A 56340-nucleotide genomic window follows, 5' to 3' on the forward strand; every position below is an offset into this window, starting at 1 on the left:
GTCCCCCGCAAACCAATCTCCACCAAGCAACAGTCCCCCAGGCACCAGCCAGCGGGCCGTTCGCATTCGGGGGACTGCCGAAGCTTCTCGGAATACGCCGGATGGTCCGAAGGCTGCCGTAAGCCGACGCAGCAGCAGACTTCTTGGCTAAGCGACATGGAGAGCGTCACGCCGCGCCCGGAATAGATGCTATCAAAGACAAGATCGTGGCTTCACGCGATAAAGACGCGGCCGGCGGGAGGGCACCACGCGAGCTCCTGGGTGCCGATACTCTAACCACACTCTCCGCGGTTCGCGGCCAAAGGCCGGAAAGGCCCTGCCTAGCCCGTACGGCACCTTGGCGGCCCGCGACCAGCTTCGTCGATCGGAGCGTATAGGTCCCCGAAGGAGGTCGTGAAATATATTTCAATATGTGAATTATATTGACAACATGCGCCGAGGCTGTAATGTCCCGATCGTCGGCTTTCGGAGGAAGGTCGGCATCATCAAATCCATACGGCAGCGCTCGCCGAGTGCCTGCGACGGTCATTGAGGATGGCTTCGGCCAAGGGAGGAAACTTGCGCAAATTTCTGAGCACGCTCGCAATCGCGGCGGCTGCATCGACCTGCTTTGGGTCGATGCAGGTACGCGCCGAAACCCCCCCGTTCAAATGCGAGCCGGGTGAAAAATACGTCATGAACGTCATGGTCTCGGGCGTCGAATACTGGTTCCCGGTCTATGAAATGTTCAAGCAGGCCGGCCAGCAGTTCGGCTGCGAGACCGCCTATACGGGTACGCCGGAATACGACGTCAACAAGCAGATCGCGACCTTCGACCAGGCGCTGGCGCAGAAGCCTGCCGGCATACTGGTACACCCGATGAATTCCGATCCGTTCATCGAGCCGATCAACCGCGCCATCGAACAGGGCACCGCAGTGGTGACCTTCGCCGCCGACTCGCCGAATTCCAAGCGCGTCTCCTACATCACCTCCGACAACAATGCCGAAGGCACCTATGCCGCCGACGCCGTTGCCAAGGCGATGGACGGCAAGGGCGAATATGCGGTGCTGGAGAATCCCGGTCAGGACAACCACGACAAGCGCGTCAACGCGTTCGTTGCCCGCATGGAAGCCAAATGGCCTGACATGAAGCTCGTCGGCCGCGCCGCTTCGAACCAGGATCCGACCAAGGCCTATCAGGCGGTTCTGAGCCTGGCGCAGGCGCATCCTGATCTTGGCGCCGTGTTCATGCCGGAGGCCAACTCGGCCATCGGCGCTGCCCAGGCCGCCAAGGAAGGCGGTGGCAAGATCCGCGTCATGCTCGCCGACGTTAATGCCAAGATCCTCGACATGATCAAGGCCGGCGAGATTTTCGGCTCGGTCAATCCAAACCAGGGTATGCAGGGCTATATGGGCTTCATGCTGTTGTGGATGGCCAAGCATCCCGGCCTGATCGACCCGATGAACGACGCCAAGCGTTCGGGTTTCAACCCGATGAGCGTGCCCTTCGTCGACAATGGCTTCTCCATCGTCTCCAAGGACAATGCGGACGACTTCTACTGGGACAAGTACCTCAAGCGTCGCGGCACCAAGGGCATCGAGGAATAGTCTCGATCCCGCTGCCCGGCCTCGGCATGGCCGGATTAACCGGGAAGGAGGCTTCGGCCTCCTTCCTCCCCCGCAGGTTCATCGCAGGAGCACGGCGTGACCCAGGCGCCCATTCTTGAAATCCGTCGCCTGTCCAAGGCGTTCGGCCCGGTCAAGGCGCTGAGCGACGTACGGTTCGAGCTGCGGCGCGGCGAAATCCATGCACTGTGCGGAGAGAACGGCGCCGGCAAGTCGACGCTGATGAACATGATCGCCGGTGTATTGCAGCCCGACGAGGGCGACATCCTGATCGATGGTGAGCGTGTTTCGATCCACTCGCCCGCGGCCGCCCAACGTCTTGGCATTGCGCTTGTCCACCAGGAGATCGCGCTCTGTCAGGACGCGACGGTTGCCGAAAACATCTACATGGCCGCGATCAACAGCCGGCGCGCGCCGCTGATGAATTTCCAAAAACTCTACGCCGACGCCCAGAAGGTCATGGACCTGCTCGCGCCCATTCCGGTGCGCACCAGGGTTGCCGATCTCTCCATTTCCAACCAGCAGCTTGTCGAGATCGCCAAGGCGCTGACGCTCGACTGCAAGGTGCTGATGCTCGACGAGCCGACTGCGGCGCTGACCGAAAGCGAAGCGCAGCGCCTGTTCTCGATCGTGCGCGGGCTCAAGGAGCGTGGCATTTCGGTGGTCTATATCAGCCACCGCATGGCCGAGATCTTCTCGCTGTGCGACCGAGTCACCGTCTTCCGCGACGGCCGCTACGTGGCGACCGATCAGGTCGCCGCCGTCTCACCGGACGATGTCGTGCGCAAGATGGTGGGCCGCGAAATCACCCAGCTCTATCCCGACAAGCTGGCGCCGCAGGCGCCTGGGCGCCTGCTCCTCTCGGTCGAGGGGCTTTCCGATGGGCGCCGCTTCGCCGACGTCGATCTGCAGCTTCGCGCCGGCGAGATCCTGGGCATAGGCGGCCTGATCGGCGCCGGTCGCAGCGAGATCGCACAGACGGTCTGCGGCCTCAGGCCAATGACCTCTGGAACCGTCGCGCTCGACGGAAAGCAGCTCCGGCTGCGCGGCTATGGCGATGCGGTCAAGGCGGGGCTGGTCTATCTCTCTGAGGATCGCAAAGGCTCCGGCGTATTCCTTGACCTGCCGATCGCGGCGAACATCTCCGCGCTCGACCTCGGCAGGCTGACCGGGCCACTTGGCCTGCTCGACCGCAAGGCCGAGGATCGTCAGGCGCGGGAACTGACCGGCAGGCTCGGCGTGCGCATGGCCGGCATCGAGGCCACCGTCTCGACGCTGAGCGGTGGCAACCAGCAGAAGGTTGCCATCGCCAGGCAGCTGTCCGTCAGTCCCAAGGTCATCATCATGGACGAGCCGACGCGCGGGATCGATGTCGGCGCCAAGGTCGAGATCCACCGGCTGCTGCGCCAGCTTGCCGGCAGCGGTGTCGGCGTCATCGTTATCTCGTCGGAACTGCCGGAGCTGATTGGCTTGTGCGACCGCGTCCTGGTGGTTCGCGAAGGCAGGATCGCCGGCGAACTCACCGCCGGCGAGCTCGGCGAGGAAGCCATCATCATGCTCGCCTCGGGCGTTCAGGATAGTTCAAATCAAAGGCAGGCCCAGAATGTCGCCTAGGGAATCAGGAGAAGCGCTCGTGCACGCCGAGATCAAGGCCGCCGGGCGGCGCGTCAATTTCGCTCAGCTCGCCTCGATGCGCGAGGCCGGACTGATCGTCATCATCCTGGCGCTGTGTATCGCCATGAGCTTCGCCTCGCCGCACTTCCTGACATGGGGCAATTTCCGCGCCATGCTGATGAGCTTTTCCATCGAAGGCATCGTCGTCGTCGGCATGACTATCCTGCTCATCGTCGGCGGCATCGACCTTTCCGTCGGCTCGGTCGTGTGTTTCTCGATGGTGGTCTCGGGTGCGCTGTTCCTCGCCGGCCTCGATCCCTGGACGGCAAGCCTGATCGGCATCGGCGTCAGCGCGCTGATCGGCGCGGCGATGGGCTTCTTCGTGACCGTGATAGGCCTCAATCATTTCATCACGTCGCTGGCGGCCATGGTCATCGTGCGGGGCATGTGCCTGGTGGTCACCAAGGGCACGCCGCTGTCGCTGTTCACACTGCCGCCGGCCTTCAAGGCCATCGGCCAGGGCAGCTTCAACAACATCCCCTATGTCATCCTGATCTTCATCGTCGTGGTGGCGATCTTCGACTTCCTGCTGCGCCGCGCCACGGCCTTCCGCAAGGTTTTCTACACCGGCTCCAACGAGAAGGCCGCGCAGTTCTCCGGCATCAGGACGAATCAGGTGAAGTTCTGGGTCACGGTGCTGTGCTCGACCCTCGCCGGCCTGGCCGGCGTCATCTACATGGCGCGCTTTGGCGCGGCGACGCCGACCTTCGGCGCCGGCATGGAGCTCAACATCATCGCCGCGGCCGTCATCGGCGGCGCCTCGCTGAATGGCGGCTCGGGCACCATCTTCGGAGCGATCCTCGGCATGGCGTTGCTGTCGGTGGTGACGAGCTCGCTTATCCTGCTCGATGTCTCGGTCTATTGGCAGGACATGATCAAGGGATGCATCCTGCTGGCGGCGGTGTCGATCGATCACTTCCTGCACCGCAAGAAGTCCTGAACCTCAAAGGCGGCGAAGCAAGACCATGGCCCCTCCCAACACCCGAGACGACATCGCCGCTGTTCGTCAGATGCACCAGGCGCTTGTCCTGCATTATATCGAAGGCAAGACCCAGGCCGAGATCGCCGGGGAACTCGGCCTCTCGCACGCCACGGTCAACCGGCTGATCAAGCGCGGCCACCAGCTCGGCCTCGTCGAGATCAAGATCAAGTCGCCGATCGACCATCTGGTCGACCTGGAAGCGCGGCTGGTTGCGCTGGGCGGCATCGAGCGGGCGATGGTGGTGCCGTCGGTTTCCGAAAATCCGCACACGGCCCTGCAGCGGGTCGGCGAGGCGGCGGCTGGGCTGCTGCTCGACACCATCAAGGACGGCGACACGATCTCGATCACCGGCGGCAAGGGCGTCAGCGCGCTGGTCGCCGGTCTCAAGCCGGGGCGCCGATACGACGTCGAGATCATTCCCGCAACCGGCCTGGTGCAGGGCAAGCACTATACCGACGTCAACCACGTCGCCTCGCTGATGGCCGACAAGCTCGGCGGCCGCGCTTACCAGATCCATGCGCCGCTGTTTGCCGACACCGCGCAGCAGCGCGAAATGCTGATGGGCATCAGCTCCGTCGCCGACGTGTTTCGCAAGGCGCGCGAGGCGGATGTCGCGGTGGTGGGTGTCGGCTCCATCCTGACCGACGATTCCAGCTACTACGACCTGCATCCGTCCTCGAATGCCGATCGCCAGGCGATCGAGAAGTCCGGGGCGACAGGCGAGCTGCTCGCTCATCTCATCGACCGCCAGGGCAAGCTTTGCAACTACTCGCTCAACCGTTCGCTGGTCTCGTTGACGCTTGACGAGTTCGCGACCATCCCGCGCTCGATCGGCATTGCAAGCGGCCCCAGCAAGGTCGCGCCGATCCTCGCCGCCCTGCGCGGCAACCATCTCGACACCATCGTCACGGACGAGGCCACGGGGCTCCAGATCCTCGAGCTGGCCGAACAGGAGGTAGCATGAATTCTCGACAGATCCAGCGGCAGATCGGCAAGTCCGGCATATCGGCGTCGGCTGTAGGCCTGGGCACCTGGGCGATTGGCGGGTGGATGTGGGGCGGCACCGACGAGAAGGAGTCGGTCAAGGCGATCGAAGCCTCGATCGATGCCGGCCTCAGCCTGATCGACACAGCGCCGGCCTACGGTCTTGGCCGCAGCGAGGCGATCGTCGGCACCGCCATCAAGGGCAAGCGCGACAAAGTGGTGATCGCGACCAAATGCGGGTTGAACTGGCATTCGGGCAAGGGCGGCCATTTCTTCGATCAGGACGACAAGCCTGTGCATCGCTATCTCGGCGCCGATGGCATCGCCTATGAGGTCGAGCAGAGCCTGCGGCGTCTGGGCACCGACTACATCGACCTCTACATCACCCATTGGCAGGATCCGACGACCCCGATCGCCGAGACGATGGCGGCGCTGGAAAAGCTCAAGGCGGCCGGCAAGATCCGCGCCATTGGCGCCAGCAACATCAGCGCCGAGGATCTTGGCCAGTATATCGATGCCGGCCAGCTCGATGCGATCCAGGAGCGCTATTCGATGATCGACCGCGACATCGAGAGCAGCCTGCTGCCGATCACCCGCCGCCATGACATTGCCACCCTCAGCTACTCGTCGCTGGGGTTGGGGCTACTTACCGGCACGGTCGACCCTGAGCGCACATTCGGCGGCGACGACCAACGCAAGGACAACCCACGCTTCTCCACGGCCAACCGGCAGAAGGTCGCAAAGCTGAAAGAGGCAATCGCCCCGATCGCGGAAAGCCACCAGGCGTCGATGGCGCAGATCGTCATCGCCTGGACGCTCGCCCAGCCGGGCATCACCTTCGCCCTGTGCGGCGCACGCAATCCTGAGCAGGCGCTCGACAATGCACGGGCCGGGGAGATCACGCTTGCCGCAAGCGAGCTTGCGGCAATCGACGCCGCGGCAGCCGCACATCTCACCGCGATGGATGCCTGAGAAAAAGGCAACAGCCCCGATGAAGCGTAGTCATACAATCGCCGGTCTGCGCGACCGGCCGGACATTACCGTGCTCGTCATTGGTGGCGGCATCAACGGCATCAGCGTCTTTCGCGAACTGGCCTTGCAAGGGGTCGATGTCGTGCTGGCGGAAAAGGGCGACTATTGCAGTGGTGCCAGTGCCGCCCTGTCGCGCATGGTGCATGGCGGCCTGCGCTACCTCGAAAACGGCGAATTCAAACTGGTGCGCGAATCGCTGCTCGAACGCGACCGGCTGCTGAGGAATGCGCCGCACTATGTGGCTCCGCTGCCGACGACGGTGCCGGTCTTCGACATTTTCTCCGGTCTCGCCAACGGTGCGGTGCGTTTCCTGGGGCTGACGCGGCGGCCCAGCCGGCGCGGGGCGCTGGTCATCAAAGCCGGGCTTGCCATGTATGACCTTTTCACCGCTGCACGGCGTTTGATGCCGACGCACCGGTTCAGGGGCCGCGCCGAAACCCTGAAGACATGGCCGGCGATCAACCCGGCGATCCGCAATTCGGCGACCTATTACGACGCCTGGGTGAGCCGGCCCGAGCGCCTCGGCCTGGAGATGCTGCTGGACGCCACGACGAGCGGGGCGAACGCGCGCGCCCTGAACTACGCTCAGGCGTCGTCGACCGGCGACGGCCTTGCCATTACCGACACGTTGACCGGCGAGAAGTTGCCGGTGCGGGCGCAACTGGTCATCAACGCCACCGGTGGCTGGATCGACCTGACCAACAAGGCCATCGGGGCGACGGCGCAGACGATGATGGGCGGTACCAAGGGCTCGCATCTGATCGTCGACAACAGCGAACTGTTCGACGCGCTCGGCGGCCACATGGTCTATTACGAAAACGAGGACGGTCGCATCTGCATCCTGTTTCCCTATCTGGGCAAGGTGCTGATTGGCTCGACCGACATCCGGGTCGATGATCCAGACCTAGTCCGTTGCGAGGAGGACGAGCAGCGCTACATCCTGCAGTCGCTCGCTTTCGTCTTTCCCTCGATCAAGGTTACCGAAAACCAGATCGTGTTCCGCTTCGCCGGCGTGCGCCCTTTGCCGGCCAGCGAGGACAGTTTTACGAGCCGCATACCGCGCGATCATTTTTGCGAGTTCGTGGAAGCGAGCGGGCATCTGCCGGCGACGTTGTGCATGATCGGCGGCAAGTGGACCACCTTCCGTTCGTTTGGAGCGCTGGCCGCCGACATGGCGCTGAAGCGGCTCGGCCTCGCGCGCAGCCAGGGAACGCAGGACATGGCCATCGGTGGCGGCCGCGATTTTCCCACCGATCCGGACGCCTGGTGCGCATCATTCGCTGCCGAGCATGGCCTGCCGGTCGAGCGCGCGCACACACTTCTGCAACGCTATGGCACGTCGGCCAGGGATTTCGTTTCGCACCCGGCGGGCGAACAGATGCTGCCGCGGTCGGACTATTCGGCAAGCGAGATAGGGCGCATCATCGAGCGCGAGCAGGTCGAGTGCCTCGCCGACCTGTTCCTGCGCCGCACCACCATCGCCATTTCGGGCGGTCTCAGCTTCGACCTCGTCAATGCCGTTCTCGACATGCTGGCGGCGCACAAGGGCTGGAGCGCCAGCGAGGCCGCCATTGAGCGCTCGACCTTCCTCACCTTGCTGGCCTACCGGCACGGCATCGATCTCCAGACGCATCAAAGGAGCGCCCTATGCGCGTAAACAAGAAAGTCCGCATGAACCGTCTGTTCGGCGGCGGCCGCTGTCTCGACGTCGCCATCGATCACGGCGTCTGCAACGAGCCGAGTTTCCTTGCCGGGCTGGAAGACATGGCCAGCGTCGTCAACCAACTGGTCAAGGCCGGCCCCGACGCCATCCAGATGAACTACGGCCAGGCCGACCTGCTGCAGGCCGTGCCTGGCAAGGACAAGCCGGCGCTGGTGATGCGCATCGACATGGGCAATCCCTACAACAGGATACGCCACCGAGCGATGTGGGCGGTGCTGCAGAACGAAGCCGAGCCCTTGCTTGGCGCCATCGAGATGGATGCGGCTTGCGTCGTGGTCAATCTGTTCATGCTGCCCGACGAGCCGGACCTGTTCCGGCAATGCGTGCAGAACATCGCCCGCGTGCGCGCCGATTGCGAGAAATACGGCCTGCCGCTGATGATCGAGCCGCTGGCCATGCTGCCGGTCGCAGAGCATGGCGGCTACATGGTCGACGGCGATGCCGAAAAGATCGTCACCTTGACCCGGCTTGCCCGCGAGATGGGTGCCGATATCGTCAAGGCCGATCCGACCACCGATCCCAACGACTTCCACCGCGTCGTCGAGGCGGCGCGCTGCCCGGTGCTGGTGCGCGGCGGCGGCAAGGAGGATCTGCGTGCCGTGTTCGACAAGTCGGCTGCCTTGATGGCACAGGGTGCGCTTGGCATGGTCTATGGCCGCAACATCTACCAGCATGCCAACCCGAGCGCCGTCGTGCGCGGGCTGATGGCGATCATTCATGACGATGCCAATGGCGGCGTGGCCTGGGATCTGTACAACCAGGCATAGGCTGCGGCCTCGGGAGGCGCCAATGGCAAGCTACATCCTCGGCCTCGATGCCGGCAACACCGTCATCAAGGCCATCCTCTTCGACTTGTCCGGCCGCGAGCTGGCATTCGCCGCCCGTGACGGCCGCTCGTCCATGCCAAAGCCCGGACATGTCGAACGCGACCTCGACGAACTCTGGCGCAACGCGGTTTCGGTCATCGGTCAATGCATTGCTGAAGCCGGTATCGACGCCGGCGAGATTGTTGCCATCGGCTGCGCCGGTCATGGCAACGGGCTCTACGCGCTCGATCGCGATGGTGCGCCATTGATCGGCATCCAGTCGCTCGACACACGCGCGGTCGGCATCGTTGCCGAATGGGCAAAAGAGAATGTCGGCGACCGCACCTATACACATTGCCTGCAACGGCCGTGGGCGGCGCAGACACCGACCCTGCTTGCCTGGCTCAAGCGCTTTTCGCCGGCCTTGTTCGCCAGCATCGGCACCGTCTTCCTGTGCAAGGATTTCGTCGTCAACCGCCTGACAGGTGCGCGCAGCAGCGATACCTCCGACATGTCGGGCTGCGGCCTGCTGCAGATGCGGGATCGGCGTTACGAGCCGGACCTGCTTGCCGCCTATGGGCTCGGCGACTGCGCGGACCTGCTGCCGCCAGTGCTGGAATCGGCCGACATTGCCGGTCATGTCAGCGAGGACGTGGCGGCCCTGACGGGACTGCGCGCCGGCACGCCTGTCGTCGCCGGGCTGTTCGATGTCGTCGCCAGCGCGGTCGGTTCGGGCGTGACCAGAACCGGTGCCGCCTCGGTCATCGCCGGAACCTGGAGCATCAATCAGGTCATCACCGACGAACCGATCCGCGACCCTTCGATCTTCATGCTGTCGACTTTCGATCGCCAGCGCTATCTGGCGATCGAATCCAGTGCCACCTCGGCCGCCAATCTCGAATGGATCGTTCGCGAATTCCTCGAACATGGCGGCGAAGCCGGCAAGTCGCCGTTCGAATTGTGCAGCGAACTGGTGGCGTCAGTCGATCCTAACAGTGACATCCCGATCTATCATCCCTTCCTCTACGGCTCGCAGCAGAATGGCCATGCGCGCGCCGGCTTCTACGGTATCGCCGGCTGGCACAGCCGAGCACATCTGCTTCGTGCGCTGTTCGAGGGCGTCGCCTTCGAGCACAAGCGCCATGTCGAGACCTTGCACAAAGCGGGCGCCGATTTCGACCAGGTGGTGCTGTCGGGCGGGGGCTCGCGCAGCAGCGTCTGGCCGCAGATATTCGCCGATGTGCTCGGCGTGCCCGTCACCGTGGCGCGCAGCCGCGAAACCGGCGCGCTGGGAGCGGCGATCGCGGCGGGCACCGGGGTCGGCATCTTCGCGGACTACAGCGCAGGTGCCGCCGCCATGACTGCGGCCGCTCGACATTTTGTACCCAACGAGGCGGTTGCCGACGCGTATGCACGGCGGTATCGACTGTACGGCGAGATCAACCAGGCGATGACCCCGATGTGGGAGCGCATCGCCGGACAGCAGGCGCGCACGTGACCGAAGCTCCACCGTCCCCGTTCGGCAGTTACGATTACGTCATCGTCGGTGCCGGCTCCGCCGGCTGCGTGCTCGCCAACCGGCTTTCGGCCGATCCGCGCAACAATGTGCTGCTGCTCGAGGCTGGCGGCAGTGACCGTTATCACTGGGTCGATATCCCGATCGGCTACCTCTTCTGCATGGGCAATCCGCGCACCGACTGGATGATGAAGACCGAGCCGGAAGCCGGTCTCAATGGACGCAGCCTCAACTATCCGCGCGGCAAGGTGCTCGGCGGCTGTTCATCGATCAACGGCATGATCTACATGCGCGGCCAGGCTGCCGACTATGATGGTTGGCGTCAGGCCGGCAATGCCGGCTGGGGCTGGGACGACGTGCTGCCCTATTTCCTCAAATCGGAAGACTATCACGGCGGTAAAGGCGCCATGCACGGCAGCGGCGGCGAGTGGCGGGTCGAACGGCAGCGGCTGTCGTGGCCGATCCTCGACGCCTTTCGGGACGCTGCCGAGGAACTCGGCATTCCGCGCACCGAAGACTTCAACACCGGCACCAATGAAGGCTCGGGTTATTTCGAGGTCAACCAAAGGAAGGGCGTGCGCTGGAACACGTCGAAGGCGTTTTTGCGCGGTATAGCGGGGCGCAAGAACCTGCGCGTGGTGCTCGGCGCGGAGACCGAACGGCTCGAATTCGACGGCCGGCGCGTCACCGCACTGGTTTTCCGCCAGGGCGGCCGCCTGCACCAGGTCCGCGCTGGACAGACGATCCTTGCGGCCGGTGCCATCAACTCTCCGAAGCTGCTCGAACTGTCGGGGGTGGGCCGCCCCGACCTGCTTTCGAGCATCGGCGTGGATGTTCGTCATGCCTTGCCGGGCGTTGGAGAGAACCTGCAGGACCATTTGCAGATTCGCACCGTCTTCAAGGTCGTCAACACCGCCACGCTCAACCAGCGCTACCACAATCTGGTCAGCCGTGCGTCGATGGGGCTGGAATACGCGCTCAAGCGCAGCGGGCCACTGTCGATGGCGCCGAGCCAGCTCGGCATCTTCGCCAGGAGCGATCCACGCCTCGCAACGCCCGATCTCGAATATCACGTGCAGCCGCTGAGCACCGACCGTCTGGGCGAGCCGCTGCATCGCTTTCCCGCGGTCACCGTCTCGGTCTGCAATCTGCGCCCCGAAAGCCGGGGCAGCGTGCACATGGGTTCAGCCGATGCGCGGGAGGCGGCGAAGATCCGCCCGAACTATCTTTCCACCGAGGGGGACCGCAGCGTGGCCGTCGCGTCGTTGCGCCATGTCCGCAGTCTGATGAAGGCACAGGCGGTGGCGCACTTTGCGCCGGAAGAGATGCTGCCCGGCACGCAGTATGACAGCGATGAAGAGCTCATCCGCAAGGCCGGCGATATCGGCACGACGATTTTCCACCCCGTCGGCACCTGCAAGATGGGTTCGGATACGATGGCGGTGGTCGACGAGGCCCTGCGTGTTCACGGGCTTGGCGGGCTGCGCGTGGTCGATGCCTCGATCATGCCGACAATCGTCTCGGGCAACACCAACTCGCCGGTCGTCATGATCGCGGAAAAGGCAGCCGAGATGATCCTGCAAGAAGCCCGCTGACTGCCATCGGCTTCAAGCCGCGGCAACACCGCGCGATCGCCGTCTCTCGGCCGCCGCGAGCAGATCGACGAAGGTGCGCACCTTGGCGGGCCGGAACCGGGCCGGCGGAAAGACCGCGTGGATGCCGCCTGACGGCAGGCTCCAGTCGGCAAACACCGGCACCAGCCGGCCCTCGGCGATATCGTCGCTGACGCTGTAGTCCGGAAAGACGCCGAGCCCGATGCCGACGAGCACACAAGCCAGGGCGGCGGGGCTCTTGTCGCACATGATGACCGGATTGAGTTCGGTCAGCACCGTTTCGCCGTCCCTGGAAAACAGCCATTGGCCGATGCCGCGCAACTGGGTGTTGCCGACCCAGGCCAGCGATCTTGCCTGGCGCGGCGTCACGTCGGGCGGCAGGCTCCCCGCGAAGCCAGGGCTCGCCACCACGATCTGCCGGATCGTCCCCAGGCGCCGCGCCTGGTTCGAGGAATCGGTGAGCCAGCCGACGCGGATGCCGAGATCGATCTGCTCGTCCACCAGATTGCTGACGGCGTCGTCGAAGATCGCCTCGACGCGCATATGCGGGTAGGTTCTGAGATAGGCCGCCATGACCGGAGCCACCATCTTGGTGCCGTAGTCGAGTGGCGCCGTCAGCCTCAGCGTTCCGCTCGGTTCGACGGCTCCGCGCGAGATTTCGCCATAGGCCGCCTCCGCTTCGCGCAGGATGATCATCGCGCGGTCATAAAAGAGGCGACCCTCTTCGGTCGGCGTGACACGCCGGGTCGTGCGCTGCAGCAGCGTTGCGCCCAGCTCCTCTTCGAGCTTGCCGATCTGATGGCTGACCACGGCCTTGGCGACGCCAAGCCGGTCGGCCGCGGCAGTGAACGAGCTGGTTTCCATCACCGTGGTGAAATAAGCCAGCCGATTGAGGTTCAGAAGTTCGGCCAAGCTGGCTGCCTTTTGTCTGATTAGATCAGACAGTTTGTATAATTGGGTGCCATTTATCGCAAGGCCGCCGTCTGCCACATATGAACGACGGCCTCGATGAGTCCGGTGGCCGGACAGGAATGGCAGCGACTATGAGCAATTCAGAAGTGACCTATCTTTTCGATCCGCTCTGCGGCTGGTGCTATGGCGCCACCCCGATGCTCGACCGGTTGCCGGCCGCCGGCCTGAACGTCGAACTGCTGCCGACCGGCCTGTTTTCCGGCGCCGGCGCGCGGCCGATGGATGAAGGTTTTGCGGCGCATGCCTGGGCGAACGACCAGCGCATCGAGCGCCTGACCGGACAAGTGTTCACCCCGGCCTACCGGCACAATGTCCTCAATGTCCGTGGGACCCTGCTCGACTCACATGCCGCCACACTCGGTATCACTGCCGCCGGCCTGGAAGATCCCAGCCGCCGGCTTGCCGCGCTGAAGACGATGCAGCATGCGCGCTATGTAGAAGGACGCGATGTCGTGACGATCGGCGGTGTGGCCGAGGTGCTCGCCGCCGCCGGCATGGCGGACGCCGCCGAGATGCTCAAGGCGCCGACCGAAACATTGCTGACGGCCCACCGCGAGATGGTCGGCCGCGGCCGCGCGCTGTTCCAGCGCCTGCATGCCGATGGCGTGCCTTCGCTGGCGGTCATCCGCAACGATGCGCCCCGGCTCATCGGTTCGAACGCGCTGTTCGGCAGCTTCGACAACCTTGTCGCCCATATCTCGGCGGCGTGATCCCACCCTCCAGAAAACCTCCACAAGGAACAAGGAAATAGACATGGCAAAAGTCGCTCTCATTGGTGCATCGGGCGCTGTCGGTTCGCGCCTTCTCAAAGAACTCTCCGATCGCGGCCACACCGTCACCGGCATTGCGCGCAACCCGGAAAAGATCGCGGCGCTGCCACGCGTGACGGCCAGGAAGGGCGACGTCTTCGACGAGCAGGGTCTTGCCGATCTGATCCGCGGCCATGATGTGGTGATCAGCACGGTGCATTTTCTGGACAGCGACGCCGACACGCTGATTGCCGCTGTGCGGGCCTCCGGCGTGAAGCGCTATCTCATCGTTGGCGGCGCCGGCAGTCTCGAAGTCGCGCCCGGCAAGCGGCTGGTCGATACCCCCGAATTCCCTGATATCTACAAGGCCGAAGCGCAGAAAGGCGCCGACCTCCTGGACAAGTTGAAGACGGTCGGCGACCTCGATTGGACGTTCCTGTCGCCATCCGCCATGTTCGTGCCTGGTGAGCGCACCGGCAAATTCCGCCTCGGCAAGGACACGCTTCTCGCCTCCGAGAAGGGCAGCAGCATTTCCTTCGAAGACTACGCGATCGTCATGGTCGACGAGATCGAGAAGCCGGCCCACATCAGGCAGCGCTTCACCGTCGGCTATTGAGCGAACGGGTGATGGCGGCCGGAGCTCGATCGAGGCCGGCCGACGCCAGCCGCATCAAGATTTCGCGGACGGCGACGCCCCGGTAGGTCATCGGTGACGACGCCGTCCCGTCTCGGTGCCTTGGGCAAAGCAAATGCTGGGCTGTCATGCCTGCGATCTCACTTTTCGGGATCATGGTCCGGCCCGGTTCAATCTTGGCGCGGCCGCCACCAGCGCCTTGCCGATGGCTGATTGCGGCGCGCCGATGACGGTTTGGGCATCGCCGTTTTCGGCAATTCGGCCGGCGTCGAGAAGGATGACGCGGTGGGCGACCGACCTGATGACGCCGAGATCATGTGAAATGAAGAGATAGGCGATCTTTTCCTGGCGTTGCAGGTCGAGCAAAAGCTCGAGGATCTCCCCGCGCACGGAGACGTCAAGCGCCGACACCGCCTCGTCGAGCACGATCAGCGACGGCTTCGTGACGATGGCGCGGGCAATGGCGACACGCTGCCGCTGGCCGCCGGAGATTTCATGAATGGCGCGCGGCGCGAGATTAGCCGTCAGCCCGACGCGCTCCAGCAACGCGGCGATGCGGCGCGGGCGCTCGGCGCGGGAGGCGATGCCATGGATGCGCAAGGGATCGTCGAGCACACGCGCCACCGTGGCGCGAGGGTTGAAGGCGGCCAATGGATCCTGGAACACCATTTGCAGGCGTGCGCGGCGTGCTCGCAGCGCGGCGCCGCTCAAGGCCAGGAAATCGTCGCTTTCGAATTCGATGCGTCCGTCGTCCGGCTCGATCAATCGCAGCACCAACCGCGCGATCGTCGACTTGCCGCTGCCCGAAGGTCCGGCCAACGCCAGCGTCTCACCGGGGTCGATGTGAAAGGAGACATCGTCGACGGCAGCGATGGTCTTGCCGCCGCGACGGTAGCGCTTGGTGAGGTTGGACACCGCCAGCAGGTTCATGCGTGGAGCCTGGCTCGGTTCAGCAATGGCCTGGTGTCGAGGCCGATATGGGCATCGAGCAATGCGCGCGTATAGGGCTGGGCTGGGGCGCCGACAATCTGCGCCCTCATGCCAAGCTCGACCAACTGGCCATGACGGAAAACAGCGATGCGCTCGGCAAGCTCGGCCGCCAGCGCGATGTCGTGGCTGATGAACAGCAACGTCATGCCGTCCTCGGTCACCAGGCGTCGGATCAAGGCGACGATCTCGGCCTGCACGATGGTATCGAGCGCGCTGGTCGCTTCGTCGGCGATCAGCAATTTCGGACCGGCCGCAATGGCAGCGGCGATCGCCACACGCTGCTTCTGGCCGCCGGAGAGCTGATGTGGGAAGGCGCGCAAGGCCGAGTCCAGGTCCGGCAGGCGGACGCGCTCGAGCAGGCTTTTGGCCCTGGCATAGGACTGGGACCAGGTGAGGCTGAGATGCGTGCGCGCTACTTCGGCAATTTGCTTGCCGATGGTCATCACCGGATCGAGGCTGGCGGACGGGTCCTGGAAGACGAAGCCGATGTCGCGGCCGAGGCGGGGGATTTTGTTGAGTTCGGATTTGAAAGGTTGGCATTCCGTCACACCCCCCTCTGTCCTGCCGGACATCTCCCCCGCAAGGGGGGAGATCAGCAGCTTCGCCGACCGCTCCCCTTCCGCGACATTGGTGATTGGCGAAGGCAGAGGTGAGAGCGTAATCTCCCCCCTTGCGGGGGAGATGTCCGGCAGGACAGAGGGGGGTGCCTTGGCGCCCGATGAGGACAAAAACCAATCGATGCGACCTCCAACCTTGGCAGAAGCCGGCAGCAGCCCGGCAATGGCCAGTGCCAGCGTGCTCTTGCCCGAGCCGCTTTCGCCGATGATGGCGAGGCGTTCGCCAGCGGCGATGTCGAGGCTGACACCCTTCAGCGCCGTCACCTCATTGCCGTCACGGCGGTAGGTCACCGTCAGGTCGCGGATTGAAGCCAGCGTGGTCACGACAGGCCTCTCCTGACCGCCGTCGTCTCGACGATGCCTTCACCGGCGAGATAGACGCCGAGCACGGTCAGCACCAGCGCTATGCCTGGGACGATCGACAGGAAGGGTGCGGTGCGCAGGACGGCGCGGCCTTCGGCGATCATGCCGCCCCAGGTGACCCGGTTGGGATCACCCAGGCCGAGGAAGGACAACGCCGCCTCGGTGAGGATCGCGGCGGCGACGATCACCGACGACATCGCCAGCACCGGTGGCAAGGCATTGGGCAGCACCTCGCGAAAGGCGATCGCCAGCGGGTGCATGCCGATGACCCTTGCACCAGCGACATAATCGCGTTCGCGAATGGAGAGGACTTCCGCGCGGGCCACTCTGGCAGGCCCCGTCCAGGTGCCGAGCGCGATGGCAATCACGACGACGCCGAGCGACGGTCCGACGACGCTGACGAAGGCCAGCGCCAGCAGGAAGCTCGGCACGGTCTGGAAGGCGTCGGTGATGCGCATCAGCACCTCGTCAACGAGGCCGCCGGCAAAGCCGGCCAATGTGCCGACCACGGCGCCGACGACAAGGGCCGCGGCCGCGGCCGCAAGCCCGACAGCCAGCGATGTGCGGGCGCCATGAAAAAGCTCGGCCAGCACGTCGCGGCCAAGCCGGTCGGTGCCGAGCGGCAGCGACCAGTCCTGGAACGGCGGCAGCAGCGCCGGCCCGGCAATCGCTTGCGGATCGCCGGGGAACAGCAGCGACGCCGACAGCGCCATGGCGATCAGCATCGCCAGGAGGAGGGCGCCGGCGACCGCCTCGGGCGTGCGCAGAAAGCGGCGGAGCGGGCTCATGCGTCGGCCTCGCCGGCGCCGACGCGCGGGTCGAGGAAGGCATAGGCGATGTCTACGGCAAGGTTGATGACAATGACCAGGACGGCGCTGGTGAGAATAATGCCAAGCAGAAGCGGCGTATCGCGGGAGGCGACTGCCTCCTGCGCCAGGCGGCCGAGGCCGGGCACGGAAAACACGCTCTCGATGACGACGCTGCCGCCGAGCATCTGCGCCGACTGCAGGCCGAGCATGGTGACCAGCGGCAGCAGCGCATTGCGGGCGACGTGGGCGAGCACGATGCGACGGCGTGACAACCCTTTGGCGCGTGCGGCCAGGACGAAATCCTGCCGCCAGACCTCGGCCATGCCGGCGCGCATCATGCGCAGATAGAGCGCCAGATAGATGAAGCCGAGGGCGGAAACGGGCAGGATAAGATGGACAGCGATGTCGGCGACGCGATCAAGGCCGGTCTTGTCAGAGGCCAACGTCTCGATGCCGCCGATCGGCAGCCAGCGCAGATCGACGGCAAAGACGACGATCAGCACCAGTCCGAGCCAGAACCCAGGCACGGCATAAAGCGCCAGCGAACCGATCGACAGGAAGCGATCGCGAAAACTGCCCGGCCGCGCGCCGGCATAGATGCCGAGTGCCGAGCCGAGCCCGAAGGAGAGCGCGGTGGCGCTGACCATCAACAGCAGCGTGTTGGGCAGGCGCTCGAGGATGACGTCGCGGATCGGCCGGGAGAAGGTCACCGACTGGCCGAGGTCGAGATGCAGCAGCGCCCAGAGATAGTTGGCCAGCCGCGTCAGTTCCGACTGGTCGAGGCCCCAGCGATGGCGCAACAGCTCGATCATGCCGGCGTCGCCGCCGGTCGAGACGATATAGGCGTCGACCGCGTCGCCGGGGGCAGCTTCGAGCAGCAGGAAGGTGCCGATGACGACGATCAGCAGCACGAAGATGCTGCCGACGAGGCGACGGCGGATGAGGGTGAGGGTGCGGGTCATGGGAAAAGGACGCCGGCCTGATCGTGAGAGGGGGGTGTGAAGGAACTCGGCCTTCGGCCAAATTCCCCTTTTCTCGCAAACTCTCATCCGCGCAATTCTGTCACGATTCCAAATACGTGTCCGCCCAGTTCGACACCGCCCAGCGCGGGTTGTTGGCGATGTTGCCGACAGTGTCGCGCGCGACGCTGATAAAACTCCATTCGGCGACGTTGATCAGCGGCAGGTCGGTGGCCACCTCCTTCTGGAATTCCTTGTAGAGGTCGGTGCGGGCTGATGCGTCGAGCGTCTCCGATGCCTTGGCGATGAGCGCGTCGAGCGCGTCGTTCTTGTAGCCGCCCTGGTTGGAGAACGGCACGCCGTCCGGAATGCCGCTCTGCACCAGGATGGTGGTGGAAATCGCCGGGTCGCCGCGGAACACCGGCGGGCCGACGGCGAGGTCGAAGGCGTGATCGGTGTAGACCGCCTTGATATGCGCGGCCGAGTCGTTATTGACGAGCTCTGCGTCGATGCCGATGGCGGCGAGCGCCTGGCGCAGATAGTCGCCGAACTGCTTGGTCTCGTTGAAATAGGGCGCAGGCAGCAGTTTTAGCGTGAAGCGCTTGCCGTCCGGACCTTTCTTGTAGCCGGCCTCGTCGAGCAGCGCGTTGGCCTTGGCGACGTCGAAGGCATAGGTCGGCACATCGGCGGTGTAGAATTGCGGATCGTTCTTCGGCACCGGACCGGTGGCCGTGGCGGCATAGCCGAGGAACACCGTCTTGATGACGAAATCCTTGTCGATGGCATGCGCGATCGCCTGGCGTACTTTCAGGTCGGCCAGTTCCTTGCGGCGATGGTTGATCTCGACGACAAGCTGATAGGTCAGCCCTTCGTAACCCTTGGAGATCACCTTCAGGCCCGGCACTTTCGAGATGCGGTCGAGGTCGGCCAGCGGCACGGCGGAAAAGGCTGCGAGCTGGATCTCCTCGGCCTCCAGCGCGCTCGCCGCTGACGTGCGATCCGGCAGCACCTGATAGATGATCTCGTCGAGATAGGGCTCGTGCTTGCCCCAGTAATCCGTGTTCTTCGTCAGCCGGTAATATTGGCCGGCCTTGTACTCGCCGAATTTGAACGGCCCGGTACCGATCGGCGCGTTGTTGGCCGGGTTGTCCTCGATCTTGCCGACCTCGTAGATGTGCTTCGGCACCACGCTGCTCAGCGCCGGCAGCGCGTTGCGGATCAGCTGGAACGGCGTCGGCTTGGCGAATTTGAAGATGGCGGTGAGATCGTCGGGCGTGTCGACGCTGGCCAGATCCTTGAACACAGTGCGGCCGAGATTCTGCAGCGGCTTCCAGATCTGCAGCGCCGAAAAGGCGACGTCGGCCGAAGTGAACGGCTTGCCGTCATGCCATTTGACGCCGTCGCGCAGTTTGAACGTCGCCGAGAGCCCGTCGGCGGCACCTTCCCAGCTCAGCGCCAGCCGTGGTGCAAGCCCGTCCTTGCCGTCGAAGGAGGCTTCGGCCAGCGTTTCGACGATCTTGCTGGAGATGAAGAACACACCGTTGGAGGCGACAATCGCCGGGTTGAGGTTGCGCGGTTCGGAATCGGCGGCAAGCACCAGCCGCCCGCCCTTCTTTGGCGTCTGCGCCCAGCCCGGTGCCGGCATTGCGGTGGAGGCCAGCAGCATTGCCGAACCGGCAAGCATCGTGCGTCTGGAAATCGTGAAACCTGACATGATCGAACTCCGTCCTCTCCGCGACCCGGTCGGGTGCGCCAATACCCCTCGGACGCCGGCAAGCCCGCCAGCATCCCTTGCGGCGGCGATTATGAGCCTTGCCGAGGGTTTCGCCAGAGACGGAATTGGCGCATCCTCGCTTGGCTTTGAAATTTTCGTCCGCTGGACCAGTTTGGAGGGCGTGGCTCATTTGATCATTCTGGTAGGACCAGATTGATTGAATATGCGACGAATGACAACAAAGAGACATAGAGAGACGACATTTCATCTCTTTCTGGCTGGACCAGAACGGGCAAAATGGTGCAGATTTGACCACTGCCAAGGGATCGGGAGCGGAACAGCGGCGATCCGGCTATTCAGGGAGAGAGAGATGAACATTGCTCCGGGCAAGAATGCGGTCGGCAATATCCCGTTCGACCAGGCAAGGGTCGACCGGCTGATGGAGGACGCCGGCATCGATGTGCTGCTCGCCACCTCCAAGCACAACACGCAATACCTGCTGGGCGGCTACAAGTTCATCTTCTTCGCCGCCATGGATGCGATCGGCCACAGCCGGTATCTGCCGATCGTCGTGTACGAAAAGGGCGGGCCGGACCATGCCGCCTATATCGGCAACCGCATGGAAGGCGGCGAACATCAGAACAACCCGTTCTGGACGCCGACGCTGCACGCCGCCTGCTGGGGCCTGGCTCGACCGGCTGNGGACCATGCCGCCTATATCGGCAACCGCATGGAAGGCGGCGAACATCAGAACAACCCGTTCTGGACGCCGACGCTGCACGCCGCCTGCTGGGGCACGCTCGACGCCGCCAACCTTGCGGTCGAGCATCTGCAGAAGATCGGCAAGGCCGGCGCCCGCATCGGCATCGAGCCTGGCTTCCTGCCGTCGGACGCCTATACGCTGATCCGCAAGGCGTTGCCGGATGCCAGGCTGATCGACGCGACCGACATGCTGGAGCGCATGCGCGCCATCAAGACCGATGCGGAACTGGAGAAGCTGCGCACGGCCTCCGAACTGATCACCGATTCCATGCTGGCGACCATTGCCTGGGCGCGCGAAGGCACGACCAAGGGCGAGATGATCGAACAACTGCGGCGCGAGGAAACCAATCGCGGCATTCATTTCGAATATTGCCTGCTGACGCTGGGCTCCAGCCACAACCGCGCCGCTTCACCGCAGGCGTGGAAAAAAGGCGAGGTGCTGTCAATCGATTCCGGCGGCAATTATCACGGCTATATCGGCGACCTCTGCCGCATGGGCATCCTCGGCGAACCGGATGCCGAACTTAGAGATTTGCTGGCCGAGGTCGAGACGGTGCAGCAGGCGGCCTTCTCCAAGGTCAAAGCGGGCACGCTGGGCGGCGACATGATTTCGCATGCCGAGGGCGTGCTGAAGGCTTCGAAGGTCGCGCCCTACACGGATTTCTTCGCCCATGGCATGGGCCTGATCACACATGAGGCGCCGTTCCTGATGACCAACCACCCGGTGACCTATGAAGGCACCTATGCGGCCAAGCCGCTGGAAAGGAACATGGTGCTGTCGGTGGAGACAACCATGCTCCACCCGACGCGCGGCTTCATCAAGCTGGAGGACACGCTGGCGGTCACCGACACCGGCTATGTGATGTTCGGTGATCGTGGCAGGGGATGGAACAGGGGTGGTGCGGCCTAGCTGGTACTGAAGGGCGCTGCCCCCTCACCCGGATTGCCATCCGAATTGGCGAAGAGCAATTCGGGGCAATCCGACCTCTCCCCGAGGGGAGAGGAGGGAGCCGGCGATGATGCTCGTCTCTTCTCCCCTCAGGGAGAAGGTGGTCGCGAAGCGGCCGGATGAAGGGGGCCTCCCAGCAAACGCGGGAACGGAGGAAAGATCACTGCCCCGCCGGAAGCAGCCTGAAGTCCGGTAATTCCCGCAAAACCAGTTCGGGCCCTGTCGGCGAATAGACGACGAAAAGCTGCATCGGCCCGTCGCCGGTGTTCAGCGTCGAATGAAAGCGGCTTTCCGGCACATAGATGGTGCAGCCGGGGCCGACTTTTGCGACCACCGGATTGCCCTTTTCGTCCTCAACCATCTGCTCGCCATGACCGGAGATGACGAAGATGATTTCCTCGGCGCCCGGATGATTGTGGCGCGTGTGACCCTTGCCGGAAGGCAGGTCCACCACACCGCCGGAAAAGCGGGTCGCGCCATTCACTTCGGGCGCCACCGTCAGCGCCAATTTTCCCCAGTCGAAGCCGAGGGCGCTGACGTCCTTCGGGTAGACAAACATTTTGCTCTTGTCGGTCATCTCTCTCATCCCTTCTTTTTCTTCGTGGTCTCCTGGCCACCAAGCGTCACCGATTTGAAATCAGCGGTCTGTCTGGCGATCGCAGCTTCCGCCGGCAGCCGTTCCATCGAGCTGGCGCCATAGAAGCCGTGCAGACCCTTGGCCTGGGAGAGGATGTAACGGGCGTCGTCGGGCATCGAAATCGGGCCGCCATGGCAAAGCAGGATGACATCCTTGCGCACCGAGCGCGCGGCATTGGCGATGGCGTCGATCTCCTGAACGCAGTCGTCGAGCGACTTGGCTGACGTGGCGCCGATCGAGCCGCCTGTCGTCACACCCATATGGGCGACGACGATGTCGGCGCCGGCTTTTGTCATGGCGCGGGCTTCGTCGGGGTTGAAGACATAGGGCGTGGTCAAGAGATCGAGCTTGTGCGCCGAGGCGATCATGTCGACCTCGAGGCCGAAGCCCATGCCGGTTTCCTCGAAGCTTTGCCGCATGCTTCCGTCGAACAGACCGATGGTGGGAAAGTTCTGCACGCCGGAAAAGCCCATGGTCTTCAGCTCGGCCAACAGCAGCGGCATGATGACGAACGGGTCGGTGCCGTTGACGCCGGCAAGCACAGGCGTGTGTCTGACCACCGGCAGCACCTCATAGGCCATTTCCTTGACGATCTCGTTGGCATTGCCATAGGCGAGCAGGCCGGCGGCCGAGCCGCGCCCGGCCATGCGGTAGCGGCCGGAATTGTAGATGATGATGAGGTCGATGCCGCCGGCTTCCTCGGCTTTCGCCGACAGGCCGGTGCCGGCGCCGCCACCGACGATCGGCACGCCCTTGTCGATCATTCCCCTGAATTTCTTCAATATGTCCTTGCGCGGTATGGCGGGCATTTTTTGAGATCTCTCACTGTCTGGCGATGTCGAGGAAGGCTGATGTTGCAGCCTTTGCGAATTCGGGATCGTTGATGTGCAGCGGCAGGCGCGTCACGCGGCGCTTGCTGTTGGGCTTGATGGTGCGCTCGATGGCATCGAACAGAACGGCGTCGGCTTCCGGGTCGAAGAAGGCGCCGCCTTCGATGTCGAGCGCCGAGACGCCTTTTTCCGGAATGAGAAAATGCACCGGCCCCCCGCAGCGGGCGAGCCTGGTGCCGATCCACTCGCCGATCGCGCGGCATTCGTCCGCCGTGGTGCGCATCAGCGTGACATTGGGATTGTGTTCGTAGAACAGCCGATCGCGATAGTGCTCCGGAATGGTCGAAGGGGCCCAGAAGTTCACCACGTCGAGCGCGCCGACGGAGCCGACAAAGGGCAGCCCCGTACGAACTATGGCGCCGAAACGATCGTCAGTCGCCGGCAGCACGCCGCCGAACAGCAGATCGCAGACTTCGGTCGTGGTGATGTCGACGATACCGGACAGCAAGCCGCTGTCGGCCAGCTTTTCCATGCTGCGGCCGCCGGTGCCGGTGGCGTGGAAGACCATGCAGTCATATCTGGAACGGAGCTGGTCGGCGATGGCGGTCACGCAAGGCGTTGTGACGCCGAACATGGTGAGGCCGATCGATGGTTTGCCGTCGGGTGGCGGCGCCGGCTTGGTTGCCATGCCTACGATCGCCTGGGCGGCATTGTGCAGCACGACACGGGAGATCCGGTTCAGTCCGGCCATGTCGGTCACCGCCGGCATCATGATGATGTCGGAGACATCGACATAGGGAGCGGTATCGCCGGAGGCGAGCGTCGAGACCATGATCTTGGGCAAGCCGAGCGGCAGGGCGCGCATGCCCGATGTGACGATCGATGTGCCGCCACCGCCGCCGATGCCGATCATGGCTGCGATGTCGTTGCGCGATTGGGCAAAGCGGGCGAAGGCGATGCCCATCGCGGCGACCGCGGCGCCACGGTCATTGCCGCCGAGCACGGCGTCACGGCCGCCGGGATGATGGTCGGCGATTTCCCTCGCGCCGATATCGACGGGGATGGTTGCGTCGCGCGTTCCGACATCGACACGGCAAACGATGGCGCCCGCAGCAGTGATCGCATCGGCCAGGAAGGCGAGCTCCTCGCCCTTCGTGTCCGCGGTACCCACCACATAAATACGCTTCATTTGCGCTCCCCCGATCCTGGCAGGCGCGATGCCGCCCCCATTGCTCATTGCCCGGGCCACTCGACGATGCGGACACCATTGCAAATTTTTGAGACGCGCGTATCGTATTGGCATGAATGTCTCACGTCAACAATCCGCTGCGAGCGACGACGCTGAACGGGCAACCGGCCCGGTGCCCGAACGTGGTCCGCGCGCGCGGACCAAACGGCTGATGCTGGAGACGGCAACAAGGCTGATGCAGGCGGGCGTCACGCCCTCGGTCAGCGAGGTCGCCGAGGCGGCCGAGGTTTCCCGTGCCACCGCCTATCGTTACTTCCCGAGCCAGTCGGCACTGGTGCAGGCCGTCGTCGACAAGGGGCTGGGGCCAATCCTCACCTGGCAATCGACCTCCGCCGATGCCGAGCGCCGGGTCGCGGAGCTGTTCGATACGGCCATGCCGCGCATCGAGGCCTTCGAGGCCACGTTCAAGGCAGCACTGAAGCTGTCGCTCGATCAATGGGCGCGGCGTCAGGCCGGCACGCTGGGCGGCGAGCCCGCCTTTACGCGCGGCCACCGCATCGACTTGCTGAAAGATGCGATCGCGCCGCTCGAGGGCCGTTTGCCGCCGCGCGACTTCAAGCGGCTGGCGCAGGCGCTGTCGCTGATCTTCGGCGTCGAGGTGCTGATTGTGCTCAAGGATATCTGGGGACTGGACAGCCGCCGGACGAGGGCGGTCGCACAGTGGGCAGCCGGGGCGCTGGTGCGTGCGGCAGTCGCGGAATCGGTCGATGAAGGAGGCAGCCCCGATCCGAAGGCAGTCATGAAATAGAGCCTATCTGGTTCGACCAGATTGGCATGCACGCTACTGATCTTAGCCGTTGAGTGGGGTGTCGGACAATACCCAATCATATCACTGAGTAGGAAAATCTTGGTAAAACAGGCAGATAAAGCCGGAATCCGATGGCAATGACCACGTCAAGCTGTCAAGAAAGGGCTTGACGTGCATGCAAAATTGGTAATACCAGATTGGATCAGAAAAGCGGATCGAAAGTGAGGGCTGCGATCCATTTTCCGGCAGGGGCGAGGAGGCTCGAAACCGGGAAGGTGCGATCACGGGAGGAACTACCAGGGCCGGCCCCGTTGCCGGCTCGCACGATAAGGTAGAACGCGCACAAGGGAGGAAATCATTATGCGCAAGTTAGTGACCAGCGCACTTGCTGGTATCGGCTTAACGCTTGCCTGCGGAACGTCCGTTTACGCGCAGGACAAAGAACTCACCATATTCTGGGCGGAATGGGATCCGGCGAACTATTTGCAGGAACTCGTCAACCTCTACGAGGCCGAGACCGGCGTGAAGGTCACGGTCGAAACCACACCTTGGTCCGACTTCCAGACCAAGGCATTCACCGAGTTCAACGCCAAGGGCAGCGCCTACGACATGGTGGTCGGCGACTCGCAGTGGATCGGTGCCGCATCCGAGGCGGGCCACTATGTCGACCTTACCGACTTCTTCAACAAGCATAATTTGAAGGAGGTGATGGCGCCGGCGACTGTCAAGTACTACGCCGAATATCCGTCGGCCTCCGGCAAGTACTGGTCGATCCCGGCCGAGGGTGACGCAGTCGGCTGGTCCTACCGTAAGGACTGGTTCGAGGACCCCAAGGAAATGGAAGCGTTCAAGGCCAAGTATGGCTACGATCTCGGCGTGCCGAAGGATTTCAAGGCGCTGCGCGACATTGCCGAATTCTTCCACCGTCCCGACCAGAAGCGCTACGGCGTCGCCATCTACACCGACAATTCATATGATGCCCTGGTTATGGGCGTCGAGAACGCCATCTTCTCCTACGGCGGCGAACTTGGCGACTATGCCACTTACAAGGTCGACGGGATCATCAACTCCGATCAGAACGTCAAGGCGCTCGAGGTCTACAAGGAACTCTATTCCTTCACACCTCCTGGTTGGGCCAAGAGCTTCTTCATCGAGGACAACCAGGCGATCACCGAGAATCTGGCTGCGATGAGCATGAACTACTTCGCCTTCTTCCCGGCGCTCATCAACGAAGCCTCGAACCCGAATGCCAAGAACACAGGCTTCTTCGCCAACCCGGCCGGCCCGAACGGCGACCAGTTCGCCGCGCTCGGCGGCCAGGGCATCTCCGTCATCTCCTATTCCAACAACAAGGAAGAGGCGATGAAGTTCCTGGAATGGTTCATCAAAGACGAGACGCAGAAGAAGTGGGCGGAACTCGGCGGTTACACGGCAAGTGCCAAGGTGCTCGAGTCGCCTGAATTCCAGAACGCCACGCCTTACAACAAGGCTTTCTACGAAACCATGTTCAAGGTGAAGGACTTCTGGGCGACGCCGGAATATGCCGAGCTGCTCATCGCGATGAACCAACGCGTCTATCCGTACATCACCGGCAATCAGGGCACGGCCAAGGAAGTGCTCGATTCGCTCGCCGCGGACTGGAACGCGACGTTCAAGAAGTACAACCGCGTGAAGTAAGCGGTACTAACGCTCGGAAGGGGTGGGAGCCCACCCCTTCCGTTTTCTTTTCTCAAGGAAGGAACTGGCCTTGGCCACTGCAGTCATGACCACGCTGGATCCCAACTCGCGCTCCGCCACCCGCGGCATGAGCGATCTCACGATCCGAAATCTCTTCATCATTCCGACGATCGTTTTCCTGATCGTCTTCAACATCTTTCCACTGCTCTATTCGCTCGGCTATTCGTTCACCGACTTTCGCGCGTCGAGCCCGGCGGCGGCCAATTTCGTCGGACTGCAGAATTACCGCGAACTGCTCAACGACCCGTTCATCTGGTCGAATTTCGCCATCACCGCCAAATATGTCATCGTCTCCGTGGTCGGTCAGGTCATCGTCGGCTTTGGCGTGGCGTTGCTGCTCAACCGCGATATCCCGCTGAAGGGCCTGCTGACGACACTGCTGTTGTTGCCGATGATGCTGTCGATGGCCGTCGTCGGTCTGTTCTGGAAACTGCTCTATGATCCGTCATGGGGTGTCATCAACTATGCACTCGGCCTCGGCAATTTCGAGTGGCTGTCCAACCCTGACATGGCGCTCTACGCGGTTGCCATCACCGACATCTGGATGTGGTCGCCCTTCGTCATGCTGCTGTCGCTTGCCGGCCTGTCGGCAGTGCCGAAGCACCTCTACGAGGCGGCGGCGATCGACCGCGCCGGCTCGTTCTATACCTTCTTTCGCATTACGCTGCCGCTGGTCGCGCCGATTCTGATGATCGCGATCATCTTCCGCACCATGGAGGCGTTCAAGACCTTCGATCTCGCCTACATCCTGACGAGCCAGCCAACCACCGAGGTGATCTCGATCCGGCTCTACAAGATGGCGTTCCAGGAATGGCAGACCGGGCGCTCCTGCGCGCTTGCCTACATCGTGCTGATCATGGTGCTGGCTATCACCAACATCTACGTCAAATACCTCAACAAGGTGAAGGAGCGCTGAGATGGCCGCCGTCCGCACTTCTTCCGAAATCGGCTTCAATCGCGTCGCCATCGTCGCTGTGCTGCTGGTGACGATCATCTTCCTGGCGCCGATCTACTGGATCGCCTCGACGGCGTTCAAGCCGCGCAACCTCGCCACCACGATCCCGCCGACGGTGGTGTTCCAGCCGGAGATATCGCCCTTCGTCAAGCTGTTCACCAAGCGCTCGCAACTGCGCAGCGCGCCGACGCCGGAAGAGTATGCGGCAGCGCCCTGGTGGGAGCGCGTCGTCTTCGACGGCGGTGAAAAGATCGTGCGCGACGGCAAGGGCCAGGTTCAATGGTCCGGCTATCCGAGTCGCTTCATGAACTCGCTGATCATCGCCATCACCTCCACGGTGCTGGCGGTCGGCATGGGCACCTTCACCGCCTATGGCTTTTCGCGCTTCAAGGTGAAGGGGGAGGCTGACCTGCTCTTCTTCATCCTGTCGACACGCATGCTCCCGCCGGTGGTGGTGGCGATCCCGATGTTCCTGATGTACCGGGCGGTCGGCCTCAACGACACGCATGTGGGCCTGATCATCCTCTACACCGCCTTCAACCTGTCCTTCTCCGTGTGGCTGATGAAGGGTTTCATGGATGAGATACCGAAAGAGTATGAAGAGGCGGCCCTGGTCGACGGTTACACGCGCATGGAGGCCTTCTTCAAGATCGTGCTGCCCGAGGCGGCCACCGGCATCGCCGCCACCGCGGTGTTCTGCTTCATCACCGCGTGGAACGAATATGCCTTCGCACTGATCATGACCAACCGCCGCGCCCAGACCGCACCGCCCTTCATCCCGAGCCAGGTCGGCTCGGGCCTGCCGGACTGGACGGTGATCGCCTCCGGAACCTTCCTGTTCCTGCTGCCGGTCGCCATCTTCACCTTCCTGCTCCGCAACCATCTGCTGCGCGGCATGTCCTTCGGAGCGATTCGCAAATGAGCTTTCGTGCCATCAACCAGAAATATCTGGAGCCCAGTTCGCAGGTGCTGATGGTGCTCGGCATCATAGCACTCTGCCAGCCCTGGAACCTGTTGTTGCACACATATGGCCTGACCATCATCCTGATCGGACTTGTCGGCTTCAACGTAACCTCCAAGATCGCGCCTGAGGAAAAGGCCGGCACCGGCCAGGTGCGCAATCCGGGAGCACAGCATTGACCCAGATCGAGCTTCGCGGCGTCCAGAAATTCTTCGGCGCCGTCCAGGTCATCAAGGACCTGAACCTCAAGATCGCCGACAACGAGTTCATCGTGCTGCTCGGCCAGTCGGGCTGCGGCAAGACGACAACGCTGCGCGCCATCGCCGGGCTGGAAACCATCGACGAGGGCGACATCTTCATCGACGGCAAGCCGGTGCAGCATTTGAAGGCCGCCGACCGCGACATCGCCATGGTGTTCCAGTCGTTCTCGCTCTATCCGCATATGAGCGTCTACGAGAACATAGCCTTCCCCTTGCGTGCCACGCGCAAGAGCAAGACGGAAATCGACAGCGAGGTTCGCTCCGTCGCCAAGACGCTGCAGATCACCGATCTGCTGGACAAGAAGCCGTCGGCGCTGTCGGGTGGCGACATGCAGCGCGTCGCCATTGGCCGGGCGCTGGTGCGGCGGCCGAAGGCCATGCTGATGGACGAGCCGATCGGCGCGCTCGACGCCAAGCTGCGCGAGGAGATGCGCGCGGAAATCAAGCGGCTGCACATCAAGCAGGGCTCGACCACCATCTATGTCACGCACGACCAGATCGAGGCGATGAGCCTGGCCGACCGCATCGTCATCATGCACGCAGGCGTCCTGCAGCAGGTCGGCACGCCCGACGAGGTCTATTCGCAGCCGGCAAATCTGTTCGTGGCGCAATTCGTCGGCAGCCCGGTGATGAATGTCACCGATGCCGCGGTCGCCGAGACCGGATCCGCGGTCTCGGTAACGGTCGGCGGCGCGGCTTCCGGCTTCGAATTTCCGCAGGCATTGCTGTCGAAGCTCAACGGCCATGCCGGGCGGCAGCTCGCGCTGGGCATCCGCCCGGAGGGCGTGCTCATTCGGCGCGAGGCGACCGAGGGCTTCGTGCCTGTCGACACGCATATCGTCGAGCCGCTCGGCTCCTTCGACATCGTCGATCTCAAGGTCGGAACCGAGTTGCTGCGGGCCCGCACCAAGAGCGGCTTCGTTGCCGGACCCGGTGAAAGGGTCTTCGCCAGGATCGACCCGACCCAGGCGCACTTCTTCGACAAGGCAAGCGGCAAGTCGCTTGAGGTGAGACTCTGATGGCCCATATCCAGCTCAAGAACATCTCGAAGACCTTCGGCAACCACACTGCGCTCACCGGGCTCGATCTCGACATTGCCGATGGCGAGTTCTTCGTGCTGCTGGGCGAGACGGGCGCCGGCAAGACGACGACGCTGCGGCTTATCGCCGGCCTGGAAAAGCCGAGCGAAGGCCAGGTCTTCATCGACGGCGTCGACGTCGCCGACTGGGGTGCGGCCGAGCGCGACGTGGCGCTGGTGCTGCAGCAATACTCGCTCTATCCGCGCTACACCGTGCGCGAAAATCTCGAGTTTCCGCTGAAGCCGAAAATCCGCCGGCTGCCCGACGCCGAGATCAAGGATCGCGTCGACCGTGCCGCCCGTACGCTGCGGATCGAGCATCTGCTCGACCGCAAGACGGATCGGCTGTCCGGCGGCGAGATGCAGCGCGTCTCGATCGGCCGGGCCATCGTGCGCAAGCCGCGCGTGTTCCTGATGGACGAGCCGCTGTCGGCGCTCGACGCAAAACTGCGCGAGGCGCTGCGGACTGAACTGAAGAACCTGCAGATGCAGCTCGGCGCCACCTTCCTGTTCGTCACCCACGACCAGATCGAGGCGATGTCGATGGGCGACAAGGTCGGCGTGCTCAACCATGGCCGCATCGTCCAGACCGGTACGCCGCACGAGATCTACAACAATCCTCGCGACACCTATGTGGCGAGCTTCGTCGGTTCGCCGCCGATGAACCTCATCGACGGCAAGCTCGTGAACGGCCGCGCGGTGATGGCGCCGTTGAATTTCGAACTGCCATTTTCAGGGGGAGCCAAAACTTTTGGGGGGCTAAAGGCGGGTGCGGCGACCGACGGTCGCCCACTCGTCTTCGGCATTCGTCCCGAGGACGTCTATCTCGAGAGCGGCGCGCCGGTCGAGGCGCGTGTCCACGACGTCGAGAACCACGGCGTCGAAAAGATCCTGACGCTGCGCGTCGGCGACGCGACGCTGCGTGCCACCGTGCCGGCCAGGACTGACGTCGCCATCGAGCAGGCGGTGCGCTTTGCCTGGAACCCCGACAAGGTGGTGCTGTTCGACAAGGGCAGCGGCGTCAGCTTGCGACACGCCTCATAGGCTGCATCCGAGCCTATTTCTGGAAGTAGGTTTCGTAGGGTGTGTCGTTGATTAGCAGGATCACGCATTCCGTGTCGGAGACGCAGGCGTCGTCATGCATCTCATCGGCCTTCTGGGTCCAATAGGATCCAGGAGGCAGTTCGACCTTGGTCGCCTCGCCGCCATCCATCTGCCAGTGCGCCCACAGCCCCTTTATGACCACCGCGCGATAATCCGCGGTGTGCGCATGGACCGGTGCACGCCAGTTGCCGGGAACCTTCAGCAACGTTCCTGCCGGGCCCTTGGCCCGCTCGCCCCACAATAGGCCAAGACGATGCGGCTGGTCGGGTACTTCCGCCACATAGGGGATCTTGTCGGCCGGCAGGTAGCTGTCCTCGAGGGCAAAGGCGCGCCCGGGAACCGCAAGCATGACGGCGAGTGCGATGACCTTCGGATAATTTGGCATTGGTTCTCCTCTTCGGACCGACTGGACGCCGGCCTCTCGCTGCTTGGTTCTGGCAAGCTATTACATGCGGGTGGCCCGGCAATGGCATTGCGTCCGGAAGGCTTGGCAATTCATCCAGACCCGGCAATTCATCCAGACCCGGCAATCCACGGCCGCGGATCCGGGATCGCCTCAGCGGTTTTCGGAGGTGCCGTCGACAGTGCGCAGGTGGCTGGGCGCGATGCCTATGATGCGCTTGAACGCCCGGCTGAACGATGCTTCGGAATCGTAACCCAGTCTGGCGGCGACCACTGAAACCCGCATCCGATCGTCGATCAGCCATTGCCGCGCCTGGTGCATGCGCATCCGGGCGACATATCTCGCCGGTGTTTCGCCAACGATGGCCGTGAAGCGTTCGGCGAAGGCCGATCGCGAGGCGCCCATTTCGCGCGCCAGCGCTTCGACAGTCCAGTTCCTGTCGGGCTGCAGATGAATGGCGGCAAGTACGCGGCCGATGTCGCGATCCTTGATCGCCGCGGTCCAGCCTCTGGTGTCGCCGCCACTGTTTTCTACCCAGGAACGGATGATGCTTGCAGCCAGCACGTCGGCCAGTCGCGCCAGCATGCCGCCAGAGCCGGCCCGGTTCATGGTGATTTCGCCGGCCATAGCTTCCAGCAGATGCGGAATACCTGGCTCGCCAGCCATCAATTCCTTGGCGCGCATCATGTCCGGCATCATGCCCAGCAAGGGGTGCGACCCGTCCAGGTTGAAGTGCATGCTGCCGCAAAACAGCAAGGTTTTCGGGCCGTGGCCGCCGTTGGAGACATTGAAGACATTGTCCTGCAAAGGCTCGACAGTGTAGCTTTCGATCGGCACGGCCGGAATGCCAGGCGCGCTGGCAACGACATGCTCGGCACCGCGCGGCAAGAGCAATGCATCGCCGGGTGTCATCTCAATCCATTCCCCGGCTGGCGAAAACAGCCAGCATTGGCGGCGGCCGATAAAGTGAAACCTTGCTGCCTTCTGGGCAGGAAACAACACGGCCCATGGGTTTGAAAGTTCGCAGCGGCCATAGTCGACGCCATCAAGCCACAATCCGCGCAAGATGTCGGTTAGCGGACCGTCCGAGGCCGGCAGGCCAGTCTTGGGCGAGGTGAAAACCATGCGGATTTTTCTAGCCTGGAATCACCAGTCCGTCACGGCCTCCATGCGTCAGCTCAGGGGCAACAAACTCGGGCCAACGGGTTCCTCCGCCGGGGCGTCGGCTGACGTAGCATCAGACGCAAAACCCACCTGTGCGGCGGGTCACCGGCGCAAATCAGCACCATGGGCAAAAATGTAGCATAGCTGAGGTCACCGAGTCAAGAAAAAATTCCTATCGCGAAAAGCTGCCGGCAAAAAAACTGCCGGGACCGCCGAACTGGGTGCTGCCTTTGTCAAGCTGAGTTCGGAACCCTGTGCGTCAGCTGGCCTGGCGGATATCGGCCTGTTCCTCGGCCCGGAGATGGCTGGGCGCCGAGCCGATGACGCGCTTGAAGGCGCGGCTGAAGGCGGCGTCCGATTCATAGCCGAGACGCGCCGCAACGACGGAGATCTTAATCCGGTCGCGGACCAGCCATTGCCGTGCCTGATGCATTCTGACCTGGGTGACATATTTTGCCGGGGTTTCGCCGACGATGGTGGCGAAGCGATCGGCAAATCCCGATCGCGAGGCGCCCAGCATCCTGGCCAGCGACTCGACCGTCCAGTCATGGTTTGGCTCGAGATGGATGGCGGCCAGCACGCGGCCGATTTCCGGGTCCCTGACGGCGGCGATCCAGCCGGAGGCGTCGCCGCAGCCGCGCTCGACCCATGAACGGATGACGGTGGCGGCCAGTACGTCGGCCAGCCGCGCCAGGATGCCGCCGGAGCCGACGCGCTCCATCGTCACCTCACGCGCCATCGATTCCAGCAGATGCGGAATGCCGGGCTCATCGGCTTCCAACTCATGCGTGCGCATCACATCCGGCATCATGCCGAGCAGGGGATGCAGGCCATCGAGATTGAAGTACATGCTGCCGCAAAACAACAGGGTTCCCGGCCGGCAGCATTCCGACATGCCTTCGTTCGACATGCAGTAGACGTCCTTGCAGACCTCCTCGACTTCGTAGCCGTGGATCGGCCAGGCCTGGGCGCCGGGCTCGCTGGCCAGCACGTGCGCCGCACCGCGCGGCAGCAGCACCGCGTCGCCTGCCTTGAGTTCCACCCATTCGCCGGATGGCTGCTTCAGCCAGCAGCCTTTGCGGCCGATGAAATGAAACCGCGCCGCTGGCTGGGCTGGAAACTGAATGCCCCAGGGTTCCTTCAGTTCGAAGCGGCCGTATTCGACGCCATCGAGGCGCAAGCCGCGCAAAATGTCGGTGAGCGGGTCGCCAGTGATCGGAATTTTGGACGAATTGTCAAGCATGATGGGGTTTCTAGCATGGAAACTCCAGGTGGTCACTCCCTATGTTGCGTTGCAGCCAAATGCTGCGCTGCAAAACAACTCGGAGACTGACCATGGCCGAACAGGCGACAGGCGTCATCGACGCCACACTTTTGAACCCTGCGGACTCCGACGAACGAACCGAGCCGGCCTGGGGCGCCGTTGTTTCGCTGGCACTTGGTGTTTTTGGCCTCGTCACCGCTGAATTTCTCCCCGCCAGCCTGCTGACGCCGATGGCGCGCGATCTCGGCGTCAGCGAAGGCGTGGCCGGACAGGCGGTGACGGCAACCGCGATCGTCGGAGCCATTGCCGCACCCACCATGGCCATCATCACCAGGCGTATGGATCGCAGGCTGGTGATGTGGATGCTGACCGTATTCCTGATCCTGTCCAATCTTCTGGCCACCTTTGCCTCATCGCTGCCCGTGCTTCTGCTTGCCCGTGTCGTGCTCGGCGTAGCACTTGGCGGCTTCTGGGCGATGTCGGCAGCGATGGCGCTGCGGCTGGTGCCGATGCGATTGATGCCGCGCGCCATGTCGATCATCCTGACCGGCGTCTCGCTGGCGACCGTCTGCGCGGCGCCGGTCGGCGCTTACGTTGGTGACATCTGGGGCTGGCGCACGGCATTCATGATTGCGACCGTCGTCGCCGCCCTGGCGCTGCTGGTGCAGCTGGCCACCATTCCGAAATTGCCCCCCGTGGGTGTTGCAAGCTTCCGCACCTTGCTCGACGTGCTGAAGCGTCCGTCGATCAGGGTGGCGCTGCTGGTCGTGCTGCTGGTCGCTTCTGGACACTTTGCCGGCTTCACCTATGTCCGTCCCTTCCTCGAGAAGGTCCCCGTGCTCGACATCGAGACGATCTCGCTGGTGCTGCTGGCCTATGGCATTGGCGGTTTCTTCGGCAATGTCGCCGGCGGTATCCTGGCCGAGCGCAGCCTCAAGGCAGCCGTTGCGCTGGCGCCGTTGCTGATCGCACTGGCCGCCGCCTCGATGCTGGGTTTCGGGGCTTCGCCGACGATCGCCGCTGCCGCCGTCGCGGTCTGGGGCTTTGCTTTCGGCGCGGTGCCGGTCGGGCTGCAGAGCTGGCTGGTGCGGGCAGCGCCCGATCAGGCAGAAAGCGCCGGCGGACTGATGGTGGCGACGTTCCAGGTGGCGATCGCGCTCGGCGCCGTCTTCGGCGGCCTGCTGGTCGACCATGCCGGCGTGGCCAGTGCCTTCGCCTATTGCGGCGCGGCGACACTGCTGGCGGCCATCGTGGTGTTCCTGCGCGGCCCGAAGTGCGCCAAGTAGCCTGGACGCGATCAGGCTTCCCTGACACTGCGCGTCGGCCTGAGAACTGTCACGGTTCTCGGGCCGCTGCCGTTGTGATGGCAGGGGCGAACAAACTCAGGCCGACCGCCCGTCGAAATCGAAAACCGACAGGGTCGAGGGGTCGAGATCGGCCACGCAGTTGATGTTGATGTAGGCACTGCGTTCGCTGCCTTCGCGGACATCCTCCGCAAAGGGATGGATGCCGCAGGCCCGGCAGAACCGGTGCGCGATGGCATGATTGCCGAATGTGTAGGTGCCGAGATCGTCGCCCCAGGCCAGGACCTGCAAGGTCCCGTGCGGGATGGCACACAACAGGGCGCCCTTGCGCGAGCAGATCGAGCAATTGCACCGCAAGGCGCCCGTCAGTTCGGCCTTGAATTCGAAGGCGACCTTGCCGCAGTGGCAGCTGCCTTTGTAGAGCATCGGATTTTCCTCGCATTAGACAGGGTGCAAAACCGCCTGCGCCGGGTTAAGTCTCGGCAACCCATGCCCCAAGGACGTTCAAGGCGTTCGGAGTCCGACACCGAAAATGCAATCCGTTCGTGATCATCTGGAAACCATTCTCGCGCGCCTCGCCGCCCGTGCCGGTGAAGAGCGCGTGTTCACGAAGCTCTATGCCGCAGCCGCGCGTGCCGCGGCCGATGCCAGCGATGCGCGCAGCCAAGCCGGGGTGACGCTTGGGCCGCTCGATGGCACCATCGTCTCGGTCAAGGATCTGTTCGATGTCGCCGGCGAGCCAACCACGGCCGGCTCGCTGATGCTTAGGACCGCAGCACCTCCGCTGGGCGATGCCGTGATCGTCAGCCGGCTGCGGCAAGCCGGCGCGGTCATTATCGGCAAGACCAACATGACCGAATTCGCCTTCACCGCGATCGGCGACAACCAGCACTATGGCACGCCCGGCAATGCCGTGGACGCCAGCCGCATTCCGGGCGGATCTTCCTCAGGCGCCGGCGTCTCGGTCGGTGAGGCGACGAGCGAAATATCGATCGGTTCCGACACCGGCGGTTCGATACGCATTCCGGCTTCACTCAACGGTGTCGTCGGCTTCAAGCCGACAGCGCGGCGCGTGCCGCTCGCCGGCGCGTTCCCGCTGTCCGCCACGCTGGACTCGATCGGTCCGCTTGCCCGAACCGTCGCCCAATGTGCCGCCGCCGACGCCGTGATGGCCGGTGAAGTGCCGACCGCGCTGACGCCGATTGCCCTTGCAGGGCTTCGCGTCGGCATTCCACGCGGCGTTCTTTTCGAAGAGACGGAAGACGAGGTGGCGACCGCGTTCGACCGCTGCCTTGGCAAGATCGAACAGACAGGCGCGCGGATCGCGGGCTTATCGATCGATGATCTGCTTGCCGATTTGCGGGCCGCCACCAAGCGTGGCTCAATCGCTGCCATGGAAGGGGCCGAAGTGCATGCCGACTGGCTGGCGGCTGGGGCTTCGGTGCCGGTCGACCCGCATGTCAGCGGACCTTTGTCGCGGGCAGCAATGCTGCCGACGCCTATCTACATCAGGGCAATGCGCCGTCGCACAGCACTCGTCGTTGCCATGGACGAGCGGCTGTCCTCGGTCGATGTGCTGGCTCTGCCGACCACACCGGTGACGGCGCCGACCATCGTCTCGATGTCTGACGATGCCGAGTTGCGTGACCGCACCGAAGGCCTGCTGCTGCGCAACACGCAGGTTGCCAACCAGTTCGATCTCTGCGCAATCTCGCTGCCGATGCCGGGCACTCCGCTGCCCGCCGGATTGATGCTGGTGGCGCGCAACGGGCATGACCGGCGCCTGCTGCGGATTGCGGCTGAAATAGAACAGCTGCTTGGCGCGTGACCAGGGCTGACCTGCCTATCAGCGCGACGAACAGTGCTTGCGTTCGCTGTCCTTGGCGGTGCGTACGATACGGGTCGCGACCAGCCAGGGCAGATTGTACTCCTTGCCGGTGATCGACTGGGTGCGTTGCTCGATCGAGCCCCTGACGACGATCTTGCCAGCATAAAGCGCGTCGGAAAGATCGGTTATCGCCTTGTCGGCTCGAGGCAATCCGCTGGGGTCGATCGACACGCCCTTGATGATCGTCCCGGTGGCAAGGTCGAGTGCGCTGTTGGATGGGCAGGGCGCCTTGAAGCAGCGCAGCCCGTTGTCACAATAGACATAGCTGCTTTCGGCCGCGAATGACGGCATAGCGCAGAGCGAAGATGCGGCAACAGTCAGACATTTGAGGCGAAGACCGAACATGGTGCTCAACGTCGCGGAGAATTGGGGCGAAACCGCGATGCTTTAGCTATCGGCCGGAAACCGCCGCCGGTAGTGATCGACCACTTCGGGATTGCGCAGATTGACCGGCAGTTTGCCCGCCAGCACCAGCAAGGCTTCACCCGCCGCGCCGACGCCCATGCGCATCATCGATTCTTCGGTGATCCCGGCCATGTGCGGCGTGATGATGACATTGTCGAAGCCGAAATAGGGATGGTTCGACGGCAGCGGCTGCGTGGCAAAAACGTCGAGCGCGGCACCGCCGATACGGCGTTTCTGCAACGCCTCGATCAGCGCGTCGTCGTCGATGACCGGTCCGCGCGACACGTTGATCAGCAGCGCCTGCGGCTTCATGCGGGCGATCCGCTCACGGTTGATCAGGCCGCGCGTTTCCGGGGTCAGCGGACAGCACAGCACGATGATGTCGCTCTGCTCGACCAGCGCGTCGATCGACAGGAAGCCGACCTTGTCCGGCGCCGGCTGCATGCTGCGCGTCGTTGCCACCACCTTCAAGTCGAAGCCGTGCGCGGCGATATGGCCGACCGCCTGGCCGACGGCACCAAGGCCGACGATGCCGATCGTCTTGCCGGCAAGCTCGCTGTTGGCATTGGCATGCTCGCGGCCGGCGAGCCAGCCTTTGGTGCGCAGGTCGCGGTCGACGACGCGGAAGTTGCGAAGCAAGGCAAGGGCCACGAACATGACGTGCTCGGCAACCGAGCGGGCATTGACCGCCGGCACGTTCGCCACCAGCACGCCGGCGGTGGTCGCTGCTTCCATGGGGATCATGTCGAGCCCGGCGCCATGACGGATTGCCGCCCGCAGCAGCTTTGCGCCGTCGAAAAGCTGTGGTGGCAGCGACGCGCGCACGATGACGATGTCGGCATTTTTAGCCTCGGCGGCCAGCGTGGCCGGATCGATGGCGGAGGCGACGACGAGTTCGCCGGCGCCTGAGAGCATGGCCGAGGCGCGCGGGTGCAGGGCGTGGGTCGTGAGGATACGGGCCATGTCGATCAGGCTCTTTCGAGCGCCGGGCTTTGCGGCTCCTCGCCATGGCCCTCGATCAGGCCTTTCCAGTAGCTCTCAGCCCCTTGAAGATGGGCGCTCATCAGCGCCTGGGCGAGATTGCCGTCGCGGCGCAGCAGCGCCTCATAGATCTGGATATGCTCGGCATGCGAGCGCAGGTTGCGCTCGGGGTCGTTGAAATAGATCGGCAGGCGCTGCTCGCCCATCATGTAGTAGACGCTGCAGACATTGTGGAAGACGCTGTTCTTGGTGGCGCGCACGATTTCGAGGTGGAATTCGCGGTCTTCCCTGGCAAGCCCTTCGCCGGCGGCGATGCGCTCTTCCGAAGCCTTCAGGATTTCGCGCAGCCGCTCGAAATTCTCCTCCGTGGCACGCGAACAGGCAAGTTCGGCCGCCTTGATCTCGTGGATCTTGCGCAGTTCGACCGTCTCGTAGATCTGGATCGGGTCGAGCGGCAGGCCTGCGCGGGCAAAAAGCGCCATGGCCTCCACACTGGCCTGCTTGGTGTCGATGTAGATACCGGACTTGGCCCGGCGCTCGACGATGCGCATGGCCTCCAGGATGGCCAGCGCCTCGCGGATCTGACCGCGGCTGACGGCGAAATGCTCCGCCAGTTCGCGTTCCGAAGGCGTTCGGCCGCTCTCCTTGTCCGAATGGGAGAACAGGTAGGCAGCGAGTTCTGCGAGGAGGTTCTTTTCTTTCATCGTCAACCGCGTTGCGCGTGCGCCTCCAGGAACCGCTCCGAAATGGTGAATCCCAGACCCGGTTTTTCCGGGATCGCTATCATACCGTCCCTGGCTTCGACAGTCTCTTCGACCAGATCATGGATCATCGGGTTGGCGCCAAGCGAATATTCGACGGTGAAACTCGACGGCGAGGCGGCGCAGACATGCAAGCCTGCGAAAAAACAGGGCGCGCCGGCCCACAAATGGGGTGCAAAGCGCAAATTGAAGGCGCTGGCGATGGTGCCGATCTTCATCGCCTCGCTGATGCCGCCGCAGAAAGCGGGATCAGGCTGGAAGATGTCGGCGGCTTTGAGCACGGCAAGGTCGCGGAAGGCATAGCGTGTCGCCTCGCTTTCGCCGGTGGCGATCGGGACGGCACCTGACGCCCGCACTTCAGCCATGCCGGGCTTGTCGTCAGCGATAATAGGTTCCTCGAACCAGGCGAGGTCCAAATCGTTGACAAGGTGGATGAAGCGCTTGGCCTCGGCCACCGTGTAGGTGCCGTGCGCGTCGACCATCAGTTCGACATCGGGGCCGAGCGCCTGCCGTGCGGCCCGCACGCGGGTGGCGGAAATGTGTGCCGCGCCATCCATGGCGCCAACGCGCATCTTCAGTGCCTTGAAACCGCCCTTGGCGATATAGGACTTCAACTGCTCGCCGATGGCGTCGGCGGCCGCCCAGCCGCCGGACGCATAGGCCGGCATGCGATCGAGCTTGCGGCCGCCGAGCAGCCGCCAGACCGGAACGCCAAGCGATTTGCCAAGAATGTCCCACAGCGCGATGTCGACGGCGCTGATGGCGGCGATGCTCATGCCGCGCCGCGCCAGTTGCGGCATGGCGTGGCCGCCACGCGCGGCGCTGTCGTGGCGCACGCCATTGTAGAGCATCTCCCATATGACGCCGATGTCGGCCGGATCGCGGCCGACCAGTTGCGGCCCGACCTCATGGTTCAGCATGTGGACGAGCGCACCGTAGCTGCCGGCACTGCCAGCGGCGTTCTTGCCTTCGCCCCAGCCGACCAGCCCGTCATCGGTCTCGATGCGCAGGATGGCGGCGTCGAAGGTCGTCACCTGACCGAAGTCGCTGCGGTGCTGCCGAGCGGCTTCGATCGGAACGCGGATCCACCAGGCTTGGACGGACTTGATGCGCATATTCTTCCCCAGCCCCGCCGCCGGTCAGGGCGGAAGGGCGAATTTCCCAGAGGCAGTCGGCTACTTGATCAGCGGCAGCAACGTCTCGGCGTTGATGCGCATCTGGTCGGTGTAGAATTTCTCGGTGAGCACGCTGGAGCCGTGGTCCTGGATGAACTTCAGCTGCTCGGGCGAGATGTCGACCGGATTGCGCTCGACCATGTCGGGATAGGGGGCTGCCGGCGTCCGGTCGACGGGCGCGACGAACTCATTGGTCAGCGCGCCATCGTAGCCGATCTCGCGCAAGGTGGCGACGATCTTCGGCCAGTCGATCTGGCCGAGGCCGGCGGCAAACCGGTTGTTGTCGGCGACATGGAAGTCGAACAGGCGCTTTCCGGCCTGCCGGATCGCGTCATAGACGTTAAATTCTTCCATGTGGATGTGATAGGCATCGAGGCAGACGCCGCATTCGGGGCTGACCGCGTCGGCCAGAGCGAGTGCCTGGGCGCCGCGATTGAACAGATAGGTCTCGAAGCGGTTGAGCGGCTCTACCGCGATCTTGACGCCGACCTTCTTGGCGTGGGTGAAGCATTCACGGGTGGCGTCGACGACCCACTTCCATTCCTCTTCTTCGGTCCCGTCAGGCACAACCTTGCCGACGGTCGCCGGAACCAGCGTGATGATCTCGCCATCGAGTTCGCTGACCATGGTCAGCACGTCCTTGACATATTGAACGGAACGCTCGCGCTGGCCCTGGTTCCTGGCGGCAAGGTTGCGCTCGCCCAGCATCAGGGTCACCGCGCCCCAGCAGCGAATACCATGCTCCTTCAGCAGCGCCCGGGTCTCCTTGGTCTTGTACTGCTCGGGCTCGCCGGAAATCTCGATCGACTCATAGCCGAATTTCTTGATGCGCTTGAGCGTCGTCTCCAAGGGTTCCGCGCGCATCCAGTTGTGCGTCGAAAGATGCATGGTCTGTCCTTCCCAAATCGTCTCTATGGTTCGCCTGCGACATGCATCGCCAAAAGGCGACACAAAGGTTCCTCCCCAAGGCGTTCCCAGCCTTTTCTCGCAAACTGGTTCGACCAATTGGGCCTGAAGCGAGGTCTACAGCAAATTCTCTAAATCGGCAAGAAGCGCTGGGATGCAACTTTCGCTGTGGATTATTTGCTTGATTATATTGAGATATATAGGCCTGCACCGGGTGATTTTGGGGTCTTGGTGGCGCATTGCATGGCTTGACCAAATTTCCACATTTGGTAATACCAGAATGGCGGTGCGTGCAAGCACCCGTTGAGAAAAGACCAAAGTGGCTGGCCCTGTTTCCAATCGGCGCTATGCTCGGTCGAGAGAAATGAGGGAGGATGCCGATGCCGACGACAATGAAGGGCCCTGGGCTGTTTCTGGCGCAGTTCGCGGGCGACGCCGCGCCGTTCAACTCACTGGCGTCGATCACCAAATGGGCGGCCGGTCTCGGCTACAAGGGCGTGCAGATCCCGACCTGGGACGCGCGGCTGTTCGACCTCAAGAAGGCGGCTTCCTCCAAGGCCTATTGCGATGAGGTGAAGGGCATCTGCGCGGATGCCGGCGTCGAGATCACCGAACTGTCGACGCATCTGCAGGGGCAACTGGTGGCGGTGCATCCTGCCTATGACGCGCAGTTCGACGGCTTTGCGCCGGCTTCAGTGCACAACAATCCCAAGGCGCGGCAAAAATGGGCGGTCGAACAGATGGAGTTCGGGGCCAAGGCCTCGAAGAACCTTGGCCTCAAGGCCTCGGTCAGCTTCTCGGGAGCGCTGGCCTTTCCCTACCTCTACCCCTGGCCGCAGCGGCCGGCCGGGCTGATCGAGGAAGCGTTCGCGGAGCTCGGCAAGCGCTGGAAGCCGATCCTCGATGTCTATGAGGATAATGGCGTCGATATAGGCTACGAGATTCATCCCGGCGAAGACGTGTTCGACGGCGCCACCTTCGAGATGTTCCTCGATGCGGTCGGCGGCCACAAGCGCTGCAACATCAATTACGATCCGTCGCATTTCCTGCTGCAGCAGCTCGACTATCTCGAATTCATCGACATCTATCACGAGCGCATCAAGGCGTTCCACGTCAAGGACGCCGAGTTCAACCCGACCGGCCGGCAAGGCGTCTATTCCGGCTATCAGAGCTGGACCAACCGTGCCGGCCGCTTCCGTTCGCTGGGCGACGGACAGGTGGATTTCGGCGGCATCTTCTCCAAGCTGACCCAGTACAATTATGATTCCTGGGCGGTGCTGGAGTGGGAGTGCTGCCTGAAGCATCCGGAGGACGGCGCGGCCGAGGGCGCGCCTTTCATCGAGCATCACATCATCCGGGTGACGGAAAAGGCATTCGACGACTTCGCCGGCGGCGCTACCGACAAGAAGTTGCTGCGCGCCATGATGGGAATCTAGCTCGACTTTCCCTCCCCCCTCGCGGGGAGGGTGGCCTGAAGGGCCGGGAGGGGTCGGTTCATGCCGAGCTCTACGTCCGGCAACCCCACCCGATCCGCTGCACGGATCGACCTCCCCTCAAGGGAGGTGAGACAACGAGGGAGAAAGACATGGTCGGCGCATCAAAGTCGGAAACGGGAGGCGGCCCGATCCGCTACGGCATGGTCGGCGGCGGGCAAGGTGCCTTCATCGGCGCGGTGCATCGGATCGCGGCGCGGCTGGACAACGACTTCGTGCTGGTTGCCGGCGCTTTGTCAGCCGACCCGGCCCGTGCCAAGGCATCAGCGGCCGAACTGGGGCTTGATCCCGCACGCAGCTATGCATCCTATGCCGAGATGGCCATGGCCGAGGCGAAGCGCCCCGACGGCATCGAGGCGGTGGCCATCGTCACGCCCAACAATGTCCATGTGCCGGCGGCAAAAGCCTTCCTCGAGGCCGGCATCCACGTCATCTGCGACAAGCCGCTGGCGACGACGCTCGCCGAAGCAAAAAAGCTTGCGGCGATAGTCGAGAAGACCGGCAAGGTGTTCGTGCTGACGCACAACTACACCGCCTATCCGATGATCCGCCAGGCGCGCGAGATGGTCGCCAAGGGTGTGCTCGGCGACATACGCATCGTGCAGTCCGAATATCCGCAGGACTGGCTGACTGAGGATTTGGCCGCGACAGGTCAGAAGCAGGCGGCGTGGCGCTCCGACCCCAAGCAGGCAGGCGCCGGCGGTGCGCTGGGCGATATCGGCACGCATGCCTACAACCTCGCCCGCTTCGTCTCGGGGCTGGAACTGGACTCCCTGTCGGCCGATCTCGACGCCTTCGTGCCGGGCCGGCTACTCGACGACAACGTCAACGTCATGCTGCGCTTCAAGCCTATCGGCAAGACGCATCCCGCCAAAGGCATGATCTGGGCAAGCCAGGTGGCGCCCGGCCATGAGAACGGGCTGAAACTGCGCATCTACGGTTCGAAGGGTGGGCTGGAATGGGTGCAGGCCGACCCGAACTATCTCTGGTACACGCCGTTCGGCCAGCCGAAACAACTGATCACCCGCAATGGCGCCGGCGCGCTGCCGGTGGCGGGCCGTGTCAGCCGCGTGCCGTCAGGCCATCCCGAGGGCTATCTCGAAGGTTTCGCCAACATCTACCAGGAGGCCGCGCGCGCCATCCGCGCGGCACGCCGCAAGGGCGGCAAGCCGGCCAAGGACGTCGTCTTCCCGACCATCCAGGACGGCGTCGAGGGCATGGCCTTCATCGAGGCCTGCGTGAAGTCGTCGAAGAAGAATGGGGCGTGGACGAAGCTCTGAAATAGAGGCGGTCCGGGGAGCCAAGGGGAGGGAGTGTCGATGAAAATCGGCATGTGCATGTTCTTGTGGACGACGGCCGTGTCGAAGAAACACGAGCCGCTGCTGCGCGACATCAAGGCGACCGGCTTCGATGGCGTCGAGATACCGATCTTCGCCGGCGCGCCGGACGACTATAAAAAACTCGGCGATCTGCTCGACCGCATCGGGCTGGAGCGGACCGCTGTTTCGGCCATGGGCGATCCGGCGATGAATTTGATCTCGGCCGACGCGGCGACGCGCAAGGCCGGTGTCGACTACATGAAATGGGCGATCGACTGCGCGCAGGCACTTGGCGCCGACACGCTGAGTGGCCCGCTGCATTCGACGCTCGGCGCCTTTTCCGGCTCCGGACCGACCGCTGCCGAGAAAAAGCGCTCCGTCGCCTCGCAGCGGGCGATCGGCGACCATGCCGGCAACAAGGGCGTCACCATCGGGCTCGAGGCGCTGAACCGCTTCGAATGCTATCTCCTCAACACGATGGCGGATCTGTCGGAGCATATCGACGCCATCGACCGGCCGCACATCAAGGCGATGTACGACACCTTCCACGCCAATATCGAGGAGGCCGATCCGATCGGCGCCTACACGAAACACCGCCGGAATGTCGCGCATATCCATATTTCGGAGAATGATCGCGGCGTGCCGGGGCGCGGCAACATTGCGTGGAAGGAAACATTCTCGGCCATCCGCAAGAGCGGCTATAACGACTGGCTGACGATCGAAGCGTTCGGCCGTTCGCTGAAAGATTTGGCGGCGGCGACCAAGGTGTGGCGCGATTTTTCCGAGACACCGGAAGCGGTCTATCGGGAAGGGTATAGGCATATCAAAAATGGGTGGAAGAAGGCGGCGTAGGCGCCTTCCTTATAGTGGGACTGAGCGAAGCCGCCCAACACCTGCCGCCGCGTTCCTTCACACCCCCCTCTGTCCTGCCGGCTTCTCATGAGACGGCAGCCGGCGCCTACCCCTGCTCAGTCTGGATCCTGTTGTAGTCGTGGATGGTCTGGCTCAGCCGGCGGCGCAGGAAGTTGGAGATGTTGTCGAAGATGAAGACAACGGCCAGGATCAGCAGCACCATGTAGAAGACGTTGGCCCAGTTGGAGTTGGTGCGCATCGCTTCCCACAGCTTCAGGCCGATGCCGCCGGCGCCGACAGCGCCAATGATGGTCGCGCCGCGGGTGTTGGATTCCCACTGGTAGAGCGTCTGGCTGATGAACACCGGCACCACTTCCGGCAGCACGCCGTAGCGCTGCACCAGAAGGCCGTTGGCTCCGGTCGAGGTAATACCCTCGCGCGGTTTGTCGTCGATGTTCTCCAGCGCCTCGGAATAGGTTTTGCCGAGCGTGCCGATCTCGGTGAAGAAGATGGCTGCACTGCCCGCCAGCGGTCCCGGCCCGAAGGCACGGGTGAAGAACAGCGCCCAGATCAGCATGTCGATGGAACGCATGAAGTCGAAGAAGCGCTTGAGCACCTGGTTGACCAGCCGGCTGGGCGTGATGTTGCGAGCGGCGAAGAAGGCCAGCGGAAAGGCGACGATGCCGCCCAGCATGGTGCCGAGAAAGGCCATGACGATGGTCTGCAGGAGCTTCGTCCAGACATCGCCATGCTGCCACTGGGCGTTGTTCCAGATGTTGTCGCCGGCCAGTGCCAGGTTGGACGTGCCTGGTTTCAGTTCCGGTCCGGAGACGATCAGCGAGGCGACTTCGCTTGCCGACTTGCCGAAGAACGGCGAGCGGGTGTCGAAGACGAAGTTTGCCCAGCCGAGAAATCGCTTTCGGATCCTGACGCGGTCAACGGCGACACGGGCCTCGCCGGCAAAGCCCATGTCGGCGACGACCTCATCTTCATGCGCGGTGATCCAGCCGGGAACCGGCCCCGAGATCAGCGGCTTGCCGGTGCCAAGCACGACCGCAACGGTCTCACCATTGGCAGTTATCGTCGCTTGCGTCTTGCTGAAGGTGACCGACTTGGCGGCGCCGTCGATAAGGACCGTCACCGAACCATCGGCATTGGTCTTGACCCAGTCCGGATCTGGGTTCGGGCCGAGCACCGAGAAGCGTGGATATTTGGCGGTGATCCGCGTTTCGTCGAGGCGGAAGATCGGCTGCACGTCGTAGCTGATCCATTGGGTTAGAAACAGCGGCAGCCGCTCCCAGTGCGATTCCCGCATGACCTGCGGCAGGTTGAAGAACCACAAGGCATAGAGCAGGTAGAGGAAGATGCCGCCAAGCAGCATCAGCGGCCCGAAGCGCTTGTGGAACGGCCGCTGGAACACCTGCGGGAAGCGCTCTTCGATCGACTGGATTTGATCGGCGGTCAAGGCAGCCATGGTCAAGCCCCCACCACGAAAGCCTGCTCGCCGACCAGCTTGCGGCGCAGCCAGGCGGAGAACTGGTCGACGATGAAGATCGTCGTGAACAGGAGCAGCACGAGGGCTATCGTCTTGGCGCCGAAGCCGCGCGAGATCGACAGCTTCAACTCCTCGCCGATGCCGCCGCCGCCGACCGCGCCCATGATGGTGGAAATGCGGACATTTATCTCAACACGCAGCAGCGTGTAGGACATGAAGTTGGGCAGCACCTGTGGCAGGCTGGCAAAGCGCACCCGCTCGAACCAGTTGGCGCCGACAGCCCTCAGGCCCTCTTCGGCGCGCATGTCGATGTTCTCGTTGATCTCGTAGAACAGCTTGCCCAGCGCGCCGATCGAATGCAGGCCGATGGCGATGATGGCAGCGATCGGGCCGATCGAGACGATGGCGGCGAACAGGCCGGCGATGACGATCTCGGGAAAGGCGCGCAGCAGCTCCATGAGGCGCTTGACGATTTGCCGCAGCACCGGATGCGGCGTCAGATTGCGCGCCGCGATGAAGGAGAACGGCACGGCGAAGACGAAGCCGATGAAGGTCGAGACCAGCGCCACGTTGAGCGTGGTCAGCATCAGCTCGAAATATTCGGGGATGTAGAAGCTGCCCCAGACATAGGAGCGGCCAAGCGGAAAGTTGAATTCCTGGGTGCCGGTGTCATGCGGGGAAGCGATGTCGAACATCGCCCGCCAGACATCGTTCCAGTCCTTGGGGACGAGCCAGCTCAGGAAGTCCAGCAAATGCGGCAACCGGTCGAAGAAATGCCCGGCATTGGCCTCGTCGGCGAACCACATTGTGCTGCCGAGCGCGATGATGAGAAGGCCGACACCGATGGCGGTGTAGAGCCGGCGCAAGGACGTCTTGCGACGCCAGGCGTCGGCCATCTGGTGAGTGGCGCCGGAAGGGGCTGTCACGGAAAGGGTCATGATCGGACATGCAAGAAGGGCGGCGTTTTCTCGACGCCGCCCTTCCTGATTTCGCCGTTAGCCGCCAATGGCTGCCTTACGGGCTTCGACGATGACGTTGTAGAAGTCCGCCTTAACCGGGACGTAGCCGGTAAAGTCGCCGCCTTCGACGCCTTCGAAGCAAGCCTTGTCCTTCTTCGGCAACTGCGTGAAGAAGTCGGCGAGCTTGGCGGTCATCTCGTCGCCGAGCGCGGTGCGCACGACCAGCGGGCCGTTCGGGATCAGGCCCGAGCGCCAGACTTCGACGAAGTCGTTGGGGTCGACGGCGCCCTTGGCGACTTCCTTGTGGAAGGTGCCCGAGGTGTAGCCGTCCTTGAAGTCGCCGATACCGGAGGAATCGTCCACCGCCACATCGACCTTGCCGTCGCGCACGGCCAGAACGTTGTTCTCGTGGCCGCCGTTGAACTGGGTCGAAGCGAAGAAGGTTTCGTTCGAAGCGCCGGTGTCCTTCGGGATCTGGGTCAGCGGGATCAGATAGCCGGAGGTCGAATCCGGATCGGCGTAGCCGAGCTTCTTGCCCTTGGCCGACTTGATATCGGTGATCCCCGAGGATTTCAGCGCCAGACCGATCGAATAGTAGCCGGTGGCGCCGTCGGTCTGCTGGGTGGTGAGGATCGGGGTGACCGCCTTCGGGTCCTTGAGAGCGATGCTGGCGTAGCCGGAAGCGCCGAGTTCGGCGAAGTCGAGCGTGCCGCCAAGCAGGCCCTGGATGACGCCGTCATAGTCGGCGGCGGGGAACAGCGAAACCTTTTCGAAGCCGAATTCGGCCTTCAGATGGTCGGCGAGGCACTGGTAGTTGCGCAGCCGGTCGGTTTCGTTTTCGCCGCCGAGGATGCCGACGCGAAATTCCTTCATGTCGGCGGCCTGGGCCATGCTGGTCGCCATGGCGAGCACCGAAACGGCGCTGAAAACCATCTTCCTGAACATCTGTAATCTCTCCTGTAGGTTCCGGCCCCGCGCCGGCAGCGTTCTCGATTTTGACAGGTGCCCTTGACGCGGGCTGTCGATCCAGGCCGCTCTCAGTATCCCGGGAATGCGGGCTCGAGCGGTCCGGCGGATGCGGCGATCTTTCGGCTGAAGGCAACGCTGGTCGAGGTGATGGCCTCGGAGATTTCCTGGCCATTGCTGTCGGCGCCGTAGACGAGACGCACGGCCTCGCGGTTGAGTTCTTCCGGCGGGCCGTCGAAGACGACCTTGCCGGCGGCCATGCCGATGATGCGGTTGCAGTAGGTGCGGGCGGTGTCCAGCGTGTGAAGATTGGTGACGACGGTGATGCCGTCGCGCAGATTGATGTCCTGCAGCGAATCCATCACCACCTTGGCGTTCAGCGGGTCGAGCGAGGCGATCGGCTCGTCGGCGAGGATCACTTTGGGCTGCTGCATCATGGCGCGGGCAATGGCGACGCGCTGCTGCTGGCCGCCCGACAAGGTGCCGGCCGGTTGCAAAGCGGTGCGGGCGATGTCGAGCCGCTCGAGAGCTGCGACCGCCTCGGCGCATTCGGCGCGGGAGAACATGCCGAACAGGTTTGACATGGTCGAGCGGTGGTTCAGCTTGCCGAGCAGCACATTGGTGAGCACGTCGAGGCGCGGCACCAGGTTGAACTGCTGGAAGATCATGGCGCAGTCACGCTGCCAGCGCCGCAGCGGCGAGCCGCGCAACTGGGAAACCTCGGCGCCGTCAAAAAAGATCGATCCCTGGCTGGGATCGATGAGACGGTTGATCATGCGAAGAAGGGTCGATTTGCCGGCGCCCGAACGGCCGATAATGCCAACCATCTGACCCTGTGGGATGGCGATGTTGATGTCGCTGACGGCGGTGTTCTTACCAAATCGGCGGCTGACACCGCGGATTTCGAGCGTGGCGGAATTTGCTGACATGGGGCAGGTTCCAGTCTGGACCATATTGATCGTCAGGCACTCGCCTAACGCAGCCACATGAACCTGCCGTGTCGCGGTGATGTCAGTTTTGTTACGCTCCACAGGTGTGGAGTTATGGCCGGCCCAGGGCCAGCAGGTCCTCGAAGTGCTCCATGTCCCTGAAGCCGCAGAAGGCGGGAGTTTTGATTTCGATCACGGGAGCCTGCTGCTCGAAAAAGCTTGAGAGAGTCATCGAACAGGTCCTGCCATGTGGCTGCCATGACGATGATGTGAAGAATTATCCTTCGTATTTTTCCAGGAAGGTCTCGGCCGATAGTTCCCGGAAATCGTCGAGCGAAGCGCGCAGCCTGGCATGATCCCAGTCCCACCAGGCAAGCGCCTGATAACGGTCGGCGGTGCGGCGGTCGAAGCGCTCACGGATCGGTTTGGCCGGCACGCCGGCGACGATGGTGTAGGGGGCGACGTCCTTCGAGACGACGGCTCCGGCGCCGATCGCCGCGCCGTCACCGACGGTGACGCCGGGCAGGATGGTCGAGCCGTGGCCGAGCCAGGTGTCGTGGCCGATGGTGACTCGCCTGGCGCGACGCTGGGCGAAGAATTCTGTCTCGTGCTCGGCGTCGTCCCAGTAGTCCGAGGCGCGATAGGTGAAATGGTGCAGCGTTGGCCGCCAGGTCGGGTGGTTGGTGGCGTTGATGCGCACGCTGGCGGCGATGTTGGCGAACTTGCCGATCGTCGCGCACCAGACGGCGCAGTCCTGCATCATGTAGGAATAGTCGCCAAGCTCGCTTTCCGACACCCGGCTGCGGTCGGCGATCTCGGTCCAGCGGCCGAGCGTCGAATTCTGCACATCCGCCGTCGGATGGACCAGCGGCGTCTCGGACAATTTCCTGGTCATGCGGCGATTTTTCCGGGAGCGAAAGCGGTGACGTCGATGATGCGGTCGGCAACCGCCTCGCGTACGTCGTGGTCATGGAAGATGCCGAGCAGCGCGACATCAGCCGCCTTCTTGGCGGCGATGAGTTCAATCACGACATCGCGGTTTTTGGCGTCGAGCGAGGCGGTCGGCTCGTCGAGCAGCAGGATCGGATGCTCGGTGATGAAGCCGCGTGCGATGTTGACGCGCTGCTGCTCGCCACCGGAGAAGGTCGCAGGTGGCAATGCCCAGAGTTTCTCCGGCAGGTTGAGCTGCGCCAGCAAGGCGCGTGCCTTGCCGCGGGCAATCTCGCGATCCTCGCCGCGCTCGACCAGCGGTTCGGCGACGACATCCAGCGCCGAAACGCGCGGCACGGTGCGCAGGAATTGGCTGACATAGCCGATCGTTTGCCGGCGCACGGCAAGCACGGTGCGCGGGCTGGCAGTGGCGAGGTCGATCAGCCCGTCATCGTGGCTGACGATGATCTGGCCTTCGTCGACGGCGTAGTTGCCGTAGAGCATCTTCAGGATCGAGCTCTTGCCGGCACCGGACGGGCCGCCGAGCACGGTGCATTCGCCGGCCCTGATCGAGAACGAGACACCGGCGATAACAGGCAATTTGATGCCGTCGCGCAGATGCATGGTGAAGCTCTTGGCGACGTCTGAGACAACGAGGGGCGTCGGCATCAGAAGGTCCTCCAATCGCTGTTGGTTTGCGGGCCAGCACCCCCCTCTGGCCAATGCAATTGCATGTGCGGAATAACGGTGAAATCTCGAAGCGGGTGTTTGCGAGGTGTCGGCGCGAGGCACCCCCCTCTGTCCTGCCGGACATCTCCCCCGCAAGGGTGGAGATTGGCAGCTTCACCCGCAGCGCTTTTCTTGCAGCCTTGGTAATTGGTGAACGCAGCAGGGACAGCCGATCTCCCTCCTTGCGGGGGAGATGGCCGGCAGGCCAGAGGGGGGTGCCTCGCGCCAAGGTTTCGCGAACACGCGCTTTGAGACTTCATCGTCAAACCTGCAGAATCGAGGAAACGAGCAACTGCGTGTAAGGCGCGCGCGGGTCGTCGAGCACGCGGTCGGTGAGACCGCTTTCGACGACGCGGCCGTCCTTCATCACCATCATGCGCTGCGACAGAAGCCGCGCCACGGCAAGGTCGTGGGTGACTACGATGGCCGCGAGACCAAGGTCGGTGACCAGCCCGCGCAGCAGGTCGAGCAGGCGCGCCTGGACCGAGACGTCGAGGCCGCCCGTCGGTTCGTCCATGAACACCAGGCGCGGGCCGGTGACGAGGTTGCGGGCGATCTGCAGGCGCTGGCGCATGCCGCCGGAAAAGGCGCGCGGCTCGTCGTCGATGCGGTCCTCGTCGATCTCGACGCGCGACAGCCAGTCGACCGCGGTGGCGCGGATCTTGCCGTAATGACGGTCGCCGACCGCCATCAGCCGCTCGCCGACATTGGCGCCGGCCGATACCGTCATGCGCAGGCCGTCGGCGGGGTTCTGATGGACAAAACCCCAGTCGGTGCGCATCAGGAAGCGGCGCTCGGCCTCGCTCATGCGGTAGAGTTCGCGGAACTGGCCGTCACGCATGCGGTAGCTGGCGGTGCCGGAGCTGGGCAGCAGCCGGGTCGACAGGCAGTTGAGCAGTGTCGTCTTGCCGGAGCCGGACTCGCCGACGACAGCCAGGACTTCACCCGGCCACAGGTCGAAGGAGACGTTGTCGCAGCCGACGCGCGAGCCGTAGAATTTGGAGAGCGCCGAGACGCGCAGCAGCGGTTCGTCGGTCATTGTATCTCCTTACCCTCCCCCTTGCGGGGAGGGTCGGCGCGCAGCGCCGGGGTGGGGGTTGAGTGGGGCGTGGATTGGTCAAGACCCCCACCCGCGCCTTCGGCGCGACCTCCCCACAAGGGGGAGGTAGGGGCGTTGCGCCGCTTCTCGCAGTGGTCGGTGTCGGAGCAGACGAACATGTGGCCGCCATGGTCGTCGAGGATGACCTCGTCGAGATAGACATTCTCTGCCGCGCACAGCGCGCAGGGCTGGTCGAAGGTCTGCACCTCGAACGGATGGTCCTCGAAGTCGAGGCTGACCACGTCGGTGAAGGGCGGCACCGCGTAGATGCGCTTTTCGCGCCCGGCGCCAAACAGCTGCAAAGCCGGTGAGCGGTGCATCTTGGGATTGTCGAATTTCGGCGTCGGCGACGGGTCCATCACATAGCGGCCCTCGACCTTGACCGGATAGGCATAGGTGGTGGCGATGCGGCCGTGTTTGGCGATGTCCTCGTAAAGTTTCACATGCATGAGGCCGTATTCCTCCAGCGCATGCATTTTCCGCGTTTCAGTCTCGCGTGGCTCGAGGAAGCGCAAGGGTTCCGGGATCGGCACCTGGTAGACAAGCACCTGGCCCGCCGTCAGCGGATGTTCGGGGATACGATGGCGGGTCTGGATGATGGTGGCGCTGGCGGTATCAGTGGTCACCGCGATGTTGGCGACCTTCTTGAAGAAGGCGCGGATCGAGACCGCGTTGGTGGTGTCGTCGGCGCCCTGGTCGATGACCTTCAGCACATCGTCCGGGCCGATGATCGAAGCCGTGACCTGGACGCCGCCAGTGCCCCAGCCATAGGGCATCGGCATTTCGCGCGAGGCAAACGGCACCTGGTAGCCGGGAATGGCGATGCCCTTGAGGATCGCCCGGCGGATCATCCTTTTGGTCTGCTCGTCGAGATAGGCGAAGTTGTAGGTGGCGATGTCGGTCATGGCGATCACATCCACATTGTGCTATTGAATTGGCGTCCAGGACGCGGAAACAGGGGCGAAATCGGATGACCCAGACCGCTTGGCTGCATATCGGAATTCTGCTGCTGGCGTTCGTCGGCGTGGTCGCGTTTATCCTCCGAAGAATGGTTTTTCCCGCAGCCAGGGAAGGCGCGCATGGCGAGAGCGTTGGCATCGGCGGCGGCTACAGTGGCGGGCATGGCGACCATTCGCACGACAGCGGTGGCGGTGATGGCGGGTCGGGCGACTAGGCTCATTCCGCCGCCTCCTTCTTGTCTTCCAGCATGTCGGCATTTCCGCGGGCGTCGTATTCGGCGCGCATACGGCGCACGAGGTCGAGTTCGGCCTGGAAGTCGACATAGTGCGGCAGCTTCAGATGTTCGACGAAGCCGGTCGCCTGGACGTTGTCGGAATGCGAAATGACGAACTCCTCGTCCTGGGCCGCGGCGACGACATCCTCGCCGAGCTCCTTCGCGCGCAGCGCCCGGTCGCACAGCGCCATCGCCATCGCCTTGCGCTCGCTCTGGCCGAAGACCAGGCCGTAGCCGCGGGTGAATTGCGGCGGCGCCTTGGCCGAGCCTTTGAACTGGTTGACCATCTGGCATTCGGTGACGCGGACAGTGCCGAGCGGCACCGCGAAGGGCAGCTCGGGCACGTCGAGCTCGAGCTCGACCTCGCCCATGCGGATCTCGCCGACGAAGGGATGGTTGCGGGCATAGCCGCGCTGGGTGGAATAGCCGAGCGCCAGCAGAAACCCTTCATCGCCGCGTGACAGCGCCTGCAGGCGGATGTCGCGCGCCATCGGGAATTCGAGCGGCTCGCGGGTGATGTCGCCGGGGACGTGATCCTGCGGCATGTCGCCGTCGGGTTCGATCAGGCCTTCGCGGTCGAGGATCGCCGATACGCGCGGCATGGCTTGCGCTTCCGTCTCGCGCAGCAAGGGCTGGGCGACGTCAGCGCCGGCGGCAAGCTCGGGATCGAGCAGCCGGTGGGTGTAGTCGAAAGTGGGCCCGAGCAACTGGCCGCCGGGCAGATCCTTGTAGGTCGCCGACACACGTCGCTCGACCAGCATCCCGGCGGTGTCGATGGGCCTGGAGTAGCCGAAGCGTGGCAGCGTGGTGCGATAGGCGCGCACCAGGAAGATCGCCTCGATCATGTCGCCGCGCGCCTGGACGATGGCGAGTGCGGCCAGTTCACGATCATAGAGCGAGCCTTCGCTCATCACCCGATCGACGCCGAGCGCCAGCTGCTCGACGATCTGGTCGAGACGTAGTGCCGGCAGCGAACGGTCGCCGCGGCGGCGGTCGGCAAGCAGGCTGTGGGCGTTGGCGATTGCGGCTTCGCCACCTTTCACCGCGACATACATCTTACGCCTCCATCGTCTTGATGCGCGTCGTGCGCGGCAGGCAGGCAATGCCATCAGCGGTGGCGAGTATGATGTCGACGCCTCTGGGAAAGCGCTTGATGTTCTGTTTCCACTGCTCGACGAAATGGCGCGGCATCTGTGCCGGCGCGATCGTGGCGCTGGTTTCGATGCCGGGACCTTCAAGCAACAGCGGCGTGCCGGAGACGAGATCGCCGACTTGCAGGATCAGCGTGGTCGAACGGTCGGGATAATCCTGCGTGCCCTGCGAAAAACCATCGAGCGACATCATCTCGGCCGGGGCCGCGATGAAGGCGAAATGCGCATCGGCCGGTGTGTTGGCCACGGGCGCGCCGGTGTGGAACCCAAGCCAGGATCTGATCGCGGTGGAAGCTTGCAGGGCCGGGTCGAGCCAGAGCGGGGTGTCGTTATCGCACAGCGCCAGTGCGATGGCGCCGGCGGCCGCCGAGAGCGGCGCCGGCGGGCGGGCGAAGGCCGGCAGCGGCTGCACGCTGCCTGGCCGCGCCATTGCGTCCATGACGGCGCGGAACACCGTCTGGGCATTGAAGACCGGATCGGCGAAACCGCCCTCTATCGATTGCGCTGCAATGTCCATCAGTCTTCTCCGCGAACCATGGTGAAGAAATCCACCTTCGTTGCCGCCGTCTCGGCGCGGCGTTTTTCATGCGCTGCGGTCAGAGCCGACCGCAGGGGCGCTATCAGTCCGGTCTCGACTTCATTGCGGCGGGCAGGGTCCTGCCACAGCGCGTCGGCGATGGCCGCCAGCTTCGCCTTCTGCTTGTCGCGGCCAAGCGCATAGCAATGTCCGACCTGCCCGGAGGGCAGCCGGACGGTGGCGCGGGTGACGGTCGCCTCGCCGACGTTGAAGGGCGCGCCGCCGCCGCCGATGCGGCCGCGCACGGTGACCAGCCCGGTCTCGGGGCCGCGCAGCAGTTCTGCTTCCGAAGGCAATCCGGCTTCATTCCAGAGCCGGACGATGTCATCGCCGCTGGATTGCGCCAGTGTCGCCATGGCGGCCTTGCGCTCGGCCTGGTCGCGGGCTTCCTGTCCTCGCATCAGCAGCATTCCTCTTTGTCAATTTGTCTATTGATATAGACAACTATACAAATTATACCTATTATCTAATGCGTGTCCATGACGGGTGGATGACAGCGATATAAGACTGGGCGCTGGAAGGTTGGGGCAATGATAGTCGGGCGGCTGGCAGCGGACAGCATCGAGCGGCGCAGTGGCGTTTCGCTGTGGCGGCAGATCGCCGACAAGATCCTGCATGCGATCGCCATCGGCGATTTCACGGAGAATGCAGCGTTGCCGCCGGAGGTGGCGCTGGCAGAACGCTATGGCGTCAACCGTCACACGGTGCGCAGCGCCATATCGGCCCTTGTAAGGGAAGGCGTGCTGCGGGCCGAGCAGGGGCGCGGCACCTTCGTACTGTCGCGCAAGCGGCTGTCCTATCCGATCGGCGCGCGCACACGCTTTTCGACAGGGCTGCAAGGGCAAACGACGGAACGGCACATCGTCCTGCTCGCCTCGTCGATCGAGCCGGCCAGCCAGCGCGTTGCCGAGGGCCTTGGCCTTGCCAGGGGAGCCGATGTGATCCGGTTGGAAACGCGCGGCGAAGCCGACGGACGGCCGGTGTCGCGTGCTGCCGGCTGGTTCGAGGCCCGGCGCTTTGCCGGCATCGATGCCGCGATGGCGCAAACCGGCTCGATCACCGCATCGCTGGCGCGTTTCGGCATCGACGACTATCTCCGGCAATCGACCGTGCTGTCGGCGCGCCATGCCGATGCGGCGGACCTTGCCGACCTCGACCTGCTGCCGGGCGCCATCGTGCTGGTCACGGTTGCCGTCAACGTCACGCCGGACGGCCAGCCGATCCAGTTTTCCGAGTCGCGCTTCCCGGCCGAGCGGGTGGAGCTGAAGCTGTCGGCGCTGTAGCTAACGTCGTCATCCTTGGGCGAAGCAGGAGCGCAGCTCCGTCGCGGAGACCCAAGGATCC

54 protein-coding genes and 1 pseudogene are annotated in these 56340 nt (G+C 63.7%); 26 read left to right on the forward strand and 29 right to left on the reverse strand.

The genetic code is table 11. The features are described 5' to 3' along the window. The first annotated feature begins 558 nt into the window (after positions 1-558). The 9 genes from X735_RS145405 to X735_RS145365 all read left to right on the forward strand — a co-directional run bounded on the left by X735_RS145405 (position 559) and on the right by X735_RS145365 (position 11917). Entirely contained in the window at positions 559-1587 is a 1029-nt protein-coding gene (locus X735_RS145405) for a substrate-binding domain-containing protein (RefSeq protein WP_023812422.1), read from the forward strand. A gap of 96 nt (positions 1588-1683) precedes the next feature. Continuing rightward, positions 1684-3219, forward strand: a complete 1536-nt coding sequence (locus X735_RS145400) for a sugar ABC transporter ATP-binding protein (RefSeq protein WP_023812423.1) — start codon at positions 1684-1686, stop codon at positions 3217-3219. Between the two features lie 76 nt (positions 3220-3295). Next, positions 3296-4219 (forward strand): ABC transporter permease, encoded by a 924-nt coding sequence (locus tag X735_RS145395; RefSeq protein WP_236383556.1) that lies wholly within the window; start codon positions 3296-3298, stop codon positions 4217-4219. A gap of 25 nt (positions 4220-4244) precedes the next feature. After that, positions 4245-5225 carry a sugar-binding transcriptional regulator gene (locus tag X735_RS145390; RefSeq protein ID WP_023812425.1) on the forward strand — a complete coding sequence of 327 codons (981 nt, stop codon included), beginning with the start codon at positions 4245-4247 and terminating at the stop codon, positions 5223-5225. Then, positions 5222-6217 carry an aldo/keto reductase gene (locus X735_RS145385; protein WP_023812426.1) on the forward strand — a complete coding sequence of 332 codons (996 nt, stop codon included), beginning with the start codon at positions 5222-5224 and terminating at the stop codon, positions 6215-6217. The genes X735_RS145390 and X735_RS145385 overlap by 4 nt, the downstream gene beginning before the upstream one ends. A 19-nt stretch (positions 6218-6236) precedes the next feature. After that, positions 6237-7934 (forward strand): glycerol-3-phosphate dehydrogenase/oxidase, encoded by a 1698-nt coding sequence (locus X735_RS145380; protein WP_023812427.1) that lies wholly within the window; start codon positions 6237-6239, stop codon positions 7932-7934. Continuing rightward, positions 7925-8767 (forward strand): class I fructose-bisphosphate aldolase, encoded by an 843-nt coding sequence (locus X735_RS145375; RefSeq protein ID WP_023812428.1) that lies wholly within the window; start codon positions 7925-7927, stop codon positions 8765-8767. Before X735_RS145380 ends, X735_RS145375 begins: the two co-directional genes overlap by 10 nt. Positions 8768-8789: 22 nt before the next feature. Next, complete coding sequence (locus tag X735_RS145370; RefSeq protein WP_023812429.1) at positions 8790-10304, forward strand: FGGY-family carbohydrate kinase; 1515 nt, start codon at positions 8790-8792, stop codon at positions 10302-10304. Further along, a complete protein-coding gene (locus X735_RS145365; protein WP_023812430.1) occupies positions 10301-11917 on the forward strand; it encodes a GMC family oxidoreductase in 1617 nt (538 codons plus the stop codon). The genes X735_RS145370 and X735_RS145365 overlap by 4 nt, the downstream gene beginning before the upstream one ends. Positions 11918-11929: 12 nt before the next feature. On the opposite strand, the gene X735_RS145360 is transcribed toward X735_RS145365, so the two are convergent. Continuing rightward, the gene (locus tag X735_RS145360) at positions 11930-12847 is read right to left on the reverse strand and encodes a LysR family transcriptional regulator (RefSeq protein WP_023812431.1); all 918 of its coding nucleotides are present in this window, start codon (positions 12845-12847) and stop codon (positions 11930-11932) included. Positions 12848-12978: 131 nt separating this feature from the next. Between X735_RS145360 and X735_RS145355 the strand changes: the two genes are divergently transcribed. After that, positions 12979-13617: a DsbA family protein gene (locus X735_RS145355; protein ID WP_023812432.1), complete on the forward strand. Its 639-nt coding sequence runs from the start codon at positions 12979-12981 to the stop codon at positions 13615-13617. Positions 13618-13660: 43 nt separating this feature from the next. Continuing rightward, the gene (locus tag X735_RS145350; RefSeq protein WP_023812433.1) at positions 13661-14272 is read left to right on the forward strand and encodes an NAD(P)-dependent oxidoreductase; all 612 of its coding nucleotides are present in this window, start codon (positions 13661-13663) and stop codon (positions 14270-14272) included. Positions 14273-14443: 171 nt separating this feature from the next. Here X735_RS145350 and X735_RS145345 read toward each other — a convergent pair whose 3' ends face one another. The 5 genes from X735_RS145345 to X735_RS145325 form a co-directional block, all read right to left on the reverse strand. Continuing rightward, positions 14444-15220, reverse strand: a complete 777-nt coding sequence (locus X735_RS145345) for an ATP-binding cassette domain-containing protein (RefSeq protein WP_023812434.1) — start codon at positions 15218-15220, stop codon at positions 14444-14446. Then, positions 15217-16221: an ABC transporter ATP-binding protein gene (locus X735_RS145340; protein WP_023812435.1), complete on the reverse strand. Its 1005-nt coding sequence runs from the start codon at positions 16219-16221 to the stop codon at positions 15217-15219. The genes X735_RS145345 and X735_RS145340 overlap by 4 nt, the downstream gene beginning before the upstream one ends. Further along, positions 16218-17048 carry an ABC transporter permease gene (locus X735_RS145335; protein ID WP_023812436.1) on the reverse strand — a complete coding sequence of 277 codons (831 nt, stop codon included), beginning with the start codon at positions 17046-17048 and terminating at the stop codon, positions 16218-16220. Before X735_RS145335 ends, X735_RS145340 begins: the two co-directional genes overlap by 4 nt. Then, the gene (locus X735_RS145330; protein ID WP_023812437.1) at positions 17045-18031 is read right to left on the reverse strand and encodes an ABC transporter permease; all 987 of its coding nucleotides are present in this window, start codon (positions 18029-18031) and stop codon (positions 17045-17047) included. Before X735_RS145330 ends, X735_RS145335 begins: the two co-directional genes overlap by 4 nt. Before the next feature lie 100 nt (positions 18032-18131). Next, a complete protein-coding gene (locus tag X735_RS145325) occupies positions 18132-19742 on the reverse strand; it encodes an ABC transporter substrate-binding protein (protein WP_023812438.1) in 1611 nt (536 codons plus the stop codon). Positions 19743-20112: 370 nt separating this feature from the next. Here X735_RS145325 and X735_RS0134555 point away from each other — a divergent pair, with 370 nt between their 5' ends. Continuing rightward, complete coding sequence (locus X735_RS0134555; RefSeq protein WP_023812440.1) at positions 20113-21414, forward strand: Xaa-Pro peptidase family protein; 1302 nt, start codon at positions 20113-20115, stop codon at positions 21412-21414. A 199-nt stretch (positions 21415-21613) separates the two neighbouring features. Here X735_RS0134555 and X735_RS145320 read toward each other — a convergent pair whose 3' ends face one another. From X735_RS145320 to X735_RS145310, 3 genes are read right to left on the reverse strand one after another with little or no spacing between them, the layout of a single operon-like run. Then, complete coding sequence (locus X735_RS145320) at positions 21614-22030, reverse strand: cupin domain-containing protein (RefSeq protein WP_023812441.1); 417 nt, start codon at positions 22028-22030, stop codon at positions 21614-21616. A gap of 5 nt (positions 22031-22035) precedes the next feature. Then, entirely contained in the window at positions 22036-22899 is an 864-nt protein-coding gene (locus X735_RS145315; protein WP_023812442.1) for a phosphoenolpyruvate hydrolase family protein, read from the reverse strand. 13 nt (positions 22900-22912) lie between these two features. After that, positions 22913-24109, reverse strand: a complete 1197-nt coding sequence (locus X735_RS145310; protein WP_023812443.1) for a Tm-1-like ATP-binding domain-containing protein — start codon at positions 24107-24109, stop codon at positions 22913-22915. Positions 24110-24221: 112 nt separating this feature from the next. Here X735_RS145310 and X735_RS145305 point away from each other — a divergent pair, with 112 nt between their 5' ends. From X735_RS145305 to X735_RS145275, 7 genes are all read left to right on the forward strand, one after another. Further along, complete coding sequence (locus tag X735_RS145305; RefSeq protein WP_023812444.1) at positions 24222-24917, forward strand: TetR/AcrR family transcriptional regulator; 696 nt, start codon at positions 24222-24224, stop codon at positions 24915-24917. 360 nt (positions 24918-25277) lie between these two features. Further along, a complete protein-coding gene (locus X735_RS145300; protein WP_023812445.1) occupies positions 25278-26594 on the forward strand; it encodes an extracellular solute-binding protein in 1317 nt (438 codons plus the stop codon). 70 nt (positions 26595-26664) lie between these two features. Then, positions 26665-27570, forward strand: coding sequence for a sugar ABC transporter permease (locus tag X735_RS145295; RefSeq protein WP_023812446.1), 906 nt, complete (start codon positions 26665-26667; stop codon positions 27568-27570). A gap of 1 nt (position 27571) precedes the next feature. Next, the gene (locus X735_RS145290) at positions 27572-28531 is read left to right on the forward strand and encodes a carbohydrate ABC transporter permease (protein WP_023812447.1); all 960 of its coding nucleotides are present in this window, start codon (positions 27572-27574) and stop codon (positions 28529-28531) included. After that, on the forward strand, positions 28528-28749 hold the full coding sequence (locus tag X735_RS145285; protein ID WP_023812448.1) for a hypothetical protein: 222 nt from the start codon (positions 28528-28530) through the stop codon (positions 28747-28749). Before X735_RS145290 ends, X735_RS145285 begins: the two co-directional genes overlap by 4 nt. Further along, on the forward strand, positions 28746-29849 hold the full coding sequence (locus tag X735_RS145280; protein ID WP_023812449.1) for an ABC transporter ATP-binding protein: 1104 nt from the start codon (positions 28746-28748) through the stop codon (positions 29847-29849). Before X735_RS145285 ends, X735_RS145280 begins: the two co-directional genes overlap by 4 nt. Continuing rightward, complete coding sequence (locus X735_RS145275; RefSeq protein ID WP_023812450.1) at positions 29849-30952, forward strand: ABC transporter ATP-binding protein; 1104 nt, start codon at positions 29849-29851, stop codon at positions 30950-30952. The genes X735_RS145280 and X735_RS145275 overlap by 1 nt, the downstream gene beginning before the upstream one ends. A gap of 13 nt (positions 30953-30965) precedes the next feature. Here the strand turns inward: X735_RS145275 and X735_RS145270 are convergent, their stop codons facing one another. The 3 genes from X735_RS145270 to X735_RS145260 all read right to left on the reverse strand — a co-directional run bounded on the left by X735_RS145270 (position 30966) and on the right by X735_RS145260 (position 33822). Beyond that, positions 30966-31397: a DUF4437 domain-containing protein gene (locus X735_RS145270; protein WP_023812451.1), complete on the reverse strand. Its 432-nt coding sequence runs from the start codon at positions 31395-31397 to the stop codon at positions 30966-30968. Between the two features lie 171 nt (positions 31398-31568). Further along, positions 31569-32540: an AraC family transcriptional regulator gene (locus tag X735_RS145265; protein ID WP_023812452.1), complete on the reverse strand. Its 972-nt coding sequence runs from the start codon at positions 32538-32540 to the stop codon at positions 31569-31571. A gap of 298 nt (positions 32541-32838) precedes the next feature. Further along, the gene (locus tag X735_RS145260; protein ID WP_023812453.1) at positions 32839-33822 is read right to left on the reverse strand and encodes an AraC family transcriptional regulator; all 984 of its coding nucleotides are present in this window, start codon (positions 33820-33822) and stop codon (positions 32839-32841) included. Between the two features lie 92 nt (positions 33823-33914). Between X735_RS145260 and X735_RS145255 the strand changes: the two genes are divergently transcribed. Further along, positions 33915-35129, forward strand: coding sequence for an MFS transporter (locus X735_RS145255; RefSeq protein ID WP_023812454.1), 1215 nt, complete (start codon positions 33915-33917; stop codon positions 35127-35129). Positions 35130-35225: 96 nt separating this feature from the next. Here X735_RS145255 and X735_RS145250 read toward each other — a convergent pair whose 3' ends face one another. Continuing rightward, a complete protein-coding gene (locus tag X735_RS145250) occupies positions 35226-35573 on the reverse strand; it encodes a GFA family protein (RefSeq protein WP_023812455.1) in 348 nt (115 codons plus the stop codon). 106 nt (positions 35574-35679) lie between these two features. Here X735_RS145250 and X735_RS145245 point away from each other — a divergent pair, with 106 nt between their 5' ends. Continuing rightward, on the forward strand, positions 35680-36975 hold the full coding sequence (locus X735_RS145245) for an amidase (RefSeq protein WP_023812456.1): 1296 nt from the start codon (positions 35680-35682) through the stop codon (positions 36973-36975). A gap of 18 nt (positions 36976-36993) precedes the next feature. Here X735_RS145245 and X735_RS145240 read toward each other — a convergent pair whose 3' ends face one another. The 5 genes from X735_RS145240 to X735_RS145220 all read right to left on the reverse strand — a co-directional run bounded on the left by X735_RS145240 (position 36994) and on the right by X735_RS145220 (position 41245). Further along, entirely contained in the window at positions 36994-37326 is a 333-nt protein-coding gene (locus tag X735_RS145240) for a hypothetical protein (RefSeq protein ID WP_245273257.1), read from the reverse strand. 96 nt (positions 37327-37422) lie between these two features. After that, on the reverse strand, positions 37423-38403 hold the full coding sequence (locus tag X735_RS145235) for a hydroxyacid dehydrogenase (RefSeq protein ID WP_023812458.1): 981 nt from the start codon (positions 38401-38403) through the stop codon (positions 37423-37425). Positions 38404-38408: 5 nt separating this feature from the next. Beyond that, positions 38409-39125, reverse strand: a complete 717-nt coding sequence (locus X735_RS145230) for a FadR/GntR family transcriptional regulator (protein WP_023812459.1) — start codon at positions 39123-39125, stop codon at positions 38409-38411. A gap of 2 nt (positions 39126-39127) precedes the next feature. After that, entirely contained in the window at positions 39128-40297 is a 1170-nt protein-coding gene (locus X735_RS145225) for a mandelate racemase/muconate lactonizing enzyme family protein (protein ID WP_023812460.1), read from the reverse strand. Between the two features lie 60 nt (positions 40298-40357). Then, positions 40358-41245, reverse strand: coding sequence for a sugar phosphate isomerase/epimerase (locus X735_RS145220; protein ID WP_023812461.1), 888 nt, complete (start codon positions 41243-41245; stop codon positions 40358-40360). A gap of 398 nt (positions 41246-41643) precedes the next feature. On the opposite strand from X735_RS145220, the gene X735_RS145215 reads away from it, so the two are divergent. From X735_RS145215 to X735_RS145205, 3 genes are all read left to right on the forward strand, one after another. Next, on the forward strand, positions 41644-42699 hold the full coding sequence (locus X735_RS145215) for a sugar phosphate isomerase/epimerase (protein ID WP_023812462.1): 1056 nt from the start codon (positions 41644-41646) through the stop codon (positions 42697-42699). Positions 42700-42848: 149 nt separating this feature from the next. Beyond that, the gene (locus X735_RS145210; protein ID WP_023812463.1) at positions 42849-44036 is read left to right on the forward strand and encodes a Gfo/Idh/MocA family oxidoreductase; all 1188 of its coding nucleotides are present in this window, start codon (positions 42849-42851) and stop codon (positions 44034-44036) included. Between the two features lie 39 nt (positions 44037-44075). Further along, positions 44076-44927, forward strand: a complete 852-nt coding sequence (locus X735_RS145205; protein ID WP_023812464.1) for a sugar phosphate isomerase/epimerase — start codon at positions 44076-44078, stop codon at positions 44925-44927. Between the two features lie 106 nt (positions 44928-45033). Here the strand turns inward: X735_RS145205 and phnE (X735_RS145200) are convergent, their stop codons facing one another. The 8 genes and pseudogenes from phnE (X735_RS145200) to X735_RS145165 all read right to left on the reverse strand — a co-directional run. After that, positions 45034-46401 (reverse strand): phosphonate ABC transporter, permease protein PhnE, encoded by a 1368-nt coding sequence (phnE, locus tag X735_RS145200; RefSeq protein ID WP_023812465.1) that lies wholly within the window; start codon positions 46399-46401, stop codon positions 45034-45036. 2 nt (positions 46402-46403) lie between these two features. Further along, on the reverse strand, positions 46404-47360 hold the full coding sequence (gene phnE, locus X735_RS145195) for a phosphonate ABC transporter, permease protein PhnE (protein WP_023812466.1): 957 nt from the start codon (positions 47358-47360) through the stop codon (positions 46404-46406). 57 nt (positions 47361-47417) lie between these two features. Then, complete coding sequence (gene phnD, locus X735_RS145190) at positions 47418-48326, reverse strand: phosphonate ABC transporter substrate-binding protein (protein WP_023812467.1); 909 nt, start codon at positions 48324-48326, stop codon at positions 47418-47420. A gap of 92 nt (positions 48327-48418) precedes the next feature. Then, positions 48419-49276 (reverse strand): phosphonate ABC transporter ATP-binding protein, encoded by an 858-nt coding sequence (gene phnC / locus X735_RS145185; RefSeq protein ID WP_023812468.1) that lies wholly within the window; start codon positions 49274-49276, stop codon positions 48419-48421. Between the two features lie 277 nt (positions 49277-49553). Then, positions 49554-50171 carry a DapH/DapD/GlmU-related protein gene (locus X735_RS145180; RefSeq protein ID WP_023812470.1) on the reverse strand — a complete coding sequence of 206 codons (618 nt, stop codon included), beginning with the start codon at positions 50169-50171 and terminating at the stop codon, positions 49554-49556. Continuing rightward, positions 50168-50875, reverse strand: a complete 708-nt coding sequence (phnL, locus tag X735_RS145175) for a phosphonate C-P lyase system protein PhnL (protein WP_023812471.1) — start codon at positions 50873-50875, stop codon at positions 50168-50170. The genes X735_RS145180 and phnL overlap by 4 nt, the downstream gene beginning before the upstream one ends. Before the next feature lie 322 nt (positions 50876-51197). Next, complete coding sequence (gene phnK, locus X735_RS145170; RefSeq protein ID WP_023760811.1) at positions 51198-51974, reverse strand: phosphonate C-P lyase system protein PhnK; 777 nt, start codon at positions 51972-51974, stop codon at positions 51198-51200. Between the two features lie 137 nt (positions 51975-52111). Then, positions 52112-52939 (reverse strand): annotated as a pseudogene (locus X735_RS145165) (alpha-D-ribose 1-methylphosphonate 5-phosphate C-P-lyase PhnJ); the annotation flags it as partial. Between the two features lie 65 nt (positions 52940-53004). Here X735_RS145165 and X735_RS145160 point away from each other — a divergent pair. Beyond that, complete coding sequence (locus tag X735_RS145160) at positions 53005-53208, forward strand: hypothetical protein (RefSeq protein WP_023812473.1); 204 nt, start codon at positions 53005-53007, stop codon at positions 53206-53208. Between the two features lie 2 nt (positions 53209-53210). On the opposite strand, the gene X735_RS145155 is transcribed toward X735_RS145160, so the two are convergent. The 3 genes from X735_RS145155 to phnG are packed head-to-tail and all read right to left on the reverse strand — an operon-like array spanning position 53211 to position 55397. Further along, positions 53211-54323 (reverse strand): carbon-phosphorus lyase complex subunit PhnI, encoded by a 1113-nt coding sequence (locus X735_RS145155; RefSeq protein ID WP_023812474.1) that lies wholly within the window; start codon positions 54321-54323, stop codon positions 53211-53213. A 1-nt stretch (position 54324) separates the two neighbouring features. Continuing rightward, positions 54325-54936 (reverse strand): phosphonate C-P lyase system protein PhnH, encoded by a 612-nt coding sequence (gene phnH / locus X735_RS145150; RefSeq protein WP_023812475.1) that lies wholly within the window; start codon positions 54934-54936, stop codon positions 54325-54327. Beyond that, positions 54936-55397 (reverse strand): phosphonate C-P lyase system protein PhnG, encoded by a 462-nt coding sequence (phnG, locus tag X735_RS145145; RefSeq protein WP_023812476.1) that lies wholly within the window; start codon positions 55395-55397, stop codon positions 54936-54938. The genes phnH and phnG overlap by 1 nt, the downstream gene beginning before the upstream one ends. 132 nt (positions 55398-55529) lie before the next feature. Here phnG and phnF point away from each other — a divergent pair, with 132 nt between their 5' ends. Further along, positions 55530-56279 (forward strand): phosphonate metabolism transcriptional regulator PhnF, encoded by a 750-nt coding sequence (gene phnF, locus X735_RS145140; RefSeq protein ID WP_023812477.1) that lies wholly within the window; start codon positions 55530-55532, stop codon positions 56277-56279. Positions 56280-56340: the final 61 nt, after the last annotated feature.

The organism is Mesorhizobium sp. L2C084A000, assembly GCF_000502875.1.
Lineage (GTDB): Bacteria > Pseudomonadota > Alphaproteobacteria > Rhizobiales > Rhizobiaceae > Mesorhizobium.

Excerpts from the sequence above, each read along its gene's own strand:
- phnG (WP_023812476.1), bottom strand. The coding sequence starts at position 55,397 with ATGCGAGGACAGGAAGCCCGCGACCAGGCCGAGCGCAAGGCCGCCATG.
- X735_RS145370 (WP_023812429.1), top strand. The coding sequence starts at position 8,790 with ATGGCAAGCTACATCCTCGGCCTCGATGCCGGCAACACCGTCATCAAG.
- phnC (WP_023812468.1), bottom strand. The coding sequence starts at position 49,276 with ATGTCAGCAAATTCCGCCACGCTCGAAATCCGCGGTGTCAGCCGCCGA.
- X735_RS145380 (WP_023812427.1), top strand. The coding sequence starts at position 6,237 with ATGAAGCGTAGTCATACAATCGCCGGTCTGCGCGACCGGCCGGACATT.
- X735_RS145285 (WP_023812448.1), top strand. The coding sequence starts at position 28,528 with ATGAGCTTTCGTGCCATCAACCAGAAATATCTGGAGCCCAGTTCGCAG.
- X735_RS145315 (WP_023812442.1), bottom strand. The coding sequence starts at position 22,899 with ATGCCCGCCATACCGCGCAAGGACATATTGAAGAAATTCAGGGGAATG.
- X735_RS145180 (WP_023812470.1), bottom strand. The coding sequence starts at position 50,171 with ATGACCAGGAAATTGTCCGAGACGCCGCTGGTCCATCCGACGGCGGAT.
- phnE (WP_023812466.1), bottom strand. The coding sequence starts at position 47,360 with ATGACCCTTTCCGTGACAGCCCCTTCCGGCGCCACTCACCAGATGGCC.
- X735_RS145275 (WP_023812450.1), top strand. The coding sequence starts at position 29,849 with ATGGCCCATATCCAGCTCAAGAACATCTCGAAGACCTTCGGCAACCAC.
- X735_RS145385 (WP_023812426.1), top strand. The coding sequence starts at position 5,222 with ATGAATTCTCGACAGATCCAGCGGCAGATCGGCAAGTCCGGCATATCG.
- X735_RS145350 (WP_023812433.1), top strand. The coding sequence starts at position 13,661 with ATGGCAAAAGTCGCTCTCATTGGTGCATCGGGCGCTGTCGGTTCGCGC.
- X735_RS145320 (WP_023812441.1), bottom strand. The coding sequence starts at position 22,030 with ATGACCGACAAGAGCAAAATGTTTGTCTACCCGAAGGACGTCAGCGCC.
- X735_RS145395 (WP_236383556.1), top strand. The coding sequence starts at position 3,296 with ATGCGCGAGGCCGGACTGATCGTCATCATCCTGGCGCTGTGTATCGCC.
- X735_RS145290 (WP_023812447.1), top strand. The coding sequence starts at position 27,572 with ATGGCCGCCGTCCGCACTTCTTCCGAAATCGGCTTCAATCGCGTCGCC.
- X735_RS145330 (WP_023812437.1), bottom strand. The coding sequence starts at position 18,031 with ATGACCCGCACCCTCACCCTCATCCGCCGTCGCCTCGTCGGCAGCATC.
- X735_RS145160 (WP_023812473.1), top strand. The coding sequence starts at position 53,005 with ATGACCCAGACCGCTTGGCTGCATATCGGAATTCTGCTGCTGGCGTTC.
- X735_RS145215 (WP_023812462.1), top strand. The coding sequence starts at position 41,644 with ATGCCGACGACAATGAAGGGCCCTGGGCTGTTTCTGGCGCAGTTCGCG.
- X735_RS145205 (WP_023812464.1), top strand. The coding sequence starts at position 44,076 with ATGAAAATCGGCATGTGCATGTTCTTGTGGACGACGGCCGTGTCGAAG.
- X735_RS145245 (WP_023812456.1), top strand. The coding sequence starts at position 35,680 with ATGCAATCCGTTCGTGATCATCTGGAAACCATTCTCGCGCGCCTCGCC.
- X735_RS145375 (WP_023812428.1), top strand. The coding sequence starts at position 7,925 with ATGCGCGTAAACAAGAAAGTCCGCATGAACCGTCTGTTCGGCGGCGGC.
- X735_RS145390 (WP_023812425.1), top strand. The coding sequence starts at position 4,245 with ATGGCCCCTCCCAACACCCGAGACGACATCGCCGCTGTTCGTCAGATG.
- X735_RS145305 (WP_023812444.1), top strand. The coding sequence starts at position 24,222 with ATGAATGTCTCACGTCAACAATCCGCTGCGAGCGACGACGCTGAACGG.
- phnH (WP_023812475.1), bottom strand. The coding sequence starts at position 54,936 with ATGGACATTGCAGCGCAATCGATAGAGGGCGGTTTCGCCGATCCGGTC.
- phnL (WP_023812471.1), bottom strand. The coding sequence starts at position 50,875 with ATGCCGACGCCCCTCGTTGTCTCAGACGTCGCCAAGAGCTTCACCATG.
- X735_RS145260 (WP_023812453.1), bottom strand. The coding sequence starts at position 33,822 with ATGCTTGACAATTCGTCCAAAATTCCGATCACTGGCGACCCGCTCACC.
- X735_RS145230 (WP_023812459.1), bottom strand. The coding sequence starts at position 39,125 with ATGAAAGAAAAGAACCTCCTCGCAGAACTCGCTGCCTACCTGTTCTCC.
- X735_RS145345 (WP_023812434.1), bottom strand. The coding sequence starts at position 15,220 with ATGAACCTGCTGGCGGTGTCCAACCTCACCAAGCGCTACCGTCGCGGC.
- X735_RS145255 (WP_023812454.1), top strand. The coding sequence starts at position 33,915 with ATGGCCGAACAGGCGACAGGCGTCATCGACGCCACACTTTTGAACCCT.
- phnE (WP_023812465.1), bottom strand. The coding sequence starts at position 46,401 with ATGGCTGCCTTGACCGCCGATCAAATCCAGTCGATCGAAGAGCGCTTC.
- X735_RS145155 (WP_023812474.1), bottom strand. The coding sequence starts at position 54,323 with ATGTATGTCGCGGTGAAAGGTGGCGAAGCCGCAATCGCCAACGCCCAC.
- X735_RS145220 (WP_023812461.1), bottom strand. The coding sequence starts at position 41,245 with ATGCATCTTTCGACGCACAACTGGATGCGCGCGGAACCCTTGGAGACG.
- phnD (WP_023812467.1), bottom strand. The coding sequence starts at position 48,326 with ATGTTCAGGAAGATGGTTTTCAGCGCCGTTTCGGTGCTCGCCATGGCG.
- X735_RS145335 (WP_023812436.1), bottom strand. The coding sequence starts at position 17,048 with ATGAGCCCGCTCCGCCGCTTTCTGCGCACGCCCGAGGCGGTCGCCGGC.
- X735_RS145270 (WP_023812451.1), bottom strand. The coding sequence starts at position 31,397 with ATGCCAAATTATCCGAAGGTCATCGCACTCGCCGTCATGCTTGCGGTT.
- X735_RS145225 (WP_023812460.1), bottom strand. The coding sequence starts at position 40,297 with ATGCGCATCAAGTCCGTCCAAGCCTGGTGGATCCGCGTTCCGATCGAA.
- X735_RS145235 (WP_023812458.1), bottom strand. The coding sequence starts at position 38,403 with ATGGCCCGTATCCTCACGACCCACGCCCTGCACCCGCGCGCCTCGGCC.
- X735_RS145355 (WP_023812432.1), top strand. The coding sequence starts at position 12,979 with ATGAGCAATTCAGAAGTGACCTATCTTTTCGATCCGCTCTGCGGCTGG.
- X735_RS145325 (WP_023812438.1), bottom strand. The coding sequence starts at position 19,742 with ATGTCAGGTTTCACGATTTCCAGACGCACGATGCTTGCCGGTTCGGCA.
- X735_RS145265 (WP_023812452.1), bottom strand. The coding sequence starts at position 32,540 with ATGGTTTTCACCTCGCCCAAGACTGGCCTGCCGGCCTCGGACGGTCCG.
- X735_RS145310 (WP_023812443.1), bottom strand. The coding sequence starts at position 24,109 with ATGAAGCGTATTTATGTGGTGGGTACCGCGGACACGAAGGGCGAGGAG.
- X735_RS145210 (WP_023812463.1), top strand. The coding sequence starts at position 42,849 with ATGGTCGGCGCATCAAAGTCGGAAACGGGAGGCGGCCCGATCCGCTAC.
- X735_RS145300 (WP_023812445.1), top strand. The coding sequence starts at position 25,278 with ATGCGCAAGTTAGTGACCAGCGCACTTGCTGGTATCGGCTTAACGCTT.
- X735_RS145250 (WP_023812455.1), bottom strand. The coding sequence starts at position 35,573 with ATGCTCTACAAAGGCAGCTGCCACTGCGGCAAGGTCGCCTTCGAATTC.
- phnK (WP_023760811.1), bottom strand. The coding sequence starts at position 51,974 with ATGACCGACGAACCGCTGCTGCGCGTCTCGGCGCTCTCCAAATTCTAC.
- X735_RS145240 (WP_245273257.1), bottom strand. The coding sequence starts at position 37,326 with ATGCCGTCATTCGCGGCCGAAAGCAGCTATGTCTATTGTGACAACGGG.